The 57,240-nt window shown below is 60.8% G+C and carries 55 protein-coding genes (1 of these 55 only partly in view); 30 read left to right on the top strand and 25 right to left on the bottom strand.

Translation table 11 applies throughout. The features are described 5' to 3' along the window. The 6 genes from NKI46_RS14445 to NKI46_RS14470 form a co-directional block, all read right to left on the bottom strand. Positions 1-951, bottom strand: partial view of a PQQ-dependent catabolism-associated beta-propeller protein gene (locus NKI46_RS14445; RefSeq protein WP_352746707.1) — the 5' portion only. It extends 12 nt beyond the left edge of the window; 951 of the gene's 963 nt are visible here — the first part of the coding sequence; it begins with the start codon at positions 949-951; its stop codon lies off the left edge, out of view. After that, entirely contained in the window at positions 939-2,114 is a 1,176-nt protein-coding gene (locus NKI46_RS14450) for a lanthanide ABC transporter ABC transporter substrate-binding protein PedA1 (protein ID WP_352459509.1), read from the bottom strand. The genes NKI46_RS14445 and NKI46_RS14450 overlap by 13 nt, the downstream gene beginning before the upstream one ends. Further along, positions 2,111-2,782, bottom strand: a complete 672-nt coding sequence (locus NKI46_RS14455; protein ID WP_023714661.1) for an ABC transporter ATP-binding protein — start codon at positions 2,780-2,782, stop codon at positions 2,111-2,113. The genes NKI46_RS14450 and NKI46_RS14455 overlap by 4 nt, the downstream gene beginning before the upstream one ends. Next, positions 2,782-3,666, bottom strand: a complete 885-nt coding sequence (locus NKI46_RS14460) for an ABC transporter permease (protein ID WP_245260469.1) — start codon at positions 3,664-3,666, stop codon at positions 2,782-2,784. Before NKI46_RS14460 ends, NKI46_RS14455 begins: the two co-directional genes overlap by 1 nt. Further along, positions 3,560-4,390: an ABC transporter substrate-binding protein gene (locus NKI46_RS14465; RefSeq protein ID WP_352608564.1), complete on the bottom strand. Its 831-nt coding sequence runs from the start codon at positions 4,388-4,390 to the stop codon at positions 3,560-3,562. The genes NKI46_RS14460 and NKI46_RS14465 overlap by 107 nt, the downstream gene beginning before the upstream one ends. 361 nt (positions 4,391-4,751) lie before the next feature. After that, complete coding sequence (locus NKI46_RS14470) at positions 4,752-5,093, bottom strand: DUF768 domain-containing protein (protein ID WP_023667997.1); 342 nt, start codon at positions 5,091-5,093, stop codon at positions 4,752-4,754. A gap of 188 nt (positions 5,094-5,281) precedes the next feature. On the opposite strand from NKI46_RS14470, the gene NKI46_RS14475 reads away from it, so the two are divergent. From NKI46_RS14475 to NKI46_RS14490, 4 genes are all read left to right on the top strand, one after another. Further along, positions 5,282-6,238 (top strand): NAD(P)/FAD-dependent oxidoreductase, encoded by a 957-nt coding sequence (locus NKI46_RS14475; protein ID WP_031253265.1) that lies wholly within the window; start codon positions 5,282-5,284, stop codon positions 6,236-6,238. 165 nt (positions 6,239-6,403) lie between these two features. Beyond that, positions 6,404-7,690, top strand: a complete 1,287-nt coding sequence (locus NKI46_RS14480) for an SDR family oxidoreductase (RefSeq protein ID WP_352746712.1) — start codon at positions 6,404-6,406, stop codon at positions 7,688-7,690. Further along, complete coding sequence (locus NKI46_RS14485; RefSeq protein WP_023681104.1) at positions 7,690-8,172, top strand: DUF2269 family protein; 483 nt, start codon at positions 7,690-7,692, stop codon at positions 8,170-8,172. Before NKI46_RS14480 ends, NKI46_RS14485 begins: the two co-directional genes overlap by 1 nt. A 110-nt stretch (positions 8,173-8,282) precedes the next feature. Next, positions 8,283-8,609, top strand: a complete 327-nt coding sequence (locus NKI46_RS14490; protein WP_023739572.1) for a low affinity iron permease family protein — start codon at positions 8,283-8,285, stop codon at positions 8,607-8,609. A 212-nt stretch (positions 8,610-8,821) separates the two neighbouring features. Here NKI46_RS14490 and NKI46_RS14495 read toward each other — a convergent pair whose 3' ends face one another. After that, on the bottom strand, positions 8,822-9,097 hold the full coding sequence (locus NKI46_RS14495) for a hypothetical protein (protein ID WP_023667991.1): 276 nt from the start codon (positions 9,095-9,097) through the stop codon (positions 8,822-8,824). A gap of 217 nt (positions 9,098-9,314) precedes the next feature. Between NKI46_RS14495 and NKI46_RS14500 the strand changes: the two genes are divergently transcribed. The 9 genes from NKI46_RS14500 (at position 9,315) to NKI46_RS14540 (ending at position 18,533) form a co-directional block, all read left to right on the top strand. After that, the gene (locus NKI46_RS14500) at positions 9,315-10,421 is read left to right on the top strand and encodes an NAD-dependent epimerase/dehydratase family protein (protein ID WP_023681102.1); all 1,107 of its coding nucleotides are present in this window, start codon (positions 9,315-9,317) and stop codon (positions 10,419-10,421) included. Continuing rightward, positions 10,418-11,491, top strand: coding sequence for a GDP-mannose 4,6-dehydratase (locus tag NKI46_RS14505; protein ID WP_023691444.1), 1,074 nt, complete (start codon positions 10,418-10,420; stop codon positions 11,489-11,491). The genes NKI46_RS14500 and NKI46_RS14505 overlap by 4 nt, the downstream gene beginning before the upstream one ends. Further along, the gene (locus tag NKI46_RS14510; protein ID WP_023739573.1) at positions 11,488-12,780 is read left to right on the top strand and encodes a TIGR04295 family B12-binding domain-containing radical SAM protein; all 1,293 of its coding nucleotides are present in this window, start codon (positions 11,488-11,490) and stop codon (positions 12,778-12,780) included. Before NKI46_RS14505 ends, NKI46_RS14510 begins: the two co-directional genes overlap by 4 nt. After that, a complete protein-coding gene (locus NKI46_RS14515; protein ID WP_023681099.1) occupies positions 12,765-13,865 on the top strand; it encodes a glycosyltransferase family 4 protein in 1,101 nt (366 codons plus the stop codon). The genes NKI46_RS14510 and NKI46_RS14515 overlap by 16 nt, the downstream gene beginning before the upstream one ends. Positions 13,866-13,867: 2 nt before the next feature. After that, the gene (locus NKI46_RS14520) at positions 13,868-14,998 is read left to right on the top strand and encodes a CgeB family protein (protein ID WP_023739574.1); all 1,131 of its coding nucleotides are present in this window, start codon (positions 13,868-13,870) and stop codon (positions 14,996-14,998) included. Beyond that, complete coding sequence (locus NKI46_RS14525) at positions 14,995-16,089, top strand: CgeB family protein (RefSeq protein WP_023667985.1); 1,095 nt, start codon at positions 14,995-14,997, stop codon at positions 16,087-16,089. The genes NKI46_RS14520 and NKI46_RS14525 overlap by 4 nt, the downstream gene beginning before the upstream one ends. Beyond that, complete coding sequence (locus NKI46_RS14530; RefSeq protein WP_023725529.1) at positions 16,086-17,189, top strand: CgeB family protein; 1,104 nt, start codon at positions 16,086-16,088, stop codon at positions 17,187-17,189. Before NKI46_RS14525 ends, NKI46_RS14530 begins: the two co-directional genes overlap by 4 nt. A gap of 23 nt (positions 17,190-17,212) precedes the next feature. Next, positions 17,213-18,253, top strand: a complete 1,041-nt coding sequence (locus NKI46_RS14535; RefSeq protein ID WP_023681096.1) for a UDP-glucuronic acid decarboxylase family protein — start codon at positions 17,213-17,215, stop codon at positions 18,251-18,253. Between the two features lie 94 nt (positions 18,254-18,347). Beyond that, positions 18,348-18,533: a hypothetical protein gene (locus NKI46_RS14540; RefSeq protein ID WP_023667982.1), complete on the top strand. Its 186-nt coding sequence runs from the start codon at positions 18,348-18,350 to the stop codon at positions 18,531-18,533. An 8-nt stretch (positions 18,534-18,541) separates the two neighbouring features. Here NKI46_RS14540 and NKI46_RS14545 read toward each other — a convergent pair whose 3' ends face one another. Further along, complete coding sequence (locus NKI46_RS14545) at positions 18,542-20,425, bottom strand: hypothetical protein (RefSeq protein ID WP_352746717.1); 1,884 nt, start codon at positions 20,423-20,425, stop codon at positions 18,542-18,544. A gap of 14 nt (positions 20,426-20,439) precedes the next feature. Between NKI46_RS14545 and NKI46_RS14550 the strand changes: the two genes are divergently transcribed. The 11 genes from NKI46_RS14550 to NKI46_RS14600 all read left to right on the top strand — a co-directional run bounded on the left by NKI46_RS14550 (position 20,440) and on the right by NKI46_RS14600 (position 29,416). After that, positions 20,440-21,543, top strand: coding sequence for an inositol-3-phosphate synthase (locus tag NKI46_RS14550; RefSeq protein ID WP_023739576.1), 1,104 nt, complete (start codon positions 20,440-20,442; stop codon positions 21,541-21,543). After that, positions 21,540-22,136, top strand: coding sequence for a histidine phosphatase family protein (locus NKI46_RS14555; protein WP_023667978.1), 597 nt, complete (start codon positions 21,540-21,542; stop codon positions 22,134-22,136). Before NKI46_RS14550 ends, NKI46_RS14555 begins: the two co-directional genes overlap by 4 nt. A gap of 14 nt (positions 22,137-22,150) precedes the next feature. After that, positions 22,151-23,251, top strand: a complete 1,101-nt coding sequence (locus NKI46_RS14560) for a CgeB family protein (RefSeq protein ID WP_023699986.1) — start codon at positions 22,151-22,153, stop codon at positions 23,249-23,251. After that, positions 23,251-24,054 carry a sugar phosphate nucleotidyltransferase gene (locus NKI46_RS14565; RefSeq protein WP_023739577.1) on the top strand — a complete coding sequence of 268 codons (804 nt, stop codon included), beginning with the start codon at positions 23,251-23,253 and terminating at the stop codon, positions 24,052-24,054. Before NKI46_RS14560 ends, NKI46_RS14565 begins: the two co-directional genes overlap by 1 nt. A gap of 3 nt (positions 24,055-24,057) precedes the next feature. Beyond that, positions 24,058-24,819 carry a TIGR04290 family methyltransferase gene (locus NKI46_RS14570; protein ID WP_023733222.1) on the top strand — a complete coding sequence of 254 codons (762 nt, stop codon included), beginning with the start codon at positions 24,058-24,060 and terminating at the stop codon, positions 24,817-24,819. Continuing rightward, the gene (locus tag NKI46_RS14575) at positions 24,812-25,744 is read left to right on the top strand and encodes a glycoside hydrolase 5 family protein (RefSeq protein ID WP_023739578.1); all 933 of its coding nucleotides are present in this window, start codon (positions 24,812-24,814) and stop codon (positions 25,742-25,744) included. The genes NKI46_RS14570 and NKI46_RS14575 overlap by 8 nt, the downstream gene beginning before the upstream one ends. Positions 25,745-25,751: 7 nt before the next feature. Continuing rightward, positions 25,752-26,909, top strand: a complete 1,158-nt coding sequence (locus tag NKI46_RS14580) for a glycosyltransferase (protein WP_023739579.1) — start codon at positions 25,752-25,754, stop codon at positions 26,907-26,909. An 8-nt stretch (positions 26,910-26,917) separates the two neighbouring features. Next, on the top strand, positions 26,918-27,898 hold the full coding sequence (locus NKI46_RS14585; protein ID WP_245260473.1) for a GNAT family N-acetyltransferase: 981 nt from the start codon (positions 26,918-26,920) through the stop codon (positions 27,896-27,898). Beyond that, complete coding sequence (locus NKI46_RS14590) at positions 27,843-28,805, top strand: class I SAM-dependent methyltransferase (RefSeq protein WP_245264377.1); 963 nt, start codon at positions 27,843-27,845, stop codon at positions 28,803-28,805. Before NKI46_RS14585 ends, NKI46_RS14590 begins: the two co-directional genes overlap by 56 nt. A gap of 73 nt (positions 28,806-28,878) precedes the next feature. Then, positions 28,879-29,097, top strand: a complete 219-nt coding sequence (locus NKI46_RS14595) for a hypothetical protein (protein WP_023739582.1) — start codon at positions 28,879-28,881, stop codon at positions 29,095-29,097. Between the two features lie 142 nt (positions 29,098-29,239). Next, positions 29,240-29,416 carry a hypothetical protein gene (locus tag NKI46_RS14600; protein ID WP_023739583.1) on the top strand — a complete coding sequence of 59 codons (177 nt, stop codon included), beginning with the start codon at positions 29,240-29,242 and terminating at the stop codon, positions 29,414-29,416. Here NKI46_RS14600 and NKI46_RS14605 read toward each other — a convergent pair whose 3' ends face one another. The 5 genes from NKI46_RS14605 to NKI46_RS14625 form a co-directional block, all read right to left on the bottom strand. Continuing rightward, positions 29,417-29,980 carry a sigma-70 family RNA polymerase sigma factor gene (locus NKI46_RS14605; protein WP_023667968.1) on the bottom strand — a complete coding sequence of 188 codons (564 nt, stop codon included), beginning with the start codon at positions 29,978-29,980 and terminating at the stop codon, positions 29,417-29,419. It lies immediately after the preceding gene. A 625-nt stretch (positions 29,981-30,605) separates the two neighbouring features. Continuing rightward, positions 30,606-31,577 (bottom strand): amino acid ABC transporter permease, encoded by a 972-nt coding sequence (locus tag NKI46_RS14610; RefSeq protein ID WP_352459504.1) that lies wholly within the window; start codon positions 31,575-31,577, stop codon positions 30,606-30,608. A 19-nt stretch (positions 31,578-31,596) separates the two neighbouring features. Further along, complete coding sequence (locus NKI46_RS14615; RefSeq protein ID WP_352459503.1) at positions 31,597-32,877, bottom strand: NAD(P)/FAD-dependent oxidoreductase; 1,281 nt, start codon at positions 32,875-32,877, stop codon at positions 31,597-31,599. A gap of 144 nt (positions 32,878-33,021) precedes the next feature. After that, positions 33,022-33,849, bottom strand: a complete 828-nt coding sequence (locus NKI46_RS14620; RefSeq protein ID WP_023687783.1) for a transporter substrate-binding domain-containing protein — start codon at positions 33,847-33,849, stop codon at positions 33,022-33,024. Between the two features lie 297 nt (positions 33,850-34,146). Continuing rightward, positions 34,147-35,349, bottom strand: coding sequence for an MFS transporter (locus tag NKI46_RS14625; RefSeq protein WP_352459501.1), 1,203 nt, complete (start codon positions 35,347-35,349; stop codon positions 34,147-34,149). Between the two features lie 176 nt (positions 35,350-35,525). On the opposite strand from NKI46_RS14625, the gene NKI46_RS14630 reads away from it, so the two are divergent. The 4 genes from NKI46_RS14630 (at position 35,526) to NKI46_RS14645 (ending at position 38,698) form a co-directional block, all read left to right on the top strand. Further along, positions 35,526-36,437 (top strand): LysR family transcriptional regulator, encoded by a 912-nt coding sequence (locus NKI46_RS14630; RefSeq protein WP_352746727.1) that lies wholly within the window; start codon positions 35,526-35,528, stop codon positions 36,435-36,437. Positions 36,438-36,726: 289 nt separating this feature from the next. Further along, positions 36,727-36,930 (top strand): hypothetical protein, encoded by a 204-nt coding sequence (locus NKI46_RS14635; protein WP_023667962.1) that lies wholly within the window; start codon positions 36,727-36,729, stop codon positions 36,928-36,930. A 224-nt stretch (positions 36,931-37,154) separates the two neighbouring features. Continuing rightward, positions 37,155-37,409 (top strand): hypothetical protein, encoded by a 255-nt coding sequence (locus NKI46_RS14640; RefSeq protein ID WP_352459499.1) that lies wholly within the window; start codon positions 37,155-37,157, stop codon positions 37,407-37,409. Positions 37,410-37,723: 314 nt separating this feature from the next. Beyond that, positions 37,724-38,698 carry a L,D-transpeptidase family protein gene (locus tag NKI46_RS14645; protein WP_352459498.1) on the top strand — a complete coding sequence of 325 codons (975 nt, stop codon included), beginning with the start codon at positions 37,724-37,726 and terminating at the stop codon, positions 38,696-38,698. A gap of 114 nt (positions 38,699-38,812) precedes the next feature. On the opposite strand, the gene NKI46_RS14650 is transcribed toward NKI46_RS14645, so the two are convergent. The 9 genes from NKI46_RS14650 to NKI46_RS14690 all read right to left on the bottom strand — a co-directional run bounded on the left by NKI46_RS14650 (position 38,813) and on the right by NKI46_RS14690 (position 49,602). Next, a complete protein-coding gene (locus tag NKI46_RS14650) occupies positions 38,813-40,756 on the bottom strand; it encodes a CHASE2 domain-containing protein (protein WP_352746731.1) in 1,944 nt (647 codons plus the stop codon). A gap of 90 nt (positions 40,757-40,846) precedes the next feature. Then, positions 40,847-41,656 (bottom strand): FecR family protein, encoded by an 810-nt coding sequence (locus NKI46_RS14655; RefSeq protein ID WP_023667958.1) that lies wholly within the window; start codon positions 41,654-41,656, stop codon positions 40,847-40,849. 11 nt (positions 41,657-41,667) lie between these two features. Continuing rightward, the gene (locus tag NKI46_RS14660) at positions 41,668-42,885 is read right to left on the bottom strand and encodes a tetratricopeptide repeat protein (protein WP_352746734.1); all 1,218 of its coding nucleotides are present in this window, start codon (positions 42,883-42,885) and stop codon (positions 41,668-41,670) included. A 533-nt stretch (positions 42,886-43,418) separates the two neighbouring features. Further along, complete coding sequence (locus NKI46_RS14665; RefSeq protein ID WP_352536736.1) at positions 43,419-44,606, bottom strand: magnesium transporter; 1,188 nt, start codon at positions 44,604-44,606, stop codon at positions 43,419-43,421. Positions 44,607-44,808: 202 nt separating this feature from the next. Further along, positions 44,809-44,964 carry a hypothetical protein gene (locus tag NKI46_RS14670; RefSeq protein ID WP_023739587.1) on the bottom strand — a complete coding sequence of 52 codons (156 nt, stop codon included), beginning with the start codon at positions 44,962-44,964 and terminating at the stop codon, positions 44,809-44,811. Positions 44,965-45,108: 144 nt separating this feature from the next. Continuing rightward, entirely contained in the window at positions 45,109-45,825 is a 717-nt protein-coding gene (locus NKI46_RS14675; protein ID WP_023739588.1) for a pentapeptide repeat-containing protein, read from the bottom strand. Between the two features lie 1,531 nt (positions 45,826-47,356). Next, positions 47,357-47,500 (bottom strand): hypothetical protein, encoded by a 144-nt coding sequence (locus NKI46_RS14680; protein ID WP_156942341.1) that lies wholly within the window; start codon positions 47,498-47,500, stop codon positions 47,357-47,359. 1,503 nt (positions 47,501-49,003) lie between these two features. After that, positions 49,004-49,153: a hypothetical protein gene (locus tag NKI46_RS14685; RefSeq protein ID WP_352746738.1), complete on the bottom strand. Its 150-nt coding sequence runs from the start codon at positions 49,151-49,153 to the stop codon at positions 49,004-49,006. A gap of 68 nt (positions 49,154-49,221) precedes the next feature. Then, positions 49,222-49,602, bottom strand: coding sequence for an ATP-dependent DNA ligase (locus NKI46_RS14690; protein WP_050596043.1), 381 nt, complete (start codon positions 49,600-49,602; stop codon positions 49,222-49,224). A gap of 96 nt (positions 49,603-49,698) precedes the next feature. On the opposite strand from NKI46_RS14690, the gene NKI46_RS14695 reads away from it, so the two are divergent. Next, a complete protein-coding gene (locus NKI46_RS14695; RefSeq protein ID WP_245260475.1) occupies positions 49,699-50,211 on the top strand; it encodes a response regulator in 513 nt (170 codons plus the stop codon). 1,075 nt (positions 50,212-51,286) lie between these two features. On the opposite strand, the gene NKI46_RS14700 is transcribed toward NKI46_RS14695, so the two are convergent. Then, positions 51,287-51,514, bottom strand: a complete 228-nt coding sequence (locus NKI46_RS14700; RefSeq protein ID WP_084014362.1) for an aminotransferase class I/II-fold pyridoxal phosphate-dependent enzyme — start codon at positions 51,512-51,514, stop codon at positions 51,287-51,289. Between the two features lie 782 nt (positions 51,515-52,296). On the opposite strand from NKI46_RS14700, the gene NKI46_RS14705 reads away from it, so the two are divergent. After that, positions 52,297-53,727, top strand: coding sequence for a coiled-coil domain-containing protein (locus NKI46_RS14705; RefSeq protein ID WP_023697139.1), 1,431 nt, complete (start codon positions 52,297-52,299; stop codon positions 53,725-53,727). A gap of 171 nt (positions 53,728-53,898) precedes the next feature. On the opposite strand, the gene NKI46_RS14710 is transcribed toward NKI46_RS14705, so the two are convergent. After that, positions 53,899-55,236 carry an HlyD family type I secretion periplasmic adaptor subunit gene (locus NKI46_RS14710; protein ID WP_031253261.1) on the bottom strand — a complete coding sequence of 446 codons (1,338 nt, stop codon included), beginning with the start codon at positions 55,234-55,236 and terminating at the stop codon, positions 53,899-53,901. A gap of 26 nt (positions 55,237-55,262) precedes the next feature. After that, positions 55,263-56,975 carry a type I secretion system permease/ATPase gene (locus NKI46_RS14715; protein WP_023739595.1) on the bottom strand — a complete coding sequence of 571 codons (1,713 nt, stop codon included), beginning with the start codon at positions 56,973-56,975 and terminating at the stop codon, positions 55,263-55,265. Between the last annotated feature and the right edge of the window lie 265 nt (positions 56,976-57,240).

The raw sequence follows: 57,240 nt of genomic DNA on the forward strand, positions 1-57,240 counted from the left end.
CACGACGCCCCACGGCCCCCGCCCTACCGGCAGCGATTTCACCACCTCCTGGTTTTCCAGATCGATAAACGAAATATCGCCGGAATTCCCGTTTGCGCTGACCAGGCGCTTCTCGTCGCCGGAGAGCGCAACGTGCCAGGGTCGTTGACCAACAAGGTAGAGCCGACGGACCGCCAGCGTTTTCACATCGACTTCCGCAATCCTGTTGGCGGGGCCGAGCGCCACATAGACGGTCGTGCCATCGCGGGACGTCGCCATGCCGACCGCCTGCACACCCTCGCGTCGTATACCCGGCACCTCGAACTCGACTTTGCCAGTCTGCGCGCGCGTTGCCGTGTCGAAGACGGTGACGGTGCCCCGGATCTCCGAGGACACCCAGAATTGCTTACCGTCCGGCGAGAATAAAGCCGCGCGCGGCCGGGTATCGACCAGCAGATTGTCGACGAGTTCAAGCGTGCCTGCGTCGATCAGATGCACCATGCTGGTGGTCTCCGAAGTGCAGGCGACATAGCGGCCGTCGGCGCTGGCCGCCATTCCTTCCGGTTCGACGCCGACATCCACGGTGCCGATGACCTTGGCCGCGGTGATGTCCACCACCGACACCAGATTGTCATTCTCGTTGGCGACGAACAGCCGCTTGCCATCGGGATGGACTGCGAAGAATTCCGGATCGGCTCCCGAAGGCAGTTCCCCGACGACCCGCCGCTTCGCGACGTCGACCACGCCGATGCGGTTGTCGTCGCCTTCCGCGACGAACAGCATCTTGTTGTCGATCGACAGTGCCAGCCCGCGCGGACGGCGGCCGACATCGATCGTCGCCAGCAAAGTCATTGTCACGCCGTCGACGACCGCGACGGTATTATCCTGCTCATTGGAAACGTAGATGGTCTCGGCGGCGGCGGGAGCAGCAAGAGCGAACGCCGCCAACAACAGCGTCATCAGAACTTGCATGTGCTCTCCTCCAGGTCGATGCCCAGCGTGTCGAGCGGCGTGCGCTGATGCAGGAAGCCCGGTTGCGGTGAGCTGGAAATCAAGAGGCGAGGCCCGGCGATCAAAATGGGCTGGCGCATCTGTCCGTCCCAGGGACGGAAACTAAGCCCCTGCCCCTTGAAGCCAGCGAGAAGAAACGCGTCGCCGCGTATATATCTGCCGATTGCCGCGGGATCGAGACTGTGCAGGCGCGTCGCCGCTTCGCCGATACTGCGCACAGCGAGCCAGGCCGCGTAGTCGCTGGGCAACATCCAGCGCCCTGCCTGCCTGTGGAAACGGTCCTGCAGTTGCGTGGCGCCCCATTCCTCGCTGACAGCGCTCCAGCCTGTGGCGACAAGCCCTTGCGTGCCGGCGACGATTCTCGGCAGCGCAGTGCGGCCCTCCAGATAGGCGCCGAATTCATCCGCCTCGTCGGCGACCACGAGCACATCATAGTCGCTGACCTGCGTGACCGCCGGTATTTCGGTCTGCAGCGTGACATGCCCTGTATCGGCACGTCCGTTGGCGGGCCTGAATGTCCACGGCTGGTCGATCGTGATCTCGGCTCCGAAGCGAGCCGCCGCCCGTCGAAAGGCCGCAGCCATCGCCTGATCCTGCGAATGCGGCCCCACAAGCAGGAACCAACGCTGCCAGCGCTTCCAGGCGAGATATTGCGCCAGCCCGTCGGCGAGCATGGCGCGGCTCGGGATCGTGTGCAGGACGTTCCCACGGCAGTCCTGCTGGCGAAGCACGTCGTCCGGCGCCCGGCTGTTGAGCAACGTCATCTGCTCGGCACCGGGCGCGGCACTGGCCTGTAGAAGCTGACTGGCGTCGAGATCGGCGACGACAAAGGCGATGCCGGCATCGGCGAATTGTCTTACCGCGTCGTCCGGCGTTTCGGTTGGTTTCAATAACCTTTCCTCCAGCCGAAATTTCTGCCCAAGAAACCGGCCGGTGCTTTCGTCGTCGGCAATGCCGAGCCGTGCGCCTTGCAGGCCGTCGTCGGTGACGGTTTCATCAAGGGGTCCAAGGGGCAGAGCCGGTTTGCGCTCCTGGCCGATATACCCGATCACCATCGTCTGTTGCTCGGTGGCGCCAGGGCCGGTGATCAGCAAAAGAAAGAGAAGGCCCAGCAACAGTCTCATTGTGTCGCCCCCAGCCCAAAGCGCGACGATCCCGCTTCATCGCCACGAGAGATTGCGACATCGCGCACGATGCGGGCCGGCGATCCCTCCAGAACAATAACCCGATCACCCAGCGACGAGGCATATGCGAGATCATGCGTAACCAGCAGCGTGGTAGTCCGCCGACTGGCGAAACAATCCTGCAGCAGGCGGCGCATGTCTTGCGCGGTCGCCTCGTCGAGTGAAGCGAATGGCTCGTCGAGGAGCAGGAGCGCAGGCTCCACGGCGAGCGCCCGGGCAAGCGCTACGCGCCGCGCCATGCCGCCCGAGAGTCGCTGCGGATAGCTCTTCTCATTGCCTTTCAGGCCGACAGCGGCAAGCCACCGGGCCGCATCGGGCGCGCGATCCGGGATGGCCATCTCTACATTGCGCAAGGCGGTGAGCCAGGGCAGCAGCCTCGGTGTCTGGAACAGCATGCCTATCGGAAGCGGTCGTCCGCTCACGCTGCCGCGAAATTCGCGGTCGACGCCCGAAACGATCGACAGCAGCGTCGACTTGCCGACACCGGAAGGGCCGGTCAGGACGCAGACCTGTCCGTCGGCTATATCAAGCGACAGCGCGCGAAAGATCGTCCGGCGCTGTCCGTCATCACCGGGGAAAGTCTTGTCCTCGATCCTGATCCTCAGCATCAGCGTCGCCAGGCGAACAGACGACGTTCCAACGGCACAAGCAGTCCATACTCTATGGCAAGCATCACAACGCCGAAGCTGATCGCATAGGCAAGGATGTGGGTGACGTCGAAGTTCTGAAAATAGACCTGTAGCTGGAACCCGACGCCGTTGGAGCGGCCGAGCAGTTCGGCGAGCAACACGATCTTCCACGTCAATGCCAGCCCGCTGCGCAGGGTGACGAGAAAGAACGGCGCCAATTGCGGCAGCACGACATGCTGCAGCTTTGCAGCACGCCCGAAGCGATAGAGCTCAGCCATTTCGGCAAAGTCCTTGTCCAGCCGGCTGGCGCCTTCACGAATAGTCACCACGACATTGGGGATCTTGTTGAGCGCGACCGCAAGGACAAGCGCAGTCTCGGCAAGACCAAGCCAGATATAAATTAGAATGACCGTGATCAGCGCCGGCATGTTGAGGAGTAACACGATCCAAGGCCTCATCCATATGTCGGCTCTGTGCGAGCGGCCTGCCGCGTAGCCAAGGGCCGCGCCGATGACGATTGCCGACCCGAGGCTTGCCACGACGCGCGCAAGCGAGATGCCCAAATGGTATGGCAGCTCGCCCCGAACCGCTTCGTGCAGGAGAACCGAAACAACCTGGACCGGACCAGGAAACAGCCGATCGGCGGCGATTGATGATGCAATCTGCCAGACGAGCACCATGGTCAGCAATGCCGCAGTGGATTGACAACGCTGCATTGTGATGGGGAACGCTGGGACATCGGTCATTGGCGCGAGCTCAAGCCGGTATGGCCCGGAAGACACCAGGATCGAGGCTCGTCGCCTTGCCGACCAGATCCTCGCCGCCCAATTCGGCCAGGATTGCAAACAACCGGGCCGCGCCATCACGTTCGTCTTTGCCGAACCGACGAGGGATTCCGGCTCGATAGGCGGCGCGTAACGCCGCCTGTAGGTGAGGATCGTCCGTGCCCAATAGGGGCGCGAGCACCCGCCATTCGTCGTCCGAAGACTCGAGCAGCGACTTCGCTGCCGCGGTCGCGCTCGTGAATCGCGCGAGGGCTATCGGGTTGGCCCGCGCCCAGCTTTCATGGAAGACGTAGCCGAGCATCGGCAAGTCCACGGATACGCCAAGCCCCTGCAGGATTTGCGCGACACTGAGCAGAGGCCTTGCCCCCTCTGACTCGAGACGGGCGGCGAAATTCCAGAACGTCAGCAGTGCATCCAGTCGCCCCGCCAGAAATTCCTGCTCCAACAAAGGCGGCGCGCCGAACACTGGCTCCACCTCTTCAGCAAGATCGCGCTTCACCTGACGGAGGCCGAGCGCGCGCAATAGGATCCAGCTTTTGTCCAGCGGACCACCTGCGATCCCCAGCCTTTTGCCCTTGAGGTCCGCAAGAGTTCGAATGGGCGAGCCTTGCGGCAGTTCCAGCGCGCCGACGGCACGAGAATAGGGATAGAAGACCAGATCAGCGCCTTCGCTGCGCTGGCGCATGACCCACACCCAGTCCGAAACGATGACGTCGACGCTGCCCGCCAGCAATGCGGTCTTACCGGCTTCGGTACCGGCAAGCCGCTGAGCCTCGATTGATACGCCGTGAACAGTGTCCAACGCATGTCGCCGCATGACGTCAACTTCCCAGGCGGCGGTGCCAAATCCCAGCACGCCAAATCGCACGAGCGGCGATGGCTGTGGCGCGGCTTCTGCGGAAGCACCCAATAGCCAGCAACAAATACCCGCAAGAGCGGCCCGCCGCGAGATGTGACCCTGATCATGCCGGGTCAGCCATTCGCCTGGAAGGGTAGCAGTCAGCACGGGCGCACCGGGTGTGAAGGAACTTTCCTAACGCCGTAGCGGCAGGAATGTTCCTCAATGGTGCATGGAACTAACGGGAAAGCACCTAAGGTCCGTTTTTCAGCTCGTATAGCAGCCCGGGGGGCTTGTTCAGGCGAACAGAAGAAGGTGTCAGGGGCTACGGTCCGCTCTTGGCATCATCGACCTCCAACGCGTCCATTACAGGTGCCGGATCGCTCTTTTCGGAGCTCGGGCTCTGCACCCCGGACCCGGCGTTCTCGATCGCTTGCACGATAGCATCTTCGATGTTTCCGAGTTCGTCCTCCCTTACTTCACGCCCATAACCAGCCACCTCGGCATCTTGCTCGAATTGCTGAGCGAGCACCGCGACGCTGACTTCCTCTCGACCAGGAAGTGTGCCGACATTCTCCTGTAGCCAGTTTTGAAAAAACTCTCTGGTCGCGCTCATCTCAGACCACCCTTTCGCCAAACTAAGCGCGACGATGAGCCGAAGTTCCATGATGCGTTCACTTTCCCAGTGGCGCTGTACTCACAGCGTTGGGAGCCACGAGGTTTTTGCAGGCTTGATGAGGCAGTGGCCTTTCTCTTCACGACTCGATTGGAGTTCACTCTTATCGCGCAGTGTGCATCCTGATTGCGTCCATTTCGACCCTGTGGAACAAGCTTGTTGAGTTGAAGTTAGGCCCTATGCCAAGCTTTTCGGGCGAACCAAGTTTTTCGGGCGAACAAGTTTTTGACGTTGCCATCGTCGGCGGCGGCCCCGCGGGGCTCGCTGCAGCCATGTATTTAGCCAGGTTTCTGCGTTCGGTGATCTCGCTCGACGCGGGGCATGCGCGTGCCAAGCTCATCCCAAAATCCCGCAACTGTCCCGGCTTCCCCCACGGCATCAGCGGGGAAGAACTGCTCGGCCGCCTACGAGCCCAGGCACAGCTATACGGCGCGAGCCTTGTCCATGGTTGCGTAGGCCACGCCGAAAAACGCGAGGGTTTTTTTGTCCTGACGACCACCTGCGGGATTGTCCAAGCAAGGCGCGTGATTCTGGCAACGGGCATTGTGGACAAGGCACCTCCCATTGAAAGACTGGAGGAGGCGATCGCAACCGGCATTGTCAGACTGTGCCCGGTTTGCGATGCATATGAGGCCCGGGGTAGCCGCATCGGCGTTGTTGGTCCGGAGCATCTCGCCGTCAGGGAGGCTCTGTTCCTGAAGGGATATGGCAGTCAGGTCGCCTTGCTCGCCAATAACCAGGATGATGTTTCCGAAGCTGCCCGCGGCGCCGCCTTGGCAGGCGGAGTTGAAATCTGGGACGCTGTCGATGACCTGATCCCTCGACGAACCGGGTTCGATGTCGTCATGGCCGAGGGCGCCCCGATGCGCAACATCGATGTGGTGTACCCTTCGATGGGTAGCGACGTACGCTCCGAACTCGCGGTTGCTCTGGGGGCTAACTGTGACGCAGAAGGCTATGTCCTGGTCAACCGACACCTTGAGACTTCAACGCCAGGACTCTATGCCATTGGCGACGTGGCCGAGGGGCTCAATCAAATTGCTGTTGCGTTCGGAGACGCCGCCAAGGCTGCAACTCACATTCATAACGACCTCCGCGATTGCGCCGAGCCGGCGACGAACTTCCGGCGAAGTTGACCTGCAGATGCGAGCGCACCGTACCGGCTCACCTTTGGCTGCGTTGATGCCCGGAACCCGTTCCACCCGGCGTGAGACTACCGGCTTCGGCTTTGCTAGAGTTCTCCCAGGCGCAGCCGCTGGGTTGATGGACGGGCACGCGCTGGCGAACGGCTGGAGGAAGGAATGAAAATTCTCGTCACCGGCGCGTCAGGTCTGATTGGAGCCGCGCTTTGCGCGCGCCTGACCGGCGAGAGTCATGAAGTGGTCCGCGTGCTTCACCACGCAGACACTGGCGTCCACCCGGAGATCCAAACCGTTTCCCTGGATATGGCGCGGGCCTTGCGACCTCAGGACTGGACCCCCTATCTCGCCGGTGTGGACGCCGTCGTAAACTGTGCCGGCGTCCTGCAGGATAGTGCCCGGGAAAACACCCGGCATGTCCATTCTACCGGCGCCTCGGCTCTCTTCACCGCGTGTGAGCAAGCAGGTGTGAACAAGGTGATCCACTTTTCTGCCATCGGGGTCGATCGCCAGCAGCCGTCCGCCTTTTCCGCCAGCAAGCTCGCTGGCGATGAAGCACTGATGGCACGTAGCCTTAGCTGGGTCATCCTGCGCCCCTCCGTAGTGCTGGGAAGGCCGGCCTTCGGCGCAAGTGCACTGTTTCGCGGCCTCGCGGCTTTGCCGCTCTTGCCGTTGATGCCCGACACGGGCCGTCTCCAAGTCGTCCAACTCGATGACGTCATCTCCACCGTCCTGTTCTTCCTCCAACCCGGCAGCCCATCGCACCTCACGCTGGACCTGGCTGGGCCCGAGGCACTTTCGATGAGCGAGGTCGTGGGTCGCTATCGCCGCTGGTTCGGATGGAGCAGTGCTCGGGAGTTCATCTTGCCGAATTGGGCCGCAGCTATCTTGTACAGGTTCGGGGATGCCGCGGCTCAGCTGGGCTGGCGCCCGCCGATGCGCAGCAATGCAGCAAAAGAGATTGCCCGTGGCGCTGTCGGCGATCCCCAGCCGTGGATGACGGCGACCGGCATTCAACCATCAAGTCTTACATCTGCACTGCGTTTAAATCCTGCGACCGTGCAGGAGCGATGGTTCGCCGGTCTTTACTTCGTCAAGCCGGCGCTCTTTGTCGTCTTGCCGCTCTTCTGGATCATGACCGGCATCATTTCCCTCACCGCCGGCTGGCGCAGCGGAGTTGACTTGCTGATTGGCACTGCTGCCGGCCCCTTGGCCGAACCGGCGGTAGTCGCCGGCGCGCTGGCTGACATCGCCGTCGGGGCGCTTATCGCCTGGCGCTCAACCAGCCGGCTTGGTCTTTTCGGCGCAATCGCGGTATCGCTTTTCTATGCGACCGCTGGGAGCATTCTGCGGCCGGATCTTTGGCTTGAGCCACTCGGGCCGCTGATCAAAATCCTCCCGATCCTCGTTCTGCATTTTGCAGCGCTGGCCATTCTGGAGGAACGCTGATGATGTACTTCGTGCTTAAATACCTGCACGTGATCGGCGCTGCTGTGCTGCTCGGAACTGGTGCCGGCATTGCTTTTTTCATGCTTTTGGCACACCGGACCGGGAATGCCGCGACGATCGCAGCCGTCGCCCGCATTGTCGTGCTGGCTGATTTCCTGTTCACGGCTACGGCCGTTGTCGCACAACCTCTGACCGGACTGGGCCTCGCTAGGGTTGCGGGGTATTCGCTGTCCGAAGGATGGATCGTTCTCTCGATCCTGCTCTACATCTTAACGGGCCTGTTCTGGCTGCCTGTCGTGTGGATGCAGATCGAGATGCGAAATCTAGCCACACAGGCCGCACTCTCCAACCAACCTCCTCCCGAGCGCTACCATCAGCTGTTCAGACGCTGGTTTGTCTTCGGCTTCCCAGCTTTCGGCGCCGTGCTCGCCATTTTCTGGCTGATGATTGCGCGCCCGGCAATCGAGTGGTCATCGTTGTAGCTGCGATCGGTAAGCACTGCGCCGTGAATTCATCCGTCGCGCCTAGCTGGCTCGTGCCGGCGCGATGCACTGCGGTCGGGAACCACGGTCACTGCCGCGAGTTCCTTCGCATGGCCAATCATCCCGTCACCGGCGTGCTTACTTCAATCGGCACATTAACCTCCCGCCCCGCGGCATTCCTGATCCTGTTGGTCTACGCAATCCTTTGGATGATCTTCGAGCGACAGACCCTGGACTGGCATGGAGCGGCTACCTTGTTTACGTGGGCCATGACGCTGTTCATCCAGCGAGCCGAGCACCGCGACACTCAGGCCATTCACGCCAAACTGGATGAGATCCTGCGATCAGACCACAATGCCTCGAACATCACGCGGATCGACGGTGAAGAGCCCGAGGAAATCGAAAAACACCGCCACCGCAGGCAGCAGGACGACTGATGAGCGGCGTTTTGGTTTCACGGCAGGGCGAGTAGAGGGTTTCCAGCTTTTGGCGCCTATCCAGCCCCGCCGCCTCCTGCGCTCAGGCCCAGGCCTTCGATCCTTGCTGCGGATGTGGTTCAGCGACCGAAGGATCGGAGCCTCTATTGTTCCACCGCATCCAGAAATTGGCCCGAGAACCAGGTCGGGCAAATCGGCCGGCTCGAAATGTGTCATTCGCCTTTCTGGTTGCGCTCGACGAATTTGTTGAAACGGCTGGTTTGTCCGTCACCAGTCTTGGACTGGTAAAGAAAGGCCAGATCGTTCTCGTCGAATATGCGGAAGAACTCGTCCCATTCCACCGGCTCGAATGCTTCCTCGGGTTTGCCGAAGTCGATCCGCAGGATGCCGCCCGCCCCTTTGGTGCGAACCACTGCCGGCCGTCCATCCCGCTCCTCGGCCCATTTGCGGATTTCGTCGTGATTGGTGGTCGTTTGCGACTGGGACATTGAAATCTCCTTTGATCATCGGCGTTGCCAACATCGGGCATCGTCGGGGCTGCCGGCGTCCTAACAGCACAAGGGCGGCAATGTTCCGGCACGGCGCGGCGAGCGCGATGTGGCTGCTTCCGAACGAAGCCGGCCAAAGGAACTTTGTTGAAGCCAAGGGAACAAACCTTTTGCCGAAAAGTTCGGGTCGCCAAGATTACCTGTCTGAGGAGTGGTCGTGAAACGGATATTGGTTACAGGGGGCTGCGGCTTCATTGGCCGGCATGTCGCCCAGGAACTCATCGAGCAGGATTATTCGGTTCGCATTTTGGATGTGCTGCTGGAGCAGGTGCACGCAGGCGAAACAGTCGCCCTTCCCGCCGGGGCCGAGCTGATCAAGGGCGACATTCGGGACCGGGAGGCGGTCGCCAAGGCGCTGGAAGGCGTTGACGCGGTCATTCATCTGGCGGCGGAAGTCGGCGTCGGACAGTCGATGTACGAGATCGCGCGCTATGTCGGCACCAACGATCTCGGCACCGCGACGCTGCTCGAGGCGCTGATCAAACATCCGGTCGAGCGCATTGTCGTCGCCTCATCGATGAGTGTCTATGGCGAGGGCCTCTATGCTACATCGGACGGCCGGCGCATCGACAATGCCCGGCGCAAGGCGAGCGACATCAAAAACGGGCAGTGGAATCCGCTGTCGCCGGAAGGCGAGCCCCTCTCTCCCCTGCCGACGGACGAGGAAAAGCCGGTCGACCTCGCCTCTATCTATGCGCTGACGAAATACGCCCAGGAACGCGCCGTGCTGATCTTCGGCGAAGCCTATGGCATCGATGCGGTCGCGCTGCGCCTGTTCAACGTCTTCGGCGCCGGCCAGGCGTTGTCGAACCCCTATACCGGCGTGTTGGCCAATTTTGCTTCGCGTCTCGCCAACGGCCAACGGCCAATGATCTTCGAGGATGGCGAACAGAAGCGCGATTTCGTCCATGTGGATGACGTCGCCCGCGCCTTTCGTCTTGCGCTGCAGCAACGCCAGGCAAGGGGTCACGTCATCAACATCGGCAGCGGCCGAGCCTATGCTATCAGCGACGTCGCGCGGGTACTTGCCGAGGCCATGGGAACGCCGGACCGCTCGCCAGAGTTGCTCGGCAAGGCGCGCTCCGGGGATATCCGCAACTGCTTCGCCGATATTTCCAAGGCCCGTGAGCTGCTCGGTTTCGAGCCGAGGCAACAACTGGAGAATTCGCTCGCCGATTTCGTTTCCTGGGTGCGCAACTCGTCCGCCATCGACCGCGGCGCCGACATGAAACGCGAGCTTGAAGAACGTGGGCTGGTGTCATGAATACGCGCAATCGACGCGACGCGCCCGTCGCCATTGTCGGCGGCAGCGGCTTCATAGGATCGAACCTGGCCGACAGCCTGTTGTCGGATGGCGAGCCGGTGCTGGTGATCGACAATCTCAGCCGCCCCGGCGTCGAACAGAACCTTGAATGGCTGGCGCAGAAACACGGAAGCCGCCTCATGGTCGAAACGATTGACGTGCGCGACGCCAACGCGCTTGCGCCCGTTCTGAAGAGTTCCAAGGCGATCTTCCACCTGGCCGCGCAAACCGCCGTCACAACGAGCCTGGTCCAACCGGACGAGGATTTCGACATCAACCTTCGAGGAACGTTCAATGTCCTCGAGGCGGCGCGGCTGAGCAGTGAGTTTGTTCCGGTGGTCTTCGCCAGCACCAACAAGGTCTATGGCAGCCTGCCAGACGTCGCGGTTCGCGAGGACGGCGATCGTTACCTGCCTTGCGACGGCATCATCCAAGCGAATGGCATCGACGAGACCCACGGCCTGGATTTCTGCACGCCCTATGGCTGCTCCAAAGGCGCGGCGGACCAATATGTGCTCGACTATGCCAAATCCTACGGCATGCCGACGGCGGTGCTGCGGATGAGCTGCATTTACGGGCCGCGCCAGTTCGGAACCGAGGATCAAGGCTGGGTCGCGCACTTCCTGCTGAGTGCGCTGACGGGACGTCCAATCACCATTTACGGCGACGGCAGACAAGTGCGCGACATACTGCATGTCTCCGATGCGGTCGCCGCCTACAGGGCCACGCTCGATCGTATCGAGACGACCAAAGGCCAGGCATTCAATCTTGGCGGCGGCCCCGATAATGCGATCAGCCTGCGCATGCTGTTGAGCGAGATCCGTAGCTTGACCGGCCGTGAGCTTTCGATCCGCCATGATGGCGAACGCACCGGCGATCAGCCCTTCTTCGTCGCCGACACCCGCAAGATCAAAGCGATGCTTGGCTGGAAAGCTCGTGTTTCATGGCGCGAAGGCATTCGCGATCTCGCAGACTGGCTGCAACAACACCGGCTCCAGCCTCGCCCCGAAGTCGTGAGGTACGTCGCATGAAAATCGCCCTGGTAAACCCGTTCTGGACCTACGACGACAGCATTTATTTCGGCTGCCGCCAACCACATCTCCCTCTGGAACTCGGCTATTCGAAATCCCTGCTCGAAACAGCCGGCCATGAGGTGTTGATGCTGGATGGGCAATTGCAGGAGCTCGACAACTCGGACCTCTCCGAGCGTGTGGCTGATTTCGGGCCGGCAATAACGGTCGTCAGTACCGCCCCGACTTATCTGTTCTGGCGCTGCGCACCACCCGAGTTGCGCGTGCCGGCCGATTTCCTCAACCGTCTCGCCGGGCGCGGTGGACGCACAGTCGCGGTCGGGCCGCATGGCTCGGCTACGCCCGCGCCAACCTTGCGCAAGCTTGGCGTCGACATTGTTGTGCGCGGCGAATGCGAGGAAATCGTCGCGGAACTTGCCCGGCGCGACGACTGGAGCGCGGTGCCCTCGACCGCTTACCTGCGCGACGCCAAGGTGGTTTTGACCGGCGGCGTCCACGCCAGTTCGTTTGTCGATCATCCGCCACTCCAATGGCCATCAGACTGGATCACAGCCCATTCGCACCACCATCACAGGTTCGATGACAAGCAGGTTGGGTTCGGCGCGGAGGTCGAAGCATCGCGCGGCTGCCCCTACAATTGCAGCTTCTGCGCCAAGATCGATTTCCGCGATGCCTATCGCCGCCGAAACCACGAGGCGGTCATAGCGGAAATCGATGGGCTGATTGCCCAGGGCGTCGGCTACATTTATTTCATCGATGAAATCTTCCTGCCGCAGAAAGCGCTGCTGGAAGCGTTGATCGATCGCGACGTGAAGTTCGGTGTGCAGACCCGCATCGACCTTTGGAAACCCGATCTGCTGGAACTGCTCGGTGCGGCCGGCTGCGTCTCCATCGAGGCCGGCCTCGAAAGCCTGACCGTGGAAGGTCGTGCGATGCTGGCGAAACGCTGCCGGCTGGGTACCGAGGAACTTGCCGCGCTGCTCGTCAATGCCAGGCGTCACGTTCCGTTCGTACAGGCCAATCTGATCGGCGTCGTCGAGGATGACCCTGCCCTTGTGGACTACTGGCGAACGCACCTGATCGACAACGGCGTGTGGGCCAATGAACCCGTACCGCTTTATCCATATCCGAGTTCGCCAAGCTATCGCGAGCTTTGGGGCGAACCCGACGACCTCGCCTGGGAGCGCGCCCATGATCACTATCTCGCATCATTCCAGAAGTTCAGCGACATCCAGGAAAGGCGCCCGCGTCCGCTGGCGGAACTGGAGGCGACATGTTGCGGACACTGACGCCGCGCTCGCGGCGCATCCTGATGACGGTCGACGCCGTGGGCGGCGTGTGGCGCTATGCGCTCGACCTGGCCAGGGAACTTGTCAATGGCGGCGATAGCGTAGTGCTTGCCGGTCTCGGTCCGCCACCGTCCAGGCAGCAGGCCGACGAGGCGGAGGCTTTCGCGAAGCTGATCTGGCTCAACACGCCGCCGGATTGGATGACCCGGAACGGCGGTGATCTCGACGCGCTGCCTCGGGAGTTGCATGCGCCCATGCGCGACCACGCCATCGACCTTGTCCATTTCAACGCGCCTTCGCAGGCGGCGGGATTCGACGCGCCATGCCCGGTCGTGGTGGTCTCCCATTCCTGCGTGACGACTTGGTTCCATGCGGTCAGAGGACAGGCGGCGGATGGGGCATGGGCCTGGCAGAAGGAGCGCAACAGACGCGGCATGGATCGGGCCGACGCGGTCATCGCGCCGAGCCGCAGCCATGCCGACATGCTAGAGACCTGCTACGGCCCGATCGCGCGCTTGAGTGTGGTCACAAATGGTGCCCGTCCTCTGCCGAAGGCCGAAAAGCATCAACCGCTCGTCTTCGCCGCTGCCCGCTGGTGGGACGAGGGCAAAAATGCGGCGGTGGTCGATCAGGCGGCGTCCCTGACGCGATGGCCTCTGTTTGCCGCCGGTTCGACGAACGGCCCAAACGGCGAGCATGTCAGCTTCAGCCATGCTGTTCCTCTGGGAGCAGTGCCGTCCGATGAGGTGCGTTCGTTGATGGCTCGCGCGGGTATTTTCGTATCGCCATCGCTCTACGAGCCATTCGGCCTGGCCGCGCTGGAAGCCGCCATGTCGGCTACGCCCCTGGTGCTTTCCGATATCGCCACCTATCGCGAACTATGGGACGGGGCCGCGATATTCTTTGACGCGCGCGATCCGCACGATCTCGCTGCCTGCCTCAACCGTCTCTCCAGCGATGCCGAGCTCCGGCGAGAGCTTGGCCAGGCAGCCATCCGACGCAGCCGCAGGTTTAGGCTGACAAAGCAGACAGCGGCTATGCGCGGCGTGTACGACAAAGCGGCCTTAGCGATGGCGGAGCGCTGATCATGCGCTTTGTGTTCTACACCCACTCGGTCGTTTCCGACTGGAACCATGGCAATGCCCATTTCCTGCGCGGCGTCATGCGAGAGCTGGTCCAGCGCCGGCATCAGGCGATTGCGCTGGAGCCGGCGAATGGCTGGAGCCGGTCGAATCTGCTGGCTGAGAAGGGGTCGTTCGCCATCGAACGCTTCCGCAAGGATTTTCCCGAACTGATGCCGGTGACCTACGATGCCGGATTTGATCACGAAGCCTGGATTGCCGAGGCCGACGTTGTGATCGTTCATGAGTGGACGGATCCGGAGCTTGTCGCACGTATTGGCCGTGCCCGGGCCGCCGGCGGCAACTTCATCCTTCTTTTTCACGACACCCACCACCGGGCCGTGTCTGCGACCGAGGCACTCTCGGCGCTCCGGCTGGAGCACTATGACGGCGTTCTCGCCTTTGGCGAAACCTTGCGCGAGAGCTATCTGCGCGCCGGCTGGGGCAAGCGCGTCTTCACTTGGCATGAAGCGGCGGACGATCGCCTGTTCAAGCCGCACCCGGAGATCCACCCCACCTCCGATCTGGTCTGGATCGGCAACTGGGGCGATGATGAGCGGACCGCCGAACTCAAGGAGTTTCTGATCGAGCCGGTGCACGATCTCCGCCTTGATGCCGCTGTTCACGGCGTACGCTACCCCAAGACCGCACTTGCGGATCTGGCCACCGCAGGACTGCGCTATGAGGGGTGGATCGCCAATGCCGACGTGCCGAAGGCCTTCGCCGCGCATCGTGTCACCGTTCACATCCCACGGCGCCCCTATCGCGAGAGGTTGCCCGGAATCCCGACGATCCGCATGTTCGAGGCACTCGCCTGCGGCATTCCGCTGATTTCAGCGCCATGGTCCGATGTCGAGCAGCTTTTCAGGCCCGGTGTCGACTTCCTGTTTGCCGAGAATGGCTCGCAAATGCGGCAACAGCTTCGGACGGTGTTGTCCGACGAGGACTTTGCGGCCTCCCTGGTGACCTCGGGTCTCGAGACCATCCGCTCGCGGCACACCTGCCGCCACCGCGTCGACGAGTTGCTCGGCGTGCTCACGCAATGCGCGAACCGACACACCGCCGTCCCGACAGCCGCAAAGGAAGCCGTCGCATGAAGATCGCATTCTATGGATCGAGCCTTTTGTCGTCCTACTGGAACGGTGCCGCGACGTACTATCGCGGTTTGCTCAAGGCACTTTCGCAATTGGGTTACGAGATCACGTTCTACGAACCCGATGTCTACGACCGGCAGAAGAACCGCGACATCGAAGCTCCCGACTGGTGCACTGTCGTCGTTTATGAGGCGACCCAGCATGCGCTGATGCAGGTCGCGGCACGTGCCGCCGGCGCCGACATCGTCGTCAAGGCGAGTGGCGTCGGTTTCGAAGACGAGGCGCTGCTTCGCGCCGTTCTCGACCACGCCCGCAGCGACGCGCTTGTCGTATTCTGGGACGTGGATGCGCCAGCCACGCTTGCCCAGTTGCGCGACGAGCCGGACCACCCGCTCCATCGTGCACTGCAGGAGATCGACCTCGTGCTGACCTATGGTGGCGGCGATCCCGTTGTCTGGGCCTATCGTGCCATGGGCGCCAAGGAGTGCGTGCCCATCTACAATGCGCTCGATCCCGAAACGCACCATCCGGTCGCCAGCAAAGCGCGTTTTGCCTGCGACCTGGCGTTCCTCGGAAACCGGCTGCCGGACCGTGAAGCGCGTGTCGAATCGTTTTTCCTCGATCCCGCCAGCCAGCTGCCGAAACAGCGTTTCCTGCTCGGAGGCTCGGGTTGGGGCGACAAGCCGCTCCCCACCAATGTAGGCTGGCTCGGCCATGTCGGCACCCGCGATCACAACGCCTTCAATGTCACCCCAAAAGCCGTGTTGAACATCAGCCGCGACAGCATGGCCGCCAACGGTTTTTCACCGGCCACGCGAGTGTTCGAGGCGGCCGGCGCGGGCGCCTGTCTCATCACGGATGCATGGCTGGGCGTGGAACTGTTCCTGAAACCAGGCGAGGAGATCCTGGTCGCGCGTGACGGCGGCGATGTCGCCGAAATAATGCGCTCGCTGACCCCCGGGCGGGCCAAGGCAATCGGCCAAGCCGCACTTCACCGCGTGCTGGCGGACCATACCTACGCGCTTCGGGCGGATGTGGCGGATGCCGTCTTCAAACGTCATTTCGAGCACGGGGCCGTGGAGGCAGCGGAATGACCAAGAAACTGGACATCGTCTTTCTCGGCCTGTCGCTGTCCTCATCCTGGGGAAACGGCCACGCCACGACTTTCCGGGGTCTTTTGAAAGGCTTGCACGGACTCGGTCACCGGGTGACTTTTCTGGAGCGCAACGTGCCGTGGTACGCCAATCACCGCGATCTGCGCGATCCGGAGTTCTGCGCCTTGCGCTACTACGAAACCACTGCGGAGCTGCAACGCGACTACGCACAGTGCCTGGAGCAGGCCGACATCATCGTCATCGGATCCTTTGTTCCAGAAGGACGCCAGGTCATCGACATCGTCGCCTCGCTTTGCAAGGGGCAGCTCTGCTTTTACGACATCGACACCCCGGTGACCCTGGCCAAGCTTTCAGCCGACGATTGCGATTATCTGAGTTCGCGGCAAATTCCGTACTTCGATGTCTATTTCTCCTTCACTGGCGGACCAACGCTCAACCATCTGGCGCAAGACTTCGGCGCACGCCATGCCGAACCTCTCTATTGTTCGGTCGATCCAGAACGGCATCACCCGACAGGAGATCCGATCCGCTGGGATCTCGGCTATCTCGGCACCTACAGCATGGACCGGCAGACAACGCTGAACGCTCTGCTGCTCGAGCCCGCACGGCATATGCCGAACCTCCGTTTCGTCGTGGCCGGCTCCCAATATCCATCCGACATCATCTGGCCGGACAATGTCGAACGCATCGAACATTTGCCGCCAGCCGATCACGCCGCGTTCTATAGCCGTCAGCGCTACACGCTGAATGTCACACGCAGTTCCATGATCACCGCAGGATGGTCGCCCAGCGTGCGCCTGTTCGAAGCGGCGGCTTGCGGCACGCCCATCGTCAGCGACCACTGGCCAGGGCTCGACAGCTTCTTTCCCGCATCGGCGATCCACACCGCCGCGGAGACGGACGAAGTCATCGATATCCTCGTTGGCGAGTCCGAGCGCGCACGCCTGGCCATGGCCGGCCGGGCTCGCAAACTCGTCCTCGCTTCCCACACCGGTGGGGCCAGGGCTCGCGAATTCGTGGCGGCGCTGACCCAACCAAGGGCGACGGCCCTCGATCTCGACATTGGAAGTGCAGCATGAACGGCAGACAGGAGAAAACAGCGATGCGACAGACAAGAAAGGCGCACAGGGCAAAGACGGTGCTTGTTGCCGGCGGCGCGGGTTTCCTCGGTTCGCATCTTTGCGAAGTATTGCTCCGCAACGGCTGGCGCGTGATCTGCGTCGACAATTTTCTGACCGGGCGCATGGAAAACATCATCTCGATCATGGACCGGCCGGGTTTCCGGTTGATCGAGCAGGACATCTGCCGGCCACTGGATCTCGGCGAGCCCGTGGATCACATCTTCAACCTGGCCTGCGCCGCCTCACCGCCGCGTTATCAGGCCGACCCGATACACACCACGCGTACCTGCGTGATCGGAACCCTCAACCTGCTCGAACTCGCTGTCCGCAATGACGCGCGACTGCTGCAGGCCTCGACGAGCGAAGTGTATGGCGATCCGGAACAACACCCGCAAAGGGAGGACTACGTCGGTCATGTGAACTGCACCGGCCCACGCGCCTGCTACGACGAGGGCAAGCGCACCGCCGAAACGCTTTGCTTCGACTATCTAAGGGCCGGCAAGGCCGACGTCCGCGTCGCGCGCATCTTCAACACCTACGGTCCGAGAATGGATCCGGCCGACGGTCGCATCGTCTCGAATTTGATCATGCAGGCGCTCGAGAAGCGTCCGCTGACGATATTCGGCGACGGCCAGCAAACGCGATCCTTCTGCTATGTCTCCGACTTGATTGATGGATTGATGCGCCTGATGAACATCGACCCCAATCCGGGCAAGCCGGTCAATCTGGGCAATCCCGGAGAATTCACCATCGTGCGACTGGCGGCATTGGTGAAGGCGATGACCGGCACCAAGTCGGATCTGAAATTTCTGCCCCTGCCGCAAGACGATCCTCGGCGCAGGCAGCCTGATATTTCGCGTGCGAAAACGCTGCTCGGCTGGTCGCCGAGAGTGCCGCTCAACGAAGGGCTCAAGCTGACGATCGATTATTTCGCGGCGCTCGAAGGCACCGGCATCGGCGATCAGATGACAGGCCTTGCCAAAAGGAGACCCGCAGGCGGGCTGCAGAACCTTCCTGCATGACGTGGGCCGCGGCCGGACCTGCCCGGAGATCGTGCGGAACATCCATCCAACCTTGTAGTTTGGCGGGAGGGACCCGATACGGAGGATCATCCTCATGCAACCCAAGCGACCCGCGAAGGATGTCGACAAGATTGCCGAACGCGAGGCGGCTGCCTATTTGCGGCGCTCCTCGATCACCTATCTCGAGTGCTGCGTCAGCTTGATGATGACGCATCTGCAGCGCGAGGAAGTGGCCGCTATTCTTGAGCAGGAAGCAGACATGCTGCGAAGGCTGGATTGATCGAAACGTTACACCTGAGATTCGTCCAGGAATCGTATCAGCCCCGCCCTGTATCGGTCTGCCGTCGCGGCCAGCCTTGCTTTTTCCTGGCCATTTTCGGATTGCGCAGCCGTGCTCCAGAGCCCGATTTGGAACGCCAAATAGCAGGGTTCGAAAAAATCGATGTGGCCATTGTCAATATCGAGCCCCATCCCCTCGACCAATGTCGTCACATTGCTGTCGGACAGTCCATATTCGACACAGGCGCCGGCAATGTCCCACTCTATCGGCTGGCAGCCAATCAAATCGTGTGCCCGGCAATGGTCGACGGCATCTGTCTTGACCACCGTGCCATCGGCACAAACGAGAAACTCCCACGCGTGAAGCTTTCCGTCGATTTCCACCCGCTGCAGAACATGCGCAGGGGTTTTTTTCGAGAGCCAATGGCGCAACGTCGCCGCTCGGTTCTCGCCCAGGGCTTCAGATGTATTGGAAACAGCCATTTCCGCGAGTGCGAGCAATGATGCACCCGGTTCGCAGGTTCGGAGATTGAGCGCCCGCCAGGCTAGATAGCGCGTCAACTCCGCGACCAGCCTTCCTCTGGGCAGCGGCGCCTGGTCCATCGTGGTGCCGTCAATCCACCGTTCGACCAGAAAGCCGTGGCAAAGCCCGACCACTTGCGATCCGAACCCGGCTTTCCCCAACATTTCCGCGGCTCGTCTCTTACGCCGTCCGGTTTCGCCGAGGCCGGCGAATTTGACGAGCCAGCGACCACACCCCGCGGACGCCAGGAATTTACGCCGCTCGATGCCGCGCGGGCTCGGCGGCCAATGCTTTTCGTCGACGTAGTGGACGCTCCTCCATTCGCCACCAGACAGTTCGGTCAGGCGTAATTCGGGGCTGCCGACCGCCTCGGCCACCCATTCGCTAAGCGTGGGAATGTTCGAGCTTTCGGGGAAGGTGCATTCGAGCGCCGTCGCCACATGTTTCGGACAGCGCGACCATGTCTCCCTAGCCTCCCGTGACGCTTCGATGCCCGGGTTGCCAGGATGGCTGGGAAACAGGTGAATGCGGTCCATACCAATACCCAGTTCCCGCAGCCACGCGACGACGGCGTGCATCGAACTGCCGGACAGACCGGGACCTTCGTCTACAACGGCGAAGCGTGCCGATGGATTGTTCTTCCAGGAAGCGATCGAGCGCGAATCGGCATTGATGTGCCTGCGGAAAGGATGGCCGACCGGACGAACGCTGAACGGCGCCGGCGCGCCAATCGCGGCAGCCACTATGGCGGCAAGCCCCAGGCCGATGCTGCGGATGCCGATCACGCATGTGTTCGCATCGAGACCTGACTCCTGCGCCGCTCCCAAATAGCTTTCGGGATAAAGCGCGTAATGCGCGTAACCCTCGGCAGAACCGGTCAGAACCTCAGCCTCGCAATCCAACCCGTCCAGCAGTTGGAGAAGTCCCGGCTCGATGCCACCGCCCACGGCGAAACCGCTTCGCCACGACTTCGCCACCTCTGCCGCAAGACCAACCAGCAATCTGGCGCCTTGCTGTTGCCGCGGCGAAAAGATGTCGATGCCCCTGTTCTCGAAATCGACATCGGCAAGCGCGCGAACCAGTTCCGATACGCTGATGAATAGGCCGACCAACGCGGCATGGCGTCGGACGCCATGAGCCATGCGGTCCAGACTTTGAGCAATTTCGCTCGCAGCATCGCGAAGCCGTTCTGCGCTCTGCCTCCGCTTCTGGTCGCCGTAAACGATCATCGATCGGTTTTCCAATGCTTTGCCTTGCGCCAACGCAGCGAGCGCTGCTTCGATCCAGTGTCTTGCGCAATTTTTCGGCAGGCCAAGGAACATTCCGGCACGCTGGTGGTTCGGCGGCAGGAACTTACCTTTGAACAGCATAGGGCGGCAGTTTCGTGGGATCGAAAAAGGTTCGTGTCGGTATCGTCGGGGTCGGCAATTGCGCATCCTCCCTGGTGCAGGGCCTCTCCTATTATCGTCACGCAAAAAGCAACGAACCAATCCCAGGGCTGATGCATGCCGACCTCGGCGGTTACCATGTCGAGGACATCGAGATTGTCTGCGCATTCGACGTCGCCAGGAGCAAGGTTGGCCTCGACGTCGCTGAAGCAATCTACGCCGCCCCGAACAACACGTTCCGCTTTGCCGATGCGGCGGCAAACGGCGTTCGCGTCGAGCGCGGACCGACACTTGACGGCATCGGAAAATACTTGCGCGACGAAATCGAGGAGGCGCCGGAGCCGGTTGCCGACGTCAGCGAAATCCTGCGCAACAGCGGCGCCGACGTGCTGGTCTCTTACCTGCCGGTGGGCTCCGAGGAGGCGACGCGCTTCTACGCCGAATGCGCGCTTGAGGCCGGCTGCGCCTTCGTCAACTGCATACCCGTTTTCATCGCCTCACGTCCGGAATGGCGCCGGCGCTTCGAGCAGCGAGGGCTGCCGCTGGTCGGCGATGATATCAAGAGCCAGGTCGGGGCGACCATCGTTCACCGCCTGCTGGCCAATCTCTTCCGCGAGCGCGGCGTGCGCATCGATCGCACTTATCAGCTGAATTTCGGCGGCAACACCGACTTCCTCAACATGCTGGAACGCGAGCGGCTGGAATCAAAGAAAATTTCCAAGACCCAGTCCGTGGCCAGCCAGTTCGATGTTCCCCTGGAGCCGGGCAATATTCATGTCGGACCCAGCGACCACGTACCGTGGCTGACTGATCGCAAATGGGCCTATATCCGAGTGGAAGGGACGACCTTCGGCGGCGTGCCGCTCAACGCCGAGCTCAAGCTGGAAGTCTGGGATTCTCCAAATTCAGCCGGCGTGGTGATCGATGCGATACGCTGCGCCAAGCTTGCGCTCGATCGCGGCATAGCGGGAGCACTGACCGGCCCCTGCAGCTATTTCATGAAGTCGCCTCCCGAACAGTTCACCGACGCCGAAGCGCGGCAGCGCACGCTCGCTTTCATCGCCGGCAAGGACGAGCCTTTGCTGGATGCCGCGGAATGACGACAACGTTCTTTTTGATCCGTCATGCAGCGCACGACAATGTCGGCTCCTATCTTGCAGGACGAATGGACGGCGTTTGCCTTGGCGAGGCTGGGAAGGCGCAGGCCGCGCATCTTGGTGGCCGCATGGCCCGGGAGCCGATTGAAGCCATCTTGTGCAGCCCGCGTGAGCGTACGCAAGAGACGGCCGTGCCGATCGCGCTTGCCTGCGGCGTCGGTGAAATCGCGATCTGCGCCGAACTCGACGAGATCGATTTCGGCGATTGGTCGGGAAAGACCTTCGACGAGTTGAACGGCGACGCCGGCTGGCGGGCGTGGAACGACCAGCGGCAGGAGGCCAGGACACCGAGCGGCGAGACCATGCTGGATGTCCAGGAGCGGATCGTCGCACTGATGAACGCAGTACGCGAGCGGCATCCGAATCAGTGTGTCGCCCTGGTCAGCCACGCCGACGTGATCAAAGCCGCCGTCTGCAAGGTGCTTGGCTTGCCGGTCGGCGACTGCTTCCGCTTCGACATCGATCCAGCCTCGATCACGACGATCGTGTCGGGTGACTGGGGCTCCAAGCTCCTGCGAATGAACGAAGCTGCCTGACGAGGACTTTCCGGATGCAGATGGTCATTTTCGGTCTCACCGTTACATCATCATGGGGCAACGGCCATGCCACGCTCTGGCGCGGACTGATCCGCGCCCTGGGTCGGCTGGGATGGTCCATCACCTTCTTCGAACGCGATACCCCCTACTATGCCGGGACGCGTGATCTCGATCGGCTCGATGGCGGCAACGTCGTCATTTATCCGGACTGGGAAGACATCCGTCGCGTTGCCGAGCGGGCAATGAAGCAAGCGGATGTCGTCGTCGTTACCTCCTACTGTGCCGACGCCGTGGAGGCCTCGCGGCTGGCGCAGCAGACAGGTCGCGGATTGCGTGTCTTCTACGATCTCGACACTCCGGTCACGCTTGCCCGCATCGAGCAAGGCGAGCGTCCGCCCTATTTCGGACCTGAGGGTCTTGCCGATTTCGACCTCGTTTTGAGTTACACCGGCGGCTCTGCGATCGAGGCGCTTAAGTCGGTTTTAGGCGCGCGTCACGTGGTGCCTCTCTATGGGCATGTCGATCCCGACCAACACCGGCCGGCAGAGAAGCGGGCCGAATTCGCCGGTGATCTGTCCTATCTCGGAACTTACGCGGCGGATCGCCAGGCCGGCGTCGAAAAGCTGCTGGTCCGCCCGGCCGCGCGCCTGCCCGACCACCGTTTCATCATTGGCGGCGCGCAATATCCGCAGGAATTCCCATGGAGCGACAACATCTTCTTTGTCAGGCATCTTCCGCCAGCCGACCATCCGGCTTTCTTCTCATCATCTCGCCTGACACTGAACGTCACCCGGGAGGCGATGGCGCAAAAGGGCTGGTGCCCGTCGGGACGGCTCTTCGAAGCGGCCGCGTGTGGGGCTGCCATCGTCACCGATGCATGGCCGGGCCTGGCCGAATTTTTCGAACCCGGCCGCGAAATCTTGTTGGCGCATGACACCGATGATGTGGTCGCCGCATTGCGATTGCCGGAGCGCGAGCTCGACGGCATTCGAAGGCGTGCCCGCGACCGGGTCTTGGGCGAACACACTTCCGCACGGCGCGCGGCGGAACTGGATCGCATCCTGAACGAGGCCTTTCAAAGATCTCCCGGCGAACCGATGAGGGAAGCGGTCTGATGTTGGGCATCGTACCCGCTGCCGGGCGCGGCAGCCGCATTCAGCCGCTCGGCTTCTCGAAAGAGCTGCTGCCGGTCGGTAGCCGGATCGATGGACAGACCGAGCGTCCATGCGCCGTGAGCGAGTATCTGGTACGGCGCATGGTGCAGGCCGGCGTCGACAAGATTTGCTTCATCATCGGATCGGGCAAATCCGACATCCTTGAATACTACGCCGCCGGCTACGGTGACGCGGCGGCTCTCTTCGTGGTGCAGCCGAACCCCGTCGGTCTGTGCGATGCGATCTTCCGGGCGGCGCCCCTCGTCGCGCCCGACGAGGTCGTCCTGGTCGGCCTTCCCGATACGATCTGGTTTCCCGAGGACGGTTTCCGCCATTTGCCCGACGATCAGCTCTCATTTCTGCTTTTCCCGGTGGATCAGCCGGAATTCTTCGACGCCGTCGTCATCGACGTCCAAGAGCGCGTGATCGAAATCCAGGTCAAGCGACAGGATGCCGCCACGAACTGGGTTTGGGGTGCGTTCAAGATGCCGGGCCATATCCTGCATCAGCTTGCGGCACTCTGGCGTGAGCGCGAGCGCAGTGACGAATATATCGGCACTTTGGTCAACGCCTATATCGCGGCCGGCGGTACAGCTTTTGGTGTCAGGGCTGGGTCGGACTATGTCGATGTCGGCACTTTCAACGGCTATCGAACAGCTCTGCGGTTGCTTGAAAACGACGCCTCATCCGCGCAGCGCCGGCCCACCATGATCATGCCCGGCGCGCAGTCGCATGTACCCGTCGTTCCTGGCGAAGGAGCCTGAGCCATGCTGCATTCCCATGCCGAAATCCGCCGCCGCATCGATGCGCTCGGCCCATGGTTCCACAACATGGAACTTGCCGGCGTCGAAACCGCTCCCAACCATTTTCTGGGCAACTACCCGCTGATCAAATGGCGCAAATTTGCCAATGCCATTCCCGCTGATCTGAGGGGCAAGGCCGTACTCGATATCGGCTGCAATGCAGGATTTTACTCCATCGAGATGAAACGGCGAGGTGCTGACCGTGTCCTCGGCATCGATTTCGATGACGCCTACCTGGCGCAGGCTCGCTTTGCCGCCGAGGTTGCCGATTGCGAGATCGAATTCCAGAAGCTTTCGGTCTACGACGTCGGCTCGCTGCGCGAGACGTTCGATGTCGTGCTGTTCATGGGGGTGCTTTACCATTTGCGCCACCCCTTGCTCGCGCTCGACCTGATCCGCGAACATGTCGCCCGTGACCTGATGATCTTCCAGTCCATGCAGCGCGGCAGCGCGGATCTGCCCGAGTTGGAAGAAAACTATCATTTCTGGACGCATGACCTGTTCGACCAGCCGCAGTTTCCCAAGCTGCATTTTATCGAGCACCGCTATGCCGACGATCCCACCAACTGGTGGATTCCAAACCGCGCCTGCACCGAAGCGATGCTGCGCAGCGCCGGTTTCGAGATCGTTCTGCACCCCGAGCAGGAGGTCTATTTCTGCCGCGCAGCCGGGGACCCGGCCGGCGGCGGCGCCATCTACCCCTCGAAAGGACAGCTCCATGATTGAAGCCGCCATGATCTGGAACGAGCCCAACAACAAATCGCATTGGGACCCAGAGCTCGATCCCGATTGGAGCCGCTTTGCCAGGATGGCGATCTTGTCGGCTGACGCAATCGCGTCAGAGAACCCGTCTTTGACGAAAGTACTCGGTGGCATCTCGCCGATAGATCCGGGCTTTATCACCCGCATGAAGGAATTCGGCGTGCTGGACCATGTCGATGCCGTCGCCGTGCACGGCTTTCCGCTCGACTGGAACCTGTGGCAGATCCACGAATGGCCACAGAAGATCGGCGAGATCGCGACCGTCACCAACCTACCCATCTGGGTCAGCGAAGTCGGCGTATCAACCTTCGGCGCGGAAGAAATCCAGGTTTGGGGGCTCAAGCGCACCGCTGAGTTGCTGATTGGCAACGCACCACGCATCCAGTGGTACAGCCTCTACGACCTTCCGCGCGAATGGGAAGCAACGACGCGGCATCGCGAGGCGGAGGGCTCTTCTTACTACCGACATTTCCACATGGGGCTGCTGCGCCAGGACGGTACGCCAAAACCTGCGCTGGAGGAGTTCCTGCGCTATACGCCCGCAATGGGGCTGGTGCAGTGGTTTCATTTCGAGGACCCCCGGCTGGACGATGCCGTCGCCTGGATGAAGCGGCTGGGCGTCACCAATATGCGCACGGGGCTTTCCTGGGCAGACAGCTTCCGGCCGAACGCGCTGGACTGGTTTGACCGGCAGATGGAGGCACTCGCCGATTTCGACGTGACGGTCACCTTTTGCTTTACACCGCAGCATCGCGGAATGATGCCCCACCACACCAGCCCACCTCTGGTGCCGGAGGAGTTCGCGGAATTCTGCGCAACCATGATCCGCCGCTATGCGCCCGGCATGACGTCCGCTTCGCTCCCGACGCGGCGGGCCTCGGCAGCGTGAAAGTGTCATGCTGCCAATGCATCAGACGCCTGACACATTGGACGAATTAGCGGCATCATCGACAGGTGGTGCGGCATACGGGACCGAGGCGCAACCAGCCGCGGCGCTCACTGTCCTCAATGTCGCCTACCCTCTCGCACCCGTCGGACCCGATGCTGTCGGCGGTGCCGAACAGGTTCTGTCGATGCTCGATCGGGAGCTGGTTCGCGCCGGCCACCGCTCTATCGTCATTGGCTGCCGCGGCTCCAGCGCGAGCGGTACCCTTGTGGAAATACCGGCTGAAAGCGGCGTGCTCGACGAGGCGGCGAAGAGCCGCGCGCAGCAGGCTCATCGCAAAGCGATCGCCGCTGCCCGCGCCCGATGGCCGATCGATGTGGTTCATCTGCACGGCATCGATTTTCATGCCTATCTGCCCGACGATGGTCCGACCCTGGTGAGCCTGCACCTACCCTTGGACTGGTATCCGGCCGAGGCTCTGCGACCGACGCGCGACGACCTGTGGCTCCATGCGGTCTCGCCCACCCAGCAGCAAACGGCGCCACCAGGGGCCAGACTGGTGGCGCCGATTCCCAACGGCGTTGACATCGAAGCATTGAACCTGGTGCAGCTGAAGCGAGACTTTGCCCTGGTTCTCAGCCGGGTCTGCCCGGAAAAGGGCATTCACCTGGCCCTGGACGCGGCCAAACTGGCGGGCGTGCCCCTGGTCATCGGCGGCAAGGTCTATCCCTACGAAACACATACGCGCTACTTTCGCGACGAGGTCCAATCCCGTCTTGATGCTCGCCGCCGCTTCCTGGGCCCGCTCGGTTTTAACACCAAGAGGCGTTTTCTCAACGCAGCCCGCTGTCTTGTCATTCCAAGCCTGGCCGCCGAGACAAGCTCGCTTGTCGCTATGGAGGCCCTCGCCTGCGGTACCCCGGTGGTCGCATTCCCGAATGGTGCGCTTGCGGATGTCATCGAGCACGGCAGGACGGGCTTTCTCGTCAATACAGTCGACGAGATGGCCCAAGCCATTCTTGCGGCGCCCAGCCTGGACGCCGAGGCGTGCCGGGTTGAAGCGCGGCGGCGGTTTTCGCTGGAACGGATGATCTCGTCGTATATGGCTGCCTATCAGGCCCTGGCACAACTTGGCACCGATCGCAGGCGCTTCGCTGCGGCACCGTGAGAAAAGCAGTGTTGCGCAGCGAAATCATCGATGACCTCGTAAAATTCGATGCCTTGACACCGCACTGGTGGAAACTGTGGGAGCAGAGTTCCTCTGCGACGCCGTTCCAATCCCCCGCCTGGCTGGTGCCATGGTGGCGCGCATTCGCACCCGGTGAACTGGCGACAGTCGCGGTCTGGCGTGGCGGCGATCTGGTCGGGCTGGCGCCACTCTATCTCGAGCATGGAACGGCCGGTTCGAAGCTGCTTCCGGTCGGTATTTCGCTCAGCGATTATCTGGACATCCTGGCTGTCCGGGATATCGAGGCGGCGGTCGTGTCCACAATTGCCGAAACGATCTGCTCGGTCGGGTGGTCACAATGGATCTTGTCTGATCTGCCGCAAAACAGTGCCGGTCTTACGATCGCGCATCCCGGTTTAACGGTCGAGAGGCCGGTAATTCATGCAGCCTGCCCCGTGCTTGCTGTTGCCGGCGACGAAACGTTGGCCGGCTGCGTTCCCGCTCGGCGCAGGCGCCAGTTGCGCCGGGCGCGCCAAGCTGCGTCCAGACGCGGCCGGCTCGCGTTGGCGTCAGCTAGGGGTGATCACCAGAACTTCCTGAACCAATTGATCCGCCTGCACCATGCACGCTGGGTTGGACATGGAGGTGGTGTATTGGCCGACCCCGCCGTGCAGCACTTCCATGGGCTTTCACTTCCCTTGCTCGATGCTCACGGTCTGGTCCGCTGCTGGTTGCTCGCGATCGAAGGCACGACTGTCGCCGCCTATTACGGATTTCACCACCGCGGCCGCGCCTATGCCTATCTCGGCGGCCTCGATCCTGCTTATGCCGAGGAGAGCCCAGGTGCGATTCTGATCGGCCACGCGATCGCGGAGTCGATCCGCGAGGATGCGCGCGAGTTCGACTTCCTGCGCGGCCAGGAAGCCTACAAATATGGCTGGGGCGCCGTCGACAGGTGGACGATGCGGAGGATCTGGACGCGGAGTTGATGTCATGAGTGTGCACGCGCAGCGCCGGACATCGGTCAGACGGGCGGTCGAAGGTTGTGTGGCCGATGGTGCCTGCGCCGAAGCTGTTCTCGTCAGGCTGGCGCTTCACCTGCCGCCCACAATTGAAGCGGCGGAATTGGCGGAGGTCGTGCTGAAAGTCCGTCCGGCGAATACCGGCGATGCTGAAAGACTGCGAAAGGTCGCTGGACTGCTGCGCCACAAACCGGGCGTCCTTGCCACTTTGCGAGCGACAGGCGGCGCCGTTCGGCATGAACGCGGTAACGGCGAGACGGATATCGCCGTGGTCAGGAGGCTGGCCTCGAGTTTTGATGCCGCGGCAGCAATTTCGACCGCGGCAAGTGTCCAGTTAGGATCCCTTGGCGATGACGAGCGGCTGACAGCCATGACCGACGAAATCGTTGAATGGCTCGAGGCGCGAGAATTCACCGGAATTCAACGAGACATTCTCGACATCGGTTGCGGCATCGGACGTTTCGAGCGCGCGCTGTCCAATTCCTTCAAGCGGATGGTCGGCATCGACATATCATCGCGGATGATCTCTATCGCCTCCGAGCAATGCGCAGCGCTCGGCAATGTCGAACTGCGCCAAACCTCCGGTCTCGATCTGGCCGACTTCGACGACGACAGTTTCGATTGCGTGTTGGCGGTCGACAGCTTTCCCTACCTGGTTTTAGCCGGCATGGCTGAGCGGCTTTTCGATGAAATTGCGCGCGTTCTCAAACGGCCGGGCCGGCTCGCATTGCTGAACTATTCTTATCGCGGATCGCTTTCTTTGGACCGGGCCGACATCGGCCGTCTTGCGCAAGCTCACCAATTGCGGGTCGTCATCTACGGCGAGAAGCCGTTTCGATCATGGGATGGCGACGCCTTCTTGCTTGCTGGGTGAGACGGAACATTACAGCGCGATGCCGGTTCGGGCGTCGGCACCGATCGGTGTCCTGGATTCGAAGGAGGAGATCATGGCATCCGGCGGCAAAAAGCATTTCGGCCAAGGCAGCCAAGGCAAAGGTGCCGGCGCCGGCGCAATGACCACCTTGGAAAAGGACAAGATCGAGGAAAACGCGGTTTTGTCCAACCGCGACACGAAGCAACATGGCCGAGAGCGCGGGCTGGACGGCAATCGGATCAAGTCCGATCAATTTCAGGATCACGCCGCAAACCGGTTGCTGAAGGACTGACGCCACCGCGCCGCGTCTTGCCGCGGCACGGAGGAAAAACTGTGCAAGGGCCGCCGGTGAGCCTCTCGGCGGCCACAACGCCTTGTAGTGCCGAGCGCTCATCCACCAGACTTGGATCTAGGGATGCTATCAAGAGAACGTGATGTCTCATTCGAGCGACGATACCACGGATCTGCTTGTCGAGATGGCTGTGGATCGGGAGATTGCTTCCCTGCTGGCCGCCATAGAGCTGGAAAAGATACCAGACCGCCTATCCAAGCTGGCGATCGAATTGCAAAATGCTCTCGTCGAGAAGCATCGGCGAGACGTGAAGAGCTGATTATCTGCGGCTGTCGACCTCTATATCGAGCTGACCATCCGACAGCTGATTTCGCCTTTCTATCAATGTCTGCAACGAGCTCTCCCCGAGTAGCTCAAGGATGTTGGCGCGGGCACGGTTCAGCCGGCTCTTGACCGTCCCTACCGCGCAGCCGCAGATTTCGGCGGTTTCCTCGTAGCCCACTCCTAAAACGCCGATCAGCATCAGCACCTCGCGCTGATGTTCGGGCAGCTTTTGGATGGCGCCGTGAACTTCCTTGCTCTGAACGGTCCATTCCTGGGTAGCTTCCGAAATCGGTCTCGAAGACGCGCAGTCGAGAAGGCCTGGCGCTTCCCGTGCAGCGATCTTGATCCGCGTGTAGTAGGTGTTGCGCATGATGGTGAAGAGCCACGACTTCATGCGTGTACCGGGTTCGAACTTGTCGATGTTGGCGAGCCCTTTGGTCAACGTTTCCTGCACCAGATCGTCGGCATCGTCTGGGACGCGGCAGAAGGTGCGCGCGAAAGCCCGCAGGGCAGGTATCAGATCAACGATGGAAACGTCATTGGTTTGTTGGTCGGCCAAGAGATAGCCTCCGGATGACAATGGTCCAGCTCCCAGAAGAAAGAGTGAATGAACGAAGCCAGAGCTAAATGCATGGAAGTTTGGTTCGTTCCCGCCGTTGGAAACAACTCTTCGAAAATTCCACCGGGCGCGAACACGCCGACTACGGTCTTCCCCCAAACACGCCCACTTCAAAGGAACGAAACACCATGCCGAGCTTCATTCCCGGGAACCTCGCCGGTGCGTTTGGCTGTGCAGGGCATGGACCGAGTCGTGCGGCTGGTAACGCGCAAACCACTGCCTGACAAACCTATTGGCGAACCACGTGGCGAACTCGGCTACCATCGATACATAGCGATAATGGTTGGCCCGGAGGACATGTTAAAGTCGTTGACTTTATCGATTTGTTGGCGCGGGTGAAATCCAGCAATCGGTCGAAGTTGCCGGGCAGTCGGCCAACGAACATGCTCGTCCAGCACTTGCTCTATTCTGCCCTCCGATCAGGCTAAGCCGATGAAATACCGGGTTGATTCACCCTTGACGGCGTCGCCGAACGGCGTGCTGTGGCGTACAATCTGCAGCTGCTCTCCGAAGCTGGCTGTTGCGGTGCTGTGCAACTCGCTTTGGCGAAAATCACGGATGACGATCAGCGCTTGAGTGAGCGCCCGAACCGGTCTTCGATCCGCGACTGCAGGAACTCGAGCCCCATCGAGAGCAGCCAATAGATCATCGAGGCGGTGATGAGCATCTCGATGTGGCGGAACTCGGTCTGGCCCTGCGTGCGTGCGAGATACATGATCTCCCAGACCCCGACCACCGAGACCAGCGAAGAATCCTTCAGCATCGCAATGAACTGGTTGCCGGTCGGCGGCACGATGACCCGCATCGCCTGCGGCAGGATGACCAGGAACATCGTCTGGTTAGCGCTAAGGCCGAGTGCCGTAGCACCCTCGGTCTGGCCGCGCGAGATGCTTTCGATGCCGGCGCGGAAGATCTCGGTCATGTACGCGCCGTAGCAGAGCGACAGCGCCATGATACCGGCCGGCACGGCGCCGATCACGTAGCCAATCTGCGGCAGGCCGAGATAGATGATGTAGATCTGCATCAGCAACGGCAAGCCACGAAACAGAGAGGTATAGAAGGTCGCCAAGCCATAGACCACGCCGTTGCGGGAAAGTTTGGCGATGGCGCCAACGAAGGCGATGAGGGTGGCAATGGCGATCGAAATGGCCGAAATGTAGAGGGTCGTCACCACACCCTTCGAGACGAGGAAGCCGATCTTCTTGGCGATGAACGCGAAGGACAAGTCGAAGGAATAGAAAAACAACATTAGCAACACGAACAGCTCTATCCAGACTGCCACAATCTGCTGTTTGCGGCTGAGATGCCGCAGCGCGTTCCAGTTCGCCACCAAGATCAATGCGATCAGCACCGCCGAGACCGCCCGCCCGACGTCTGGGTTGGCGGCGAGCCACTCGACCGACCCCGGAACGAGCTTGCCGAGCCAACTGGCTTTGATGCCGAGCCCATACAGGCCGGCGGCGATGGCGGCGAGCACGAAGAATACGCCAACGCGGCGCGCCGCGTCCGGGTGGTTGAGCAATAGTCGGCCGATCACGTCCTCGATCTCCCTGCGGTCAGCGGGCCCGCTCGCGCCACCAATCCTGCGCCTGCAGCTTCCAGTAGGTGAGTTGCGCAACCGCAAGTCCAGCCGGGCCGCCCGCCCAGGCAAGGCCAAATGGTGCGAACAGCCGGTAGCGGTCCGATTGTCCCAGTATGGCTTCGGCGATCAACTTGCCGGCGATCGCCGTGGTGTTGATGCCATGGCCACCAAAAGCCGTGAGGTACCAGACGCCCGGCTGCAACGGGCCTATTTGGGGCATCATGTGCCGGGCATAAGACATGAGCCCGGACCAGGCGAGTTCGGTCTTGAGGTGTTCGAGCTGCGGATAAGTGGTGACCATCTCACGGCGCAATTGCCTCGCCAACACGCCCGATGAGGCTGCCCGGGTGGTGATGCGCCCTCCCCAGAGCAGCCGCATGCCGTCTTCGACAACACGGTAATAATCGCCTGCGCGACGGTTATCGCCGACGGCGTCGGTCGTCGTAATCGCCTTGGCGATGAGGTCAGGCGCCTCCTCGCTCACCATAACGTAAGTGGCGATCGGCAGGAATGCCCGCTGCAGCCGACTGACCAGTGGCCCCGTATATCCGCCGGTGGCAACTACGGCCTGGCGGGCGCGCACTTCGCCGCTGTCGGTACGCAAGATCTTTTCGGCGCCGTCAAGGTTGGCTTCAACGGCAGCCGTTCTCTCGTATATCCTGCCGCCCAGCCGCTCGATCTCGCCAGCAACGGCGCGCAGATAGTTAAGCGGATGCATGTGGAAGGCGCTGGGATCGCGCAGGCCTTGGTGGTAGCGATCCGAATGCAGCACCGCTCGCACCTGGTCGCGATCGAGATAGTCGAGCCGATAGTCGAAATCCCGCGCCAGTTGCTCGGCATATGCCTTGAGCGCGGCGCCACCATCGTGGCGAAGCACGCTCAATATACCGGAGCGCGGCTCTGCCGCCTTGATGTCGAGATCGCGGATCGTCTGCCGCACGAAGTCGACGCCTTCGATGGACAGGCGGTGCAGTTTTTGTGCCGCGTCGACGCCGGCCATCGCGGCGATGTTGTCGGTGCCGGTGGCGAAACCGGGATTGACGAAGCCGCCATTGCGACCGGAAGCGCCGAATCCTATCCGCTGCGCCTCAAGCACGACGACCTGCTGGCCGGCGCGAGCCAGCTGCAACGCCGTCGTCAGGCCGGCCAGTCCGCCGCCGACAACGACTGTCTCGCACTCGGAAACGCCGCTCAGCGGCGGTCTGATGGTGTTGTCGGCAAGCGTGCGTCGGTAATAGGTGTCAGGACATGTCATGATCAATATGATGAGGTGGCGGCACTAGAGCATTTTGCAGGCAGGCGGAGCCGCCCGGTGTCGTGGAAATGCGGCTGAAACAAAACAGATGGAGCGGGATGTTCAATTGAATGCACCCCGCTCAAGCTTTATCCACGATGCCTCTCAGTCAGAGCTGTAATCCTTGCCGTACCACTTGGTGGTCAGTTTCGCGAGGGTACCGTCCTTCTTCATCTCGTCGAGAATGCCGCCGATCTTGGCATTCCACTCGGCATCACCTTTTTCCGCGATCACCACCAGTGGCTCACGGAAGGCATAGCCGCCTTCCAGGACACGCAACGGGTAGCCGTTCTTTATCGCGTTCTGAGCCGTCTGTTCTGGTGCGATGACCGCGTTGAGGCGCACGCCGTCGCCGAGCCTCAAATCGTCGAACGGCAGCATTGAGTCAGCGAAAGTCCTGATCTCACCGGGCTCCAGCTTGTATTCGATGGGCGGCAGGCCGGGAGCATCGATCTCGAGTTGTCTACGGATGAAATCCTCCGACGTGGTGGCGGTCTCGACGCCGATGATCTTGCCGTTCAGGTCGGCGACCGATTTGGCCGGGCTGTCCTTGTGAACCACGTAAACGTAGGGGCTATAATAATAGATGCCTTCGAAATCGATCACCTTGGCCCGCGCTTTGGTCGGCGTCACCGAGCCGACACCCAGATCGTAGCGTCCCTGCCAATGGCCGCCCGTCATCGTCGCCCAGTCCGGCGTGTCGAAACTGACCTCGACACCGAGGCGCCTTGCGATCTCTTTCGAGACGTCGATGTCGAAGCCGACCAACTGATTGCTGTCGTCGAGGAAACTCTGCGGCGGCCAACCGCTGTTTGTGGCGACCACCATTGCCTTCTTCGAGGTAACCCGGTCGATGGTTTCACCCGCCGACGCCGCAGACGCGAACGCGAGCGTGGTAGTGGCCAAGGCCAGCCACGCGATCAATTTCCTCACTTGAACCTCCCTCTTCATCGTTATTCAGACATGCTTCCCAGAGCGCGCTCCCGTAGAGAAATAGCAATTGAGAGCGCGGCATGAGATCGATCTCATATCAGCACACATATCGACGAGGGGATCAAGTCCTTTTTCAAGTAGCCAGTTGTCCTCCGGGGCGCAAAGCATCGGCACCCGTACGGTGCGGCGGAACCCGCGTTTGATGTGACGCGCGTGACTTTCAAGACAGAGGAAACGAAGATCTACTTCAACCTATCACATCATTGCCAGACGGGGCGGCACAGGATGGCTTGCTGTCTACGAGTTTCCGATGTTCCGGTTAAGCATGGGTGCGCGGCACACCGGCAGCAGCACCAGCAGGATGATGGCGGAGTCGACCCAGAGGACCCTGTTCACGCCCATCGTGTCGACGATCTGACTGGTCGCTAGGGTACCCACGGAGATGGCAAGATTGAAAGTGAAGCAGTAGATGGCCGTCGCGGTCTCCGCGCTTTCTGGTGCTGCGCTCAGCACCCACGTCTGCAGCGTAATGGGCGCCGCGCCATACGCGAAGCCCCACACCAGCAGCAGGATGGTTCCTGTGAGCGGCGTGACCCCGAGCAACGGGAAGAGAGCCAGCGTGGCGCCGAGCCCAATGACGACGCAGGCCAATGTGCGACCGACGGATTTGGCGGCCCAGACGCCTGCGACGGCGTTGCCAATTATTCCGAGAATGCCATACCCCAACAGTAACCAACCTATGCTCCCTGCAGTGACGCCCGAGACCTCCAGCAACACCGGGCTCACGAAAGTGTAGGCACCGTAGTGGGCAGCCACCAGCAGTGCGGTCGCAACCACGCCCGCCAGGAGGGCGGGATTGCGCAATTGCGCACGCAGGGCTTTCACCTCCACAGGCTGCGCCGCCTCCAGCTTCGGAAGCACAAGCAGGGCGGCGAGCAGTATGGCAAAGCTCAGGCCGGCGAGAGACCCGCACGCGCCGCGCCAGCCGACTAGATCACCGATGATCGTGCCGGCCGGCACGCCCAGCACCGCAGCGGCACTTACACCGCCGAAGACAATAGTCATGGCGCGCGGCACGGACGGTCCAGGAACAAGGCGTACTGCGATGCTCCCGGCTATCGCCCAAAAGCCACCGATGGTGATCCCGACGAGCAGCCTGGACGCGAGCAGAACGGGAAAGTTCGTTGCGAGCGCTGAAATCACGCTCGCCGCAGCCATTACCGCGAGCAGGCCCGCCATCAGAATACGCCGGTCGAGCCTCCCCACTGCCAACGGCAAACCGATAGAAGCGAACGCCGCAATTACGCCGGGTATCGTCACCGTGAGACCGCCACTCCCAATAGAGACATTCAACTCGGAAGAAATTGCCGGAATCAGCCCCACAGGGAGTTGCTCCGCAGTGATCATCGAAAAAATACCCATCGATACAGTGAGCACGGAGAGCCACATGCGAAAAGTGGCTCCCTGTTTCTCCCGAAGGGCTGCTTTGGTCAGAGACATGATCACCTCCAGCTCGCGAGAAGGCACTCGACGCCAACGTTTCGGGCAAACGTTAGAGAGACGGATCGGACAATTGATCCCGGCCTGGTTTCAGATAATCTGTCCACTGCGGATTGATAATCGAGGGAGATATGGATGGTGAATTCACGAAACGTGAATGAAAGAGGTGATTGCAGTTGGACCGGCTGACCAGCATGACCGTGTTTGCCAACGTCGTCGGTGAAGGCAGTTTCGCTGGAGCGGCCAAGCGGATGCGACTATCGCCAGCGGCCGTGAGCAAGCATGTCCAAATGCTGGAAGAGTGGCTTGGCGCACGCCTTCTCAACCGGACGACCCGGCGCATCAGCCTGACAGAGCTCGGCGCCTCCGTCTACGAGCGCAGTCTGCGCATAATCGAGGATGTCGAGGAAGTTCGTACGAGCGCGGCCGAGACCAAGACACGTCCGACCGGCTCACTGCGTGTCAGCGCGCCGATCTCCTTCGGCGCGATGCACCTTGGGAGAGTCGTTGCAGAATATCTCGCGGTCTACCCGGAGGTGTCGGTTGAGTTGGTGTTGGACGACCGTGTGGTTGACATCGTGGAAGAGGGCCTGGATGTCGCGGTACGCATCGCTCCACTCACGGTTTCCAATCTGGTTGCTCGCCGAATCGCGCCCTCACGCGAGGTGGTCTGCGCTTCGCGCGATTATCTGGACGGACGCGGGCGTCCCACAAAGCCGTCGGATCTCCACGACCATGATTGTCTGGACTACGCGTTGCGCGCCAGCCGCGGAAAATGGCGGTTCGACGGACCAAAGGGGGAAGTGGCGGTAAAAATCACTGCACGGATGACGGCAACGAACGGGCAGCTCCTGCGCGATGCGGCGCTGGGTGGAGCAGGCATAGTACTTTGCCCCACTTTCCTTGTTGGAGAAGCCATCCGTTCGGGCCAGCTGGAGACAGTGATGCCCCAGTTCAAGCCGGTAAGCCGGTCGATCTACGCGATGTACCCGTCAAGAAGGCATCTTTCCGCCAAAGTTCAAAGCTTCGTGACGCTTCTCGCCGCCCACTTTGGTGAGAACCCACCTTGGGACAACTTTGGACCATGACGACTGGAATGTTGAGCCCAGAGGCCGCGCGCACTTGCACGGCCTTACTGTGCATGGGACCAGCACCCAGGGCCAAGGGCCGGTGCATATCGAGCCGTCCAGCACCTTTTCGAGACTGAAGCATCCGCTATTTGCCGACGGTCAGTCGCTGAGGCTCAATCCACCGCCCATCCTAAGCGCCGCCACAGCGCGAGTTGTAGCATCTGCGGTGTCTCTGGTTCTCTGCGGCCACCGGCGGAACGGGTTGTAAGCAGGCGCGTTCCTCCAGCGTCAAGCTTGGAGAACATACATGGATGACGAGCTGCGCCTGAAGTTACAAGAGCTGAGCCAAAGCATGCAAACGCGAGCGGCCGAACTTTCGACGCTCGGCGGCAGCGCAGACATAAGTACGGTGATGTCGGGGATCGCCGTCGCTCTGGAGGCGCTGCTGGTGATTGCCGAAGAGATGAAAACGCCACGTTCCGGCCCTTCGGTCCTGCCCGACGCTACATGAACATCTCCGATCGTTTGGGAGAGGCTCCAGAGCGAGAGCGCCTACCGCTCACCAGCAAATCGCTCGCCGAGGAACTGGCTTTAATCCACATTCCGGGTTGGAGAGTGGAGAGCGCAATCTACTCGGTGGAGTACTCCAGGTGGGGTGAGCGTCGGCAGAAATGGATTTTGCACTCGACGATGCCTTTTGGGTAATCGAGGACGGCCTTAGGACGGAGGACCACGATGGCTTGGATGGCCGCAATTTGCCCGATTACAGATGAGCAGGCGCTCGTTAATTCGGAGACATTTGGCGACATCCGGGAGTTTCGCTGTCCGAGTTGCGGCGACTTCAAAATCACGAACTCGGCCACCGCGATGTTCAAAGGCCTATCGGCAGAACAGAAGTTGGAGCGCTTCGAATACGCTAGAGCAATCGCGGGCGACAACGCGATCACAGTGACGACGGAACATGGATCTATCGATACCGAAGATCAATAGAATACCCGCCCGACAAGCCGGTTCCCAGCGCATCTCCTCACTTGCTGCCCTGAGACCATTTGACTGCCGGTCCAGGTAGTGGGCAGTTGGAAGGTAGAAGCTCACGTCAACATGGCCAGACCATTTTTACACTGCCGATCTGCGCGGCCAGCAACGCCTCTCGTGAGGGGCAAGGCATGGGCATCGAACGTCTCGGACCGGTCGGCAGCGTAAGGCTGGTTGCCTATGATCCTCCTACCGGCGAATGGAACCAGATCTGCCACAGCGCGTCATAGAAGCATATCAGGTGCGATTTAACGCAAGGAGTGACATCGATGATCAGGCTCCTTCTCCTCCTCGCCATTGCATTCGCCTTCGCATGCGGCGGGACGGAGGCGGCCAAGCTGGATCTAGCCGCGGTAAATCAGGCGCAATTCTCCGCCGGCGACCCGAAAGGGCTCGATCCTGCCGTGCTGAAGGCGCAAATTTTTTTGGATCGTGCGCGCTTCTCACCGGGGCTCATCGACGGCCGCCTTGGAGAGAACTTCGCCAAGGCGGTCAAGGCCTTCCAGGCGTCGAACGGACTGGCGCCAGATGGCAAGCTCACCCAGGCGACTTGGGACAAGCTGATGGCAACCTCCACCAGCCCAGCTCTGGTCACCTATGAACTGAACCGCAAAGATGTACGCGGCCCCTTCACCAAACGCATTCCGGGGCGCATGGAGAAGATGGCTCGCCTGAGAAGGCTTGGCTATCACGACTCGATCGAGAAGCTGGCGGAGCGCTTCCATGTGAGCGAACCATTGCTCAGGAGGCTAAACCCAGGCACCGGATTCAGGAAAGCTGGAACCACGCTGCTGGTACCAGATGTTGGCCGGGGTGAACCTCCCGCCACCATTGCCGGCGTCGAAGTCGACAAAGGCGCTCATCAGGTGCGCGTGCTCGACCCCTCCAATAAAGCGCTTGCCGTCTACCCTGCCTCGATCGGGAGCGACGAGAAGCCGGCACCAAGTGGGCAGGCAGAGATCCAAAGGATGGTGCACAACCCGACCTATCACTACGATCCCGATTTTGCATTCAAGGGAGTCAAAACCAAGCGGCCCTTCACCATTGCTGCCGGCCCTAACAATCCCGTGGGATCAATCTGGATCGACCTCTCCATCGAAAGCTACGGCATTCACGGCACGCCCGAACCCGGCAAGATCGGGAAGACCTTCTCTCACGGCTGCATCAGGCTAACGAACTGGGATGCCGAGGACCTCGCCTCAATGGTGCACAAACATATGAAGGTGACTTTCAAGGACGAGTGACGCAAGCCGTCGCATCCCTCGATGGTCGCCGAAACGAGATGTCCGTCTGTGCCCGTGACAATCGCATCTTGCGATCCGCTGGATCCGATCAGCGGATGCTCCGGGTTCGGGGTGTCAGGTCAAGCGGCGCAATTGCACGGATGGCGGCGAACCAACCACCATGGCGGGGGCGCCAGATTGCTCACCACGTTGGCTCTCTACTTCGCGGCTCATACCTTGTTGAGCAGCTTGCATCTCCGGAACGGTGAAAACCGGCACCTCGCCCTTGAAACCCTGGAGCTCAAAGGCGCCCGCCTGGACGACCGGCATCGATGCTCCTGCCGCAAAGCCGGGTCCAAGCACCAGGGGGATGCCCAGCTTCTTGGTCGTCGATTCGAGCCGTGCCGCGCGGTTCACGGGGGAGCCGATCGCGGTGTAATCGAAGCGCCGTTCGGAGCCGAAATTGCCTACCGAGCAGATGCCGGTCTCGATGGCGACGCCGATTTCGATGGAGCGATGGCCATCCGCGGTGAAGGCGGCGTCTTCGCGCCTCACCCGCTCTATAAGGGCCAGGCCCGCGTCGAGCGCACGCTCACGATGATCGGGTTGATCTAGCGGTGCGTTCCAGAAGGCCAGCACCGCATCGCCCATGAACTTGTCGATGGTGCCGTCGCGCTTGAGGATCTCATCGGTCGCAATGCCGAGGAAATGGTTGACCACCTTGGCGATCTCTTGGGTGTCGAGCTGTTCGCTCATGGTCGTGAAGCCACGTATGTCGCTGATCAAAATGGTGATCTCGCGCTTCTCGCCGGACAGGATTGCCTCGGTGTCCGAGCTTGCGAGGCGCTGCACCACGGAGGGCGACAGATATTGGGAGAACTGTCGCGTCAGGGTGGACCGGCGCTGCTCGCTGCGCCTGTAGAGGACATAGCCTTCGAAGCCCGCAACCATGATGGTTGCAAGCGCCGGCTGCAGCGGGTCATAGAGTGCACCCTGCAGGCTGTACTCGAGAGCGCCGAACACGAACGGCGTGACGGCCAGCAGCGCCAGGGAGAGGGCGCCAAGCACGACACGCCCGGCGAGCACTCCGGAAACCCCGATGAAAACGACGGCGCTGAGGAGAAACCAGAGCCGCTCGAGCATACGCGCGTGCGCTGGCTCTGCCAGGAAGCGCCCGGCAAGCATCTGGCCGATCGCATCGGCGTGGATCTCCGCTCCTGGTCGCGCTGGACTCGTCGGCGTGGGCAGGTACTGCGTCAGGCCCACAGCCGACAGGTCGACAATGGCGATGGCGTCCCGCAGCCGCGGATCGCCATGGCCCGAAAGGATAGTGCTGGCAGACAGGCGAGGCGTGTCGGTGGCGGTTTCCCAGAGGCGGATGCTCCCCTCCGGCTCGAGCGGCACAATGGCGCCTTCCATCCTGAGTGCGTCGAACCCGGCTGCATTCATCCGGGCTGTGTAACCGTCCTGTCCAGCGTAAAGGCGCAGGAGCTCGAGTGCGAAAGACGGCCACAGCTGCGCGCGTTGAGGGGTGTTGCGAAGCCAGAGCAGCGGCACATGGCGCAGTACGCCGTCGGGATCGGGCAAGGTGCGAATCACGCCTAGGCCTGCGGCGGCGTTCGAGAATTCGGCAAGCGACCCGGTAAGACCGGTGAAGCCGGGAAGTGTATCGGGTACTTGCCCGACGATCGACCAGCCGGCTTTGGGTTCTGCTTCTGAAACCGTCGCTTCATTGCCCAGGCTGACGGCAAGCGCCGTTCGATTTTTGGACAGCGCCGCTGCCAGGCGCTTGTCTCCGGCCATGCCCTCAGGCGAGGTGTCAGCCTCGGGGAGTACCAGCGCAAGCCCGACCACCGCCGCGCCGGATTGCGTGATGCCATCGACCAGATCGGCCAAGAGGCCACGGTTCCAGGGCCATCGCCCATGTGCCTTGAGGCTGTCGTCGTCTATCGAGACGATCACGACAGGATTGCTCGTCGCCTGGCGTGGGGCGAGAAACTGATAAAAGTCGTACGTCCGCTCACGCAGGCGCGACAACGGCCCGTCAAAAGCCAAATGGCAAGCGAGCAGCAGGAGCACGACCAAAAGGCCGGATATTTTGCGCCTGCCGGCTTGCCGCCAATCAGCCCAGCGCCTACCGACCGAGTGGCTCATCTCGTGCAGCCAAGCCTAATCGCAGTTGTAGTAGTAGCAGCAACCCTCACCCTCACACTCGCCCCGCCGCCCCCCGCTGCCCGCAGGTGGCGTTGGGCTGTCAGGGAATTCCATGACCACTCCTGGCAGTGCGCCGTCCCTGGACCCGCAGACTTTGAGCGAGGAGCCTAGAGCCGACGCACAAATTGCGCTTACGTCCAACCCAGGACCCGGTGCGCCCGGCAGGCCGGTTCCCGCTATCCGGTCGATACTGTCCAAGATCGGGAAGGCGTCGATGCCGCCGTAGCCGGCCAGAAGCTTGCCATCGTCCGACGTGCAGGCGTAGCCCGGGTTCGTGATGACCAGCCGTTTGCCATTGATCGTGCAGGTCATGCGGCCGGCGCGCAATATGCCGACGGTCTGGCCGGCTGCCACCAGCACTTCGATGATGCCGCCTCTCGCTCCGAGCACCATGTGCGGCGTCGCAACCTGCATGACGCCCCCTTTCGAAACCTGGCCGCCATAAAAACGGGCCAGGCCGCTGTTCATCCCGATGTCGATCTTTCCCGACCCGGAGCCCGGATTGTAGACGAACTCATCGATCGTCAGGCTGGTGTTTGGACCAATCTTGGCGCTCGATTCATCCCGGAACACCAGCATTCCGAGACCGGTGGGATTGCTGCGCAACTGGTCGCCGAGTTCGACGCCGGCGCCAACGTTCATCGTCCCGCCGTTATTGCGGACGATGATGGTCTGATAGGCCGTCATCGACCCGACCGTCTCAGCGGCGGATGGTGCCGCGAAGGCGAGGCAGGCGATAAAAATGACGATCTGATGATACCTCATCGCGGCCTCTTTCAATTGAGCGTCAACGTATAGCTCATGAGCATTTCGAACGATTTTCGGTCGCGGTTGGCGAGGGCGAAGTTGGTTTTACGATAGGCGAGATCAACGCTGATCTTCTGCGCTTCCGTCAGCTGAAAATCGCTTTCCGAGGCAATGCGCCAGAAGTCGCTCTTGATATTTGTGCCGATGCCGACGGACAGATCGGGAGTGTCGCTGTGGCCGGCCGATAAGGCGATCTGGTGCGACCAGGCGAAAAGATCCGGTACGTTCATCAACAGGCCGCCATAGCGGACCTCGCCCGTATAGCTGCGGCTGATTTCGCCCGATCCGGAAGCGAAGTCATTCGAGCCGACAAAGCGCAAGCCGAGCGCCTGGCCATTGCGGAAGCGGTAGCTGCCGCCTGCCTCATAGAAGACCCTGCTATCCGCGAAAATGCCTTGCGAGGCGCTTAGATCGATGTAGCCGCCACCGGCGAAGAGCGTCGTCTCGACCGTCGGGCGAACGACGAAACGTCCACTGAGGCCGATACCGGTTTCGTAAATGTCGCTGTCGAAACGATCCGTAACGGTGAACGCGGAAAGCAGCAGGCGCAGCGAATCGATCCCGCTGTTGGGCAGTCCCTTGTCCCAGGTTATCGCTGCGTTGCCGTGGATAAAAGTCTTCTCGCCACCCGGAACCGACAGGTCTTCCGTGAAAAGACGCTCAGTCGCGGTCAACGACCCCGAAAGAACGAGCGCGTCGGCACTTGGCGTGCCGAGGTCCCACCGCACAAAACCTTCCGCCTGCCCGTAAGGCGAGACGAAGCTGTCGTCGTCCTGCGCCCCGCCTGGCTCAAAATCGGTGAATGCGCTGAATCCACCGCCGGTCAGGGCGAGTTCCCAGGTGACGCCACGCAACGCGCGCTCGATGCGGGCGAGCAGGCGAACAGCTTCCTGTTGCTCACTTGCGGTCAGACCTCCGACTTCGATGCCGTACTGCACCTGCCGCCGGGCCAATTCATAGGACCCGACATGATAATATAACCGGCTGGCCGCAAGCCGGGCGCGCGCATCGCGCGGGTATTGGATCAGATACTGCTCGATCGAGGAGATCGCCTGATCGTATTGCCCAGCATTGACCGCAACCGTGACGAATTGGGCGAGCGTTCCGTTGTCGGCCGGACTGGCGATGCGGGCCGCAAACGCATCGTCATAGGCCCCAAAAAGACCTTGTGCGCCGGCCGGCAACACGCCGGCACAAAGCAGCGCTGCGGCGACGCCGAAGATCGTTCGAAACGAAGATTGCATGCCGAGAACCCACCCCAAACCCGACTAGTGCGAGAGATTTAGCAGGACTGCAAGAAAAAGGCGACTGAACGGTCGCCGGACTTATGCGAGTCCTCAGCAGCTGTTGCAGCTGCGCAACAAGATATCGGGTTTATTCCTATTTCGGCTGCGCTGATTGTCAAAAACTCTTCTCGACATTGCTGCACGTGATTAAAGTATTTGGCCCAAGGCTTAACAAACTCAAATCTCATCAGTAGTGGATCGCACAGCCGACAAGATTAATATTGGGTGGGCGATTCTGCGTATCTGGTCACCAGGCTTCAAGGTCACCCACGGTTCTCCAAAGGCCTTCCGTCGCGTTTCGCAAGGGGCCGGAGAGCTGCCGGAAGGTGCTTCTCACGACGCGTGTGCGATTCGGCCCGGGTCTTGCAATTTCTTTGAACGCGAGGTCAGCTCATTGCCCCAACTCCCAGGGACGCGTCACCGCACGCAGCTTGCTAGAGCACGAGCATGGTTGCCAGCCCCAGCATCAGGCCCATGCCTACAATATCGGTCACGGTGGTGAGGAAGATCGCCGAGGCGACCGCCGGATCGGCGCCTACCCGGCGCAGGCCCAACGGGATCAGCACGCCGGAGATGCCGGACATGAGGCACGATCCGGACATGGCAAGCAGGATCACAAGTGCCAGCATCGGCGCCTGCGCCGCCGACGCCGGTTGCCTCGAGGCATAGAACCACATCGCCGCAGCCGCAACAACGCCGACGAGCGCGCCGTTGGCGGCCGCGAGCGCGCCCTCTCTCATCACCAAGTGCAGCTTCGGTCGTTTGTCCACATCCCCCAGGGCAAGGCCACGCAGCGTCATAGCCAGTGCCTGGCAGCCGGTGTTTCCGCTCTGCCCGGCCAAGACCGGGAGGAACGCCGCCAGGGCGACGATCTTCTCGATCGTGCCTGTGAACGAACTGACCACGAATGCGGCCATGAAGGCCGTCAGGAGATTCAACTGCAGCCACGGATGGCGCTTCAGGAAGGCTGAAAACAGCGGCGTAAAAGAGCGCTCCTCCTTCTGGAGGCCGACCATCTGGCCAGACTGGGCGGAAATCTCGATGATTTGCTGCTCGAACAAGCGCCAGCCGCGAACCTGCCCGAGCAGCCGGTTCTCCGCATCCACCACCGGATAGACAGGATAGTGACGCCGTACCGCCGCCTTGCATGCGTTACTCAAAGAGAGACCGACATCAAGAGCGAACGGCCTGGGCAGCATGATGTGATCGACAACCGCGTCCGGTTCGCTCAGCATCAGATCCCGCAGGACCGCCAGGCCAACCAGTTTATTACCCTCGTCCGTGACGTAGAGATAAGTGAGCTCGGTCGGCACTTGGGCGCCTCTGACGGCTTCCACCGCGGCAGCAACCGTCGTCCCGACAGGAACGCTGGCGGGGATCGGGTCCATCACCTCGACGAGCGACTCGGGGATCGCGAAACCCATGTCACCATCATGAGAGCTGATGGGCCGCATATGCAGTGGCAAATGCTCGGCCACCTTACGGGCGTGCCCGTCAGGCAACAGTTTTAGTGTGTCGCGGATGAACTCGGGAGACTCTCTAGCGAGCAATTCAGCTGCGTCATCAGGTGCTCGAGCACGCAGCGTGCGCACCAACTTCTGAACGCCGGTCTCTTCGTTCATATGATATGGCCCCCCAATTGAAAGTGAAAAAGTTGTGAAGTGTCGGATCGCACCGGGGCGGAAATACGACAGCTTCTTCCGGCCCAGCAGTCCGCCTTGTGGTTCTCGCAAGCGCCGCCTGCACCCTCCTAGCTTGAGAAGGCAAAGCAGACGTCTACATTTTGGGCGTGCCTTCGGTCAGGTCAGCACGCGAGTGTCCGCGCTATTTCCCTCGCTTTTCAATCTTTAGATCTGGGAGGTCGGGTCGCTTGGATAACACACCGGCCTCCTTCAAGGCTGTATATCCAACCTTTTTGAGGAGCTTCTCTGTTTTGGCGCGCTCCTTGTCCAGAGCGGTATCACCTTTGACCTTGGGCATCCGTCCTCCATTTGGTCGTTGTCGTTCGCCGGTAAATGAGATTGCCGGAAATGTCCCGCAGTGTCGTGCTTTGACCCGCGGCCGAGGACTGCATTGAGGCGCATTGCCGCCCGGCAGCCTTTGGGCCGGAAGCGGACGGGCAGGCTATTCCTGCTGGAATTGACAGGGCCAATCTTCTGGCCTCGTCATGCCAGAAGGCAACTCGGTCCGGGCGTCTCCGCAAGCCATGTTGAGCTGCCACTGGGACAGACCCGCCGAATTGGACAGATCGAGGCCCTCGATACGGGTCAGAAAGAAAAAAGCGCCGTCAAAGTCTATCGGTGCGGTGAACTTCGCTCCTCGGAAGTCCGCCCGCGCGAGATTGGCAAACGAAAAGTGGCTGCCGCTGACATCGGCGTCATGGAACTGTGCACGCCCCAATTCCGCCTTTGTGAAATCAACATTGACCAGATTGGCGTCCTGGAAATTCGAGCGCTGCACTTCCGCGCCCGCAAACACAGCGCCCTGCGCGTCCATATGGCTGAAGTCGGTCCTGTAAGCCTCGATTTTGTCGAACCGGGCGCCTTTGGCGGTCGAGCCGGCCAGGGAAGCGCGCACAAGCGTTGCCTTCTCAAAATTTGCCGCAAGGAGATTGCTGTTCCTGAGGTCGGTCGAAGTGAAATCAACACCGAACAGGTTTGCCCCGCTCAGGTCCTGTCCTTCTAGGATGAGAAGCTTTTTGTCACACTCCTGCCAATTGACGCCAGGCGTCGCGGCTGCGTAGCAATCTTGAGCGGCGGAGGCGTTTTGCCAAGCCAATACAGTGCAAACCGCCAGAACCAAGCCGGATCCGCCGTAAGCTCTGGTTCGTCTCAAAGTCATTGTTGCTGGACCCCTCTGCTACTCGTCGACAATCAGCCTTACCACATCTGCTGACACTCGAGCCACGGTAACGACCGCCGTCACAGTTTGCGCATCAACGAACCGCCGATAGCCAGCGGCAGCTTGCGGAAATTATCGAGAGTGGGGAAAGGCTTTGACGGCAGAGTGCCTTTTCGCAGACGCGCATGAGCGCCTCAAGTGCACGAACGGAGCGTGAGCAGCGCCTGGAGGAGCGTCTGACGCTCGCGAAGGAAATGACGGGGAGCGTAGATCCGTTGGATTTCATAGTTCGCCAAGCCGTTTCTCTCGTATTCTCTCGTATGGTCTGGCGAACCAAAGGACCAAGAAGACAACTAGTTTCATGCGAGCTGTATTTGACCATGGTAATATGAGCGCTGCCGCATTTGGCCGGAAGCTGACTGGCCGCTTCTGGCGCAAAACGATAACGGATGTTTAACCTGGTCTGGTTCAAGCACCGTTGTCGGGTTCAAATCGCGTGACCACGCCAATGGTACTCCAGTATGGCGCTTCGGAACCTCCAGGTTGCGGGGCCTTGTGATCGCAAGTAAACAGTCGCGGAATTTGGTCACACGAAATGGCCAATCACCGGTTTCGAACGTCCGCAATTCGTGGCGTGAACGATATATTGCACACCTACGGGACCTTACTGACCGATGCCGGCCTGCTCGCCTGTAGGCTGGCGAGGAGCGGCCTGGGGAGTCTCTGGGCCGGCGTCGGTCACCGCTGGCTACGCTGTTGCCTGCGGAAGCTGACAGTCATTGTGATGAGGGCAATTTGCCCACCATCGTCGTCAAACTGCGCGGCGCCGTGAATGACCTACTGCATTCCGCGGAGGCAATTCACGTCGGCGCAGAACTCGGCGTAGGGCTTGCTCATTGCCGCGTCATTGCATTCGCGCAAGATCATTTCGCGCATGGCCTTAGGCTTGTCCATGAAGACCGCCTCCCGGCCTGGTCGGGCGGAGCCGGCGACTTTTTCTGTTCGCCGAAATCGTCAAGCACGCCCCTGCTGGGGCGAAGCTTTCTAAAGCACGTCCGACCACATATTTTAGGAGGGCGCCACCAACGCTCTACCAATCACGGTTCGGAACACTGCCGAAATAACCGTTAGTCGGCGCTAATGTTTCGGTCTGGACTCGCTACCGCTTTGGAAGCATTCTGCACTCGGGGGAGAGGGCGTGGGCAAAGTCCAGCGTCATCAAGGTGCGGATCAGGCCGACCGCTGGCGCAAGAACGCAAAGGGGCGGTGGATGTGGCGACGGCAATATCTGCCGGCGCTGGTGATGGTTCCCTGACCGGTTTTCAAAGTGAACCCAAGCTCTCGACAAGCTCGTCGGGCTCATCCCAGCTGGCTGGCTGAGTGGCACCCGCACGGCCGGCGCGGGGAGCTGCGATATCAAGGGCAACATTTCCACCAGTACCGACGAGCGATTTATCACGTTCCAGGGCAGGAGCATTACTGCCAGACGACGATCAGTTTCAGTACAGCGAGCGCTGGTTGTGCAGCGAGGCTAGGCATGGGCCGCCGGCTGGCGCAAAGCAAGGCGGTAGCGCGGTAGCCACCACCATGTGCAGGCCCACCAGCCCGTCATCATGGTCCGAACCTGATCGCACCCGCCGACCTTGGTCTCAATGTCGTTGATTGGCACTGCCACGCGGCTTTCCTTCATTCGCATGGTTCGCAGACATTAGCATTATCGCATACTCTCATCATCCGGCGTCGTCACCCTCACAAAGCAGCGCCGGTAAGGCTCGGCGCCCTTCTTGTTTGTCCCATGTGCCAAAGGAGGTCGCCGGGCCTGCCGTTGCTCATCTTTGCGGGTTGCTCCTGATGGCTCCGCTTGGCGCCGTGGCCCTGCGTCTTCCTTCAGGTAAGGCCGGCGAGGCGCTTGTCAGACGGCCTGGCATGTAGGATTATGGTCCTCGTCGCGGCGACGCCCTCAATGGAGAGCGCCAATGGCCAGAACAAACCTTCCGAACAGCTTTCCCGGGCTGAAATCGAGCGCTTCCTGGCGGCAGCCGAAGCGCTGCACAAGAGCATCGCCGGGCCGCTCCTGGCGTACCACAGGGAGCACTGCCAAGCTCTACCTGAGGCCCATGGACCCCTGTTGAAGTCGATTGAGACGGTCACCGGCCAGAAGGCGCAGTTCATCCGCTGGAACGGGACAGGACCGGCACAACCCCGGAGAAGCCTCCGGGCTGGTTGTCCTCGCGCAACTCTCGCGCCGCATCACCTCTAAGAGCAGTTCGAAGACGCTTTCGATTTCGCCGTTGATTTGGTCGGCAGGGATGCCAGGCTTCTCGGCCGCCGTCGTCAATTGGTCTGCTAAGTCGCTGGCAGCGATCGGATCGCCTCGCGTCACAATCGCGGCGCGGAGGGGTTTTATTAGCTCCCCCTCATCTTGACGCCGGTGCCGGCTGCTCCAAAGTCTTGGGCATGGCTCGGGGAAGTATCAAAGTTGGCGACGAGGTCGCAGTCACGGCGATTGTGCGCGGCCGGGTGACGCCCGATCGCATAAGCGTCACGATCCCCTCCTACGACTTCCCGCATTCTGTTGTCGATTCGGCTTCGAAGGCTGTGATTGGCCAGCATATGGAATTGATCGGCCCTATACACGCATCGACGGGAACAAGGTAACCGTCAGCCTCCGGCCATTGGTGACTGTCGAGGCCGAGCACGTGCGCCTGGTCGAAAGCCACGTGGCGCTTCCGCGAGCGCGAAAAAGGCCGCTCGTTGACAAAGTTTAACTTGCCTGCCCCCCAAGGAACGGCCAGTGAAACTTTCCCCATCACATCGGCTCTGGTCGCCTCCCGCTAGCTGCCGGCGCGTTGCGATATCGGCGCAGTAGACGGGTCGGCATTTTCCGAACTTTCCGCCATGTCGTCGCGATGACGTTGGCGAAGGCGCTTCAGCAAATCGCGTGAGGCTTGAATCGCCCTGCGCGATTGATCCATTTCTGGCGAAACGTGGCGCGTTCCTCCATGGACTTCTGCCACTTCAGCAAGGTAGCCGTAGTCGCAGTGGCCGCTTGAGCGATATCTATGGGCGTTGCAACCATCGCATCCTCCCAAAAAAGGCAATGGTAAACGCAATCTTTATAGGCCCGCCGAAACCCTTTCTTCAATCAAAAACGAACATACGGCACATGGCAAAATGGCTATTCGTCGGGCCGCTCGACGGCGGCTTCGTCGACCTCGGCCTCCATCTCGTCGTTGACGGCTTTGGTCTTGCCAAAACCGTCCATCGCCACACCGTCAAAGCCCTGCAGCCATGCTTCCGCATATTCCTGCCAGTAATGGCACCTCACGCTCCTTGCCATCCTTGCGCGACTGCGCACCGTACATCCATGCATAGGTGACGCGCTCCTGGTCCTTTTTAGCTACGGCCATTTCCGTTCTTCTCCCGGAAATCCAGCAGCCTTGCGTGCCGCAGCTTCTCTTCGCCTTTGAGGGTCTCGACCCAGCCAACCAGTCCGGGCTTCAGCCACTCGGCCTTTTCCTTTTTATGTCCCTTCGGGACCGGGCCGCCAACCTTGCCCTGGACACGATCCCAAAGCGCTTGCCGCTCAGCGGCATTGAAGTTGACGAGTGCGCCGCCTTTGTAGAGGCCCTTTTCAGCCATGATCACCTGGGTAGCTTTGCCGCGCTCGCGCTGTGCACCGATGATTTGCATTTCCTTTTCCTCAAAGCACTTGATCTTGCGCCAAGCGCTCGTTTGCCGCTGCGATATGGACTGCCCCTTGAGCTTCGAGACCATGCCTTCTAGCCCGTCTCGTCGACCAGGTGGCAAACGGCGTCACCAGTGCGGCATCGCTCCTCTGAATTGAATGCGCCCGCCGGCAGGGATCATTTCGTGCAGGATCTCGCCGCGATCTTCGGTCGGCATCCCGCGCAGGTCATGATGCGTGGAACCCTGCCGGTTGCTGACCGTTCTCCGTCTATGGAAGCCCCGAACCAACAGAGCCAAACGATCCTCGTGGTTGACGGCGACGTCATCGCCCGATGCGTCATCGCGGACTATCTCCGCCACTGTGGCTACAGGGTGATTGAGGCCCATTTCGCACGTGAGGCGCAACAAGCGTTGAACTATGCGGAGTTCGGTGTGGACACCGTCTTGTGTGACGTTGACCTGCCGGGCAACATGGACGGGTTCCAACTGTCGAAGTGGGTTCGCGAGAACAAGCCCGAGGTCAAAATAGTGCTTTCTGCCGCAGTAGAACGAACTGCGATCGCGGCGGGCGACCTTTGTCAGGAAGGCCCGCACCTTGCGAAGCCGTATGAGCCGGCCAACGTAGTGGACCATATCAGGCGACTGCAGCGTGTTTGGAGCTTACGATCCAGGAACCCTGGTGCAAAGCGCAATTGATCTCTGTCCAGACGCCGAGAGGCTCGTCTGCATACCAATGGTGATTTAGCCCTGCGAACTGGACGCCGCTCAAAGGAAGAACGGCGTATAAGCCGCAGTCCTGCGTGCGGCCGCAACAGTGGACGGTTGTCGCGCGCAGGACGGAGGAAATTCGCCCTCATGCGCGGGCGGTGAACGGGATACCGTAGGAGCGTCAGCATAGCGCCGGCCACAGGATGGGACGCGGCACCGACTGTCCCCGTCCGGTAGTCCGCATGTTTTGGTCGAAGCCGACCGGCTGAGATCGTGCGCATTTTGGTTCTCGACGGTACGGCCGCTGATCGGCGATGATGCGAGGACCGAGTTGCCTGGAAGAAATCGATCTGGTCTTGCACCTTTTTTGCTTCCTCATTCGCGGGGCAGCTTGTGATTTTCCAGCCTGACAGACCCTCCCCTGTCTATAAGAAATTTCCCGACGCATGAGCGCACGTCCAACACAGTGCGGGCTCCAATGCTCACCGGCAGCGCGAGAATGGTAACCACCTACCTTGAGGGGAGCGCCACGTGCGTATTCAACGATGCAGGCGCTGCCAACCTCGGCATCCCCGGGAATAGCAGGCTTATAAATGAATATATCGTTGATCAACGCTATCGGCGCAGCCGCCGGGAGATGGACAGACCGCGTTCCAGCTAGGGGGATCGATGTTCCAGGCTAAAGGCATTGGCATGCCCGAATTAGAAAAAAGACCTGAATCCCGTAAAGCAGCAACAAAATGCCGAAAGCTATCCAGAAGCCGGGTCGCGTAAGCAATGCCAGATCTTTTCTTAGCTGCTCCATTCACATCAACTAACATGGCCAAGCGTCGTTCCCGTCCGCTGGGGACAAATTTCAACTAAGCTAATAGGCTTCGTCGCATAATGGCCGCGCCACTGCGGATCGAGACACCTCAGCGCCCCGCATGAGCACGCGCAAGTCGATCGGAGGCGCAAGGAGAAAGTTCGGAACGGTTCCAAGAACCCCAAGCAAATTGAGCGCCGCAGCGGACGATAAGGTTCACGCATATCCCGGCGAACATCCGCACAGCAATGGTCAACATCAACGGCAGAAGGGCGTCCGAAAAGAAACGCATCTCTGCGTCACCGCCTCATCGAGAGTCACCGCTGCGGCATCTTGAATAAAGGTCGGCGATCCGAAGAGCATGCATTGCGCAAGATTTTGTAAATGACCTGATGCCGAGACCGGCCCAAGCGTCCACCCTAGCCTCCAGCCGGTCATTGCATGAGACTTCGACAGGCTGTTCACAATTATCGTCCGCTCTCTCATTCCGGGAATGGATGCTATTGAGGGAACTCGCCGTCGAACACTGTGCTGCGGTAAACCTCATCGCTGATGATCCATAGATTGTGCCGCTCGGCAAATGTGGCAATTGTTCCAGATCGTCCCTGCCGAACTCATATCCGCCGGGATTGTTTGGGGAATTCAGCAAGATCGCCCGCGTTCGATCTCCTACCTTTGCACTGAGAATATCCTCGGATGCCTTCCGCCGCGCATTTTGCAGCGATAGTTTGGCGGGTCGGACCACTGCTCCACCGGCGCGTATTGCCGCTTCGTATGTAGATACCAAGGCTCAAGGCAAAGCACCTCGTCGCCAGGTCCGGCAACGGAAGCTTAGTGTGATTGGGCGGCCAGGCGGCCGGTCCCCAATTCGTTCGAATGATGCGCTTGCCTCGCCAAGGTCGCATGGTGAGTCAGCCGGCAAACCAAAACACTCAACCGCCGGTTAGGCCCGGCCGCCTGATGCGCCCCACAAGAGGCTGTGCCGGGCCGTTCGTCGGGGCTTCTGCACCTGAGCGTTAATGGGCCCAGGCAACACACCATTGACGCCAAGACGATGGCAAGAAGGGGAGTCGCGCAGTCCTCAAGAATAAGTCAGCAGGCACCTAGACCGATGTAGGGCCTTCCAATCGCAGCTCTCGGCTCCTCGCGACGCCGGCGCCCTGGCATCGTTTGATTGAACGAAGACGCTGAGTTGAGCTCTCGATACAAAAGCATCTCAGTCCTCGTGCCTCAATGGTTCCGGGCATGCGGCTGCAGGGGATGAAGTCATGAAGTTCAGGGATTTGATCAGACGCGCCGAGGACAATGTGGAGAGGTCGTTCGACGATCTCGAAGCTGACTTGGCTAACGCTGTCGACCAGTGCCTCGATTTGGAGGATGTCGCCGACGTGCCAAACATGGCAGGCGACAACAACGAACAGGATGACAGCGTACGGAGTGAGGGCGGTGCCGGCGACGACGATGATAGCTCGCCGATACCAGCGCATCGGCTGACCTCACACACGCAGAGCCGAATTGCTGCAGTGAGCTCGTTCAACGGCTTGTTCCACGATGCCAAGCTCCATTTCGAGGAGATCAACGCAAAAATCTCCGAAATTACAGGCACATGTCAACTGACGTTCGAGTTTTTTCACATCCTTCACGCGGACATTCTCCGTGCGAACGAACTGGAGCTGGCGAACCAAAATCTGATCGCAGATCAAAGGAACTTGTCGGAAACACTCAATGACCTGAACAGACGGTACTGTGAGCGTCAAGGCACCATCGAGACATTGCAGCAGCGCCAGGCAAGCCTTGTTCAGGAGTGTGAAGTGCTCCGTGGCGCGTTGGCCGCGGCAAGGCTGGAGCTGGTCGAAGCGGCGAACACCACCACAAAGAACGAAGCGGAATTTGGCGACCTCACGAACATGCTTGCCGCCGCAAATGTCGAGGCCGACAGGCGCTCCCGAGAGAACAAACAGCTGCGTGAAAAGAATGTGAGCCTGTCTATTGACCTGGAAAAGGCCATGAAGCGGGAGGAAGAGGCACGGCATAGGCTGGATGCCTTCTCGACGATCCATGCCAACGAAGCTGCGCGAAATTCCGAAATGCTGAGTGCGCTCGGCAAGAGCGAAAAAGAGGCAATCAAATTGCACACCTCACTCGAGGTTGCGCAGGCGAAGTTATGGGAGGTGACCGAAGCAGCCAGGATTATGCAGGCGGACATGGATGGCGAGCTTAAACGCTGCCAGGCTGAGAACCGAGGATTGCGCTCAGAAGTTCAAAGCCTCCAATCGCGCTTCGAACTCGCCTCAATCGCAAACACCGAGGCCGCGGCCGAGATCGCCAGGCTCCAGCTACAATGGAGCGACGCCCTGGCGGAAAAACAGGTGACCGACGAAAGGTTGGCCGCACTCACCGAGGAGGCCGAAACCAACAAGGTGAACCTTTCCAAGATCGCCGCAGATTTTGCGCAACTGTCCATGCAGCAGGCGTCAGATCAGATCGAACTCGATGTGAGACGGCAGGAATGCGAGGACTTGCGGGTCGAAATTGCCTCGGTCAATGCTCGGGTCAGGGAATTGCTGCCCTACAAGAGGTCGCATGGAAGCGCGAACGCCTTGCCGCATACATCTGACGTGGCAAATGTAGCGGTGACTGCAGACCGAACGGTGCATGCCGCGCGCCGTGGCCGCCGCAGGGCCCTCGCTGCGTTGTAGGAGCAAAGAACCTCTCCTCCCGAGGCAGTCACTCCTGTCGATGACAATGTCCCAGACGAGCCTCGCGCGTCGGCCGCCGGCGTCACCCCTGTCGGCCTCACGTCGCCTACCCCAATATGTCAGCATGCACGCCTGCAGTGTGCCTGCGATCGACCGCTGACAGCCGCCATGTCACTGCCGGAAAGCCCTCGACATCTGGTCGGTAAGCGGCTTCAGCAGATAAGACCAGACGCTGTGTTCGTCCGTACTTATGTGAACCTCCGCTGGCATACCGGGTTTGAGGACTTTGGCATCGGTCAGACAGGTGGACTTGTCTTCGACATTGATGCGCGCCGAGAAATAAGAAAGCTGGCGCTGTTGATCTTTTATCAGGTCCGCCGAGATGCGCTTGACAGACCCTTGGCAGGCAGGCGTGGTGCCGGCGTCGAAAGCCGGAAACCGGATCGAGACCCGCTGACCTGGACGAACGTCATCTATGCGCGACGGCGCAATCAGCGCGTCGACCACAAGGTTGCCGGTGTCAGGGACGATCATCATCAGAACTTCGCCCGCGGCAATCACGCCGCCGATCGTGTGAATGGAAGATTCCTGTACCGTTCCCGATTGCGGAGCGCGGATGGTGGTTTTGGCCAGTTCGTCCTGTGCCACAACCTTGCGCTCGCTGAGTTCGGTTTGCTTGGCTTCCGTTTCACGAAGTTCGCTCGTTACGTCACTACGCCTTTGTTCATCGAGCTGAAGAATCTGCAATTCGGTCTCGCTGATCCGGGCCTGCGCCTCGGCAACTGCCGCCGCGAGGCGCCCTGATTCTCCGTGCGCCCGGGTGGCATCCAGTCTGATGTTGCTAAGTCGCTCTTTGGACACCAGTTTCTTTGTAAAAAGCGCCTGTACATCGACAAGATCGCCATCCAGCAGGACCACGGATTGTTCTTCCGCGGTCTGTTGCGCCTTGAGGCCCTCAACTTGGCGTTCGAGTTGCTTTGAGCGGCTTTGCAATTGTGCCTTCTGCCCGTTGAGGGCCGTAGCGCGGCTGTCGAACAGCGTGCGCTCGCCGTTCACCAGCGCAGCCAGCTCCGGCTCGCCCATTCGCGCTTGAAGGCTGAACGGAAGCTGCATCTCCGACAGGCCTTGCCGCTCTGCCTCCAGCCGCACAAGCCGAACCGTTGCCCGATCAAGATCCTTGCTAATTATCTGCAGATTGGCCCGTGTCAGTGTGTCGTCCAACCGTGCCATCACATCGCCGGCCCGTACATGATCCCCGTCTTGCGCGAAGATGCCACCTATCGTGCCGCCCGTCAGATGCTGCACCTTCTTTATGTTGCTCTCGACCACCACGGTCGCCGGCGCAATTACCGCGCCAGCAATCTTGGTCAGACCGAGCCAGAGCCCGCCGCCGGCAAGCAACATAACCGTGACCGCCGCACCCAGGATCAGGTTGGCCCCGATTCCATCGCGCGTGCCCGAAATCGCTTTGCGCCGGCTCCCATTGCCGATCGGGGCCGATGGAGCCATCGTCGCCTCAGACAAAAAAATATCCCTCATGCGTGACCGCTCACCCCTTTGTGCATCGCGACGGCCGCTGCCGGGCGTTCAACCGGCGCAGCAAAGGGGCGGATGACGTTGGCCAGGACCTCCTCGCGTGAGCCGAAGGCGTGAAGCATCCCATTGGACATTACGAGTACCCTGTCGATGTTGGTAAGGGCAGAAGGACGGTGCGCAACTACGATGACGATGCCTCCACGTCTGCGCACTGCCAGGATCGCGCCGGCCAAGGCGGTATCGCCATCGACGTCCAGATTTGAATTCGGCTCGTCCAGAACGACGAGAAACGGATCGCCGTAAAGTGCCCTGGCAAGCCCTACGAGTTGCCGCTGTCCAGCCGACAAGGCTGTTCCTCCCTCGCCCATGCGTGTTTGAAAACCGTTCGGCAATCGCAGGATCATTTTGTCGACGCCCGCTGCCTTGGCAGCTGCAAGCACGCCCTTGGCGTCGCCCTTCCCGCCAAATCGCGAAATGTTATCGGCAACCGTTCCATCAAACAGTTCGACGTCCTGGGGCAGGTAGCCAATATGCGCGCCAAGCTGTTCTTGGTCCCATTGGTCAAGCGAGGCGTCGTCCAGCCTCACCGTGCCGCGAAGTGGCTGCCAGACGCCCACCAGCGCGCGCACAAGCGTGCTTTTGCCAGAACCGCTCGGGCCGACAACGGCCATTCCCGTCCCTGCAGCCAGGCGGAAGCTGACATTGGCTACCGTCGGTTTTTGCTGGCCCGGTGGCGCTATAGTCAGGTCCTCGACCGCAAGCTCCGCTTGGGGGCGCGGAAGTTCCATATGTTCGTCCCGGTCAGGAAAAGCGGCCAGGGCCGTTGCCAGTTGCGAATAGCTTTGCCGGAACGCGGCGAAGCCTCGCCAGTTCGCGATAGCGGCGTCAACAGGAGCCAATGAGCGGCCCAGCAAGATGGAGGATGCGATGATCACGCCTGGCGAGGCTTCGCCTCCTATCACCAGGTAGGCACCCAGTCCAAGAACGCAGGACTGCAAGGCCAAACGCAGTGCCCTAGAGAGTGCCCCGGTGGCGCCGACGACGTCGGAAAGCTTCTCTTGGTGCCTCAGATATGCGTTATTGATCTCGCCCCAGCGGTGGGCAAGCCTTGCGGAAAGGCCCATCGCGCGCACGACCTCCGCGTTGCGGCGTCCGGATTCGGCGAGATTGCGTTGCGACACCAGCGTCTCGGACGCGCGTGTCACCGATGTGCGGCCAAGAACTTCCGCCATGACCGTGAGCAGCACGACAATGATCGCACCGCTTGTGGACAACAGACCGAGCGCAGGATGCAGGAAATAGATGATCAGCAGGTAAAATGGAATCCACGGAGCGTCGAAGATGACAGTCGGCCCCATTCCGGAAAGGAAGCCGCGTAACTGATCGAGATCACGGAGGGGCTGTATCCGGTTCGCATCCTGCCCGCCAATGAGCGGCAAGGACAGTGAGAGGCCGAACACCCTCTGCTTCAAATTCCTATGGACACGATTGCCCACTCGAACCAGCAGGCGCAGCCGCACGAAATCCAGCAGCCCGTAGACAGCGTAAAGACCCAGCATTCCGATCGTGAACCCGACAAGCGTCGGAACGCTCTGCGAAGGTAGAACGCGATCGTAAATTTGCAGCATATAGACCGAGCCGGTCAGGGCGAGAAGGTTTATGACTGCCGAGAAGACGCCGACGCCTACCAGGCCAGGCACGGTCCCAAGCATTGCGCCTCGCAGATCCGACGAACTCCTTCCACCAGGGTTCATGGGTTTCGACCTCCCGTGAGAGATCGTTGCGCAAGCTCACTGGCCCCACTGGGCACGGACAATCTCTTGCTGTTCAGGAGCGTATCCCCTTAGCCTTCTAATATTACGCCCCACTAACATGATTGGACTTTAGTCAAAATGTAGCAAAATCGTGGCGCTGACCCGAGAAACCCGGAACCCACATATTAAATCGGGGGAAAACTGCCGTTCCACCGTATTTAGA

It is taken from the genome of Mesorhizobium sp. M0615 (assembly GCF_040320805.1).
Taxonomy (GTDB): Bacteria; Pseudomonadota; Alphaproteobacteria; order Rhizobiales; family Rhizobiaceae; genus Mesorhizobium.

Excerpts from the sequence above, each read along its gene's own strand:
- NKI46_RS14640 (WP_352459499.1), top strand. The coding sequence starts at position 37,155 with ATGGCTTGGATGGCCGCAATTTGCCCGATTACAGATGAGCAGGCGCTC.
- NKI46_RS14485 (WP_023681104.1), top strand. The coding sequence starts at position 7,690 with ATGATGTACTTCGTGCTTAAATACCTGCACGTGATCGGCGCTGCTGTG.
- NKI46_RS14525 (WP_023667985.1), top strand. The coding sequence starts at position 14,995 with ATGAAGATCGCATTCTATGGATCGAGCCTTTTGTCGTCCTACTGGAAC.
- NKI46_RS14705 (WP_023697139.1), top strand. The coding sequence starts at position 52,297 with ATGAAGTTCAGGGATTTGATCAGACGCGCCGAGGACAATGTGGAGAGG.
- NKI46_RS14675 (WP_023739588.1), bottom strand. The coding sequence starts at position 45,825 with ATGACTTTGAGACGAACCAGAGCTTACGGCGGATCCGGCTTGGTTCTG.
- NKI46_RS14480 (WP_352746712.1), top strand. The coding sequence starts at position 6,404 with ATGAAAATTCTCGTCACCGGCGCGTCAGGTCTGATTGGAGCCGCGCTT.
- NKI46_RS14670 (WP_023739587.1), bottom strand. The coding sequence starts at position 44,964 with ATGCCCAAGGTCAAAGGTGATACCGCTCTGGACAAGGAGCGCGCCAAA.
- NKI46_RS14570 (WP_023733222.1), top strand. The coding sequence starts at position 24,058 with ATGCTGCATTCCCATGCCGAAATCCGCCGCCGCATCGATGCGCTCGGC.
- NKI46_RS14590 (WP_245264377.1), top strand. The coding sequence starts at position 27,843 with ATGGCTGGGGCGCCGTCGACAGGTGGACGATGCGGAGGATCTGGACGC.
- NKI46_RS14625 (WP_352459501.1), bottom strand. The coding sequence starts at position 35,349 with ATGTCTCTGACCAAAGCAGCCCTTCGGGAGAAACAGGGAGCCACTTTT.
- NKI46_RS14515 (WP_023681099.1), top strand. The coding sequence starts at position 12,765 with ATGTTGCGGACACTGACGCCGCGCTCGCGGCGCATCCTGATGACGGTC.
- NKI46_RS14645 (WP_352459498.1), top strand. The coding sequence starts at position 37,724 with ATGATCAGGCTCCTTCTCCTCCTCGCCATTGCATTCGCCTTCGCATGC.
- NKI46_RS14595 (WP_023739582.1), top strand. The coding sequence starts at position 28,879 with ATGGCATCCGGCGGCAAAAAGCATTTCGGCCAAGGCAGCCAAGGCAAA.
- NKI46_RS14450 (WP_352459509.1), bottom strand. The coding sequence starts at position 2,114 with ATGAGACTGTTGCTGGGCCTTCTCTTTCTTTTGCTGATCACCGGCCCT.
- NKI46_RS14510 (WP_023739573.1), top strand. The coding sequence starts at position 11,488 with ATGAAAATCGCCCTGGTAAACCCGTTCTGGACCTACGACGACAGCATT.
- NKI46_RS14495 (WP_023667991.1), bottom strand. The coding sequence starts at position 9,097 with ATGTCCCAGTCGCAAACGACCACCAATCACGACGAAATCCGCAAATGG.
- NKI46_RS14700 (WP_084014362.1), bottom strand. The coding sequence starts at position 51,514 with ATGAGAGAGCGGACGATAATTGTGAACAGCCTGTCGAAGTCTCATGCA.
- NKI46_RS14560 (WP_023699986.1), top strand. The coding sequence starts at position 22,151 with ATGCAGATGGTCATTTTCGGTCTCACCGTTACATCATCATGGGGCAAC.
- NKI46_RS14600 (WP_023739583.1), top strand. The coding sequence starts at position 29,240 with ATGTCTCATTCGAGCGACGATACCACGGATCTGCTTGTCGAGATGGCT.
- NKI46_RS14545 (WP_352746717.1), bottom strand. The coding sequence starts at position 20,425 with ATGCTGTTCAAAGGTAAGTTCCTGCCGCCGAACCACCAGCGTGCCGGA.
- NKI46_RS14520 (WP_023739574.1), top strand. The coding sequence starts at position 13,868 with ATGCGCTTTGTGTTCTACACCCACTCGGTCGTTTCCGACTGGAACCAT.
- NKI46_RS14505 (WP_023691444.1), top strand. The coding sequence starts at position 10,418 with ATGAATACGCGCAATCGACGCGACGCGCCCGTCGCCATTGTCGGCGGC.
- NKI46_RS14540 (WP_023667982.1), top strand. The coding sequence starts at position 18,348 with ATGCAACCCAAGCGACCCGCGAAGGATGTCGACAAGATTGCCGAACGC.
- NKI46_RS14635 (WP_023667962.1), top strand. The coding sequence starts at position 36,727 with ATGGATGACGAGCTGCGCCTGAAGTTACAAGAGCTGAGCCAAAGCATG.
- NKI46_RS14475 (WP_031253265.1), top strand. The coding sequence starts at position 5,282 with ATGCCAAGCTTTTCGGGCGAACCAAGTTTTTCGGGCGAACAAGTTTTT.
- NKI46_RS14665 (WP_352536736.1), bottom strand. The coding sequence starts at position 44,606 with ATGAACGAAGAGACCGGCGTTCAGAAGTTGGTGCGCACGCTGCGTGCT.
- NKI46_RS14565 (WP_023739577.1), top strand. The coding sequence starts at position 23,251 with ATGTTGGGCATCGTACCCGCTGCCGGGCGCGGCAGCCGCATTCAGCCG.
- NKI46_RS14555 (WP_023667978.1), top strand. The coding sequence starts at position 21,540 with ATGACGACAACGTTCTTTTTGATCCGTCATGCAGCGCACGACAATGTC.
- NKI46_RS14535 (WP_023681096.1), top strand. The coding sequence starts at position 17,213 with ATGCGACAGACAAGAAAGGCGCACAGGGCAAAGACGGTGCTTGTTGCC.
- NKI46_RS14455 (WP_023714661.1), bottom strand. The coding sequence starts at position 2,782 with ATGCTGAGGATCAGGATCGAGGACAAGACTTTCCCCGGTGATGACGGA.
- NKI46_RS14460 (WP_245260469.1), bottom strand. The coding sequence starts at position 3,666 with ATGGCGCGGCCCGGTTGTTTGCAATCCTGGCCGAATTGGGCGGCGAGG.
- NKI46_RS14715 (WP_023739595.1), bottom strand. The coding sequence starts at position 56,975 with ATGCTTGGGACCGTGCCTGGCCTGGTAGGCGTCGGCGTCTTCTCGGCA.
- NKI46_RS14530 (WP_023725529.1), top strand. The coding sequence starts at position 16,086 with ATGACCAAGAAACTGGACATCGTCTTTCTCGGCCTGTCGCTGTCCTCA.
- NKI46_RS14580 (WP_023739579.1), top strand. The coding sequence starts at position 25,752 with ATGCTGCCAATGCATCAGACGCCTGACACATTGGACGAATTAGCGGCA.
- NKI46_RS14490 (WP_023739572.1), top strand. The coding sequence starts at position 8,283 with ATGGCCAATCATCCCGTCACCGGCGTGCTTACTTCAATCGGCACATTA.
- NKI46_RS14710 (WP_031253261.1), bottom strand. The coding sequence starts at position 55,236 with ATGGCTCCATCGGCCCCGATCGGCAATGGGAGCCGGCGCAAAGCGATT.
- NKI46_RS14470 (WP_023667997.1), bottom strand. The coding sequence starts at position 5,093 with ATGGAACTTCGGCTCATCGTCGCGCTTAGTTTGGCGAAAGGGTGGTCT.
- NKI46_RS14575 (WP_023739578.1), top strand. The coding sequence starts at position 24,812 with ATGATTGAAGCCGCCATGATCTGGAACGAGCCCAACAACAAATCGCAT.
- NKI46_RS14690 (WP_050596043.1), bottom strand. The coding sequence starts at position 49,602 with ATGGTCTCGAAGCTCAAGGGGCAGTCCATATCGCAGCGGCAAACGAGC.
- NKI46_RS14615 (WP_352459503.1), bottom strand. The coding sequence starts at position 32,877 with ATGACATGTCCTGACACCTATTACCGACGCACGCTTGCCGACAACACC.
- NKI46_RS14655 (WP_023667958.1), bottom strand. The coding sequence starts at position 41,656 with ATGAGGTATCATCAGATCGTCATTTTTATCGCCTGCCTCGCCTTCGCG.